Source organism: Pseudomonas sp. LS1212, assembly GCF_024741815.1.
Lineage (GTDB): Bacteria > Pseudomonadota > Gammaproteobacteria > Pseudomonadales > Pseudomonadaceae > Aquipseudomonas.
In genome coordinates, this window is sequence record NZ_CP102951.1 from 3,171,850 (window position 1) to 3,225,699 (window position 53,850).

58 protein-coding genes, 2 tRNA genes and 7 pseudogenes (2 of these 67 cut by a window edge) are annotated in these 53,850 nt (G+C 61.0%); 20 read left to right on the plus strand and 47 right to left on the minus strand.

The genetic code is table 11. The annotated features are described in order from the left end of the window. A protein-coding gene (istB, locus tag NVV94_RS14750) for an IS21-like element helper ATPase IstB (RefSeq protein WP_258443137.1) crosses the window boundary here: on the plus strand, positions 1-72 show its end. It extends 684 nt beyond the left edge of the window; only the last 72 of its 756 coding nucleotides appear in the window; its start codon lies beyond the left edge, outside the window; the stop codon is at positions 70-72. A gap of 387 nt (positions 73-459) precedes the next feature. Here istB and NVV94_RS14755 read toward each other — a convergent pair. The 4 genes and pseudogenes from NVV94_RS14755 to NVV94_RS14770 all read right to left on the minus strand — a co-directional run. Continuing rightward, positions 460-709: pseudogene (locus tag NVV94_RS14755) on the minus strand (hypothetical protein); the annotation flags it as partial. A 46-nt stretch (positions 710-755) separates the two neighbouring features. Then, positions 756-1,049, minus strand: a complete 294-nt coding sequence (locus NVV94_RS14760; RefSeq protein ID WP_258443138.1) for a hypothetical protein — start codon at positions 1,047-1,049, stop codon at positions 756-758. Between the two features lie 22 nt (positions 1,050-1,071). Further along, positions 1,072-1,473 carry a type II toxin-antitoxin system MqsA family antitoxin gene (locus tag NVV94_RS14765; RefSeq protein WP_258443140.1) on the minus strand — a complete coding sequence of 134 codons (402 nt, stop codon included), beginning with the start codon at positions 1,471-1,473 and terminating at the stop codon, positions 1,072-1,074. A gap of 2 nt (positions 1,474-1,475) precedes the next feature. Then, positions 1,476-1,772, minus strand: coding sequence for a type II toxin-antitoxin system MqsR family toxin (locus NVV94_RS14770; protein WP_258443141.1), 297 nt, complete (start codon positions 1,770-1,772; stop codon positions 1,476-1,478). A gap of 191 nt (positions 1,773-1,963) precedes the next feature. Between NVV94_RS14770 and NVV94_RS14775 the strand changes: the two genes are divergently transcribed. Beyond that, positions 1,964-2,413 carry a VOC family protein gene (locus NVV94_RS14775; protein WP_258443142.1) on the plus strand — a complete coding sequence of 150 codons (450 nt, stop codon included), beginning with the start codon at positions 1,964-1,966 and terminating at the stop codon, positions 2,411-2,413. 346 nt (positions 2,414-2,759) lie between these two features. Here the strand turns inward: NVV94_RS14775 and ltrA are convergent, their stop codons facing one another. The 25 genes and pseudogenes from ltrA to NVV94_RS26725 all read right to left on the minus strand — a co-directional run bounded on the left by ltrA (position 2,760) and on the right by NVV94_RS26725 (position 23,345). Then, a complete protein-coding gene (gene ltrA / locus NVV94_RS14780; RefSeq protein WP_258443143.1) occupies positions 2,760-4,244 on the minus strand; it encodes a group II intron reverse transcriptase/maturase in 1,485 nt (494 codons plus the stop codon). Between the two features lie 626 nt (positions 4,245-4,870). Further along, positions 4,871-5,421 (minus strand): annotated as a pseudogene (locus NVV94_RS14785) (OprD family outer membrane porin); the annotation flags it as partial. A gap of 172 nt (positions 5,422-5,593) precedes the next feature. Continuing rightward, positions 5,594-5,875 (minus strand): DUF2790 domain-containing protein, encoded by a 282-nt coding sequence (locus NVV94_RS14790; RefSeq protein WP_258447711.1) that lies wholly within the window; start codon positions 5,873-5,875, stop codon positions 5,594-5,596. A 277-nt stretch (positions 5,876-6,152) separates the two neighbouring features. Next, complete coding sequence (locus NVV94_RS14795) at positions 6,153-6,425, minus strand: hypothetical protein (RefSeq protein WP_258443144.1); 273 nt, start codon at positions 6,423-6,425, stop codon at positions 6,153-6,155. Beyond that, a complete protein-coding gene (locus NVV94_RS14800; RefSeq protein ID WP_258443145.1) occupies positions 6,426-6,626 on the minus strand; it encodes a hypothetical protein in 201 nt (66 codons plus the stop codon). Next, positions 6,623-7,057 (minus strand): hypothetical protein, encoded by a 435-nt coding sequence (locus tag NVV94_RS14805; RefSeq protein ID WP_258443146.1) that lies wholly within the window; start codon positions 7,055-7,057, stop codon positions 6,623-6,625. Before NVV94_RS14805 ends, NVV94_RS14800 begins: the two co-directional genes overlap by 4 nt. A 127-nt stretch (positions 7,058-7,184) precedes the next feature. Continuing rightward, positions 7,185-7,535, minus strand: a complete 351-nt coding sequence (locus tag NVV94_RS14810) for a copper-binding protein (protein WP_258443147.1) — start codon at positions 7,533-7,535, stop codon at positions 7,185-7,187. Further along, complete coding sequence (locus NVV94_RS14815) at positions 7,532-10,690, minus strand: efflux RND transporter permease subunit (protein WP_258443149.1); 3,159 nt, start codon at positions 10,688-10,690, stop codon at positions 7,532-7,534. Before NVV94_RS14815 ends, NVV94_RS14810 begins: the two co-directional genes overlap by 4 nt. Then, positions 10,687-12,171 (minus strand): efflux RND transporter periplasmic adaptor subunit, encoded by a 1,485-nt coding sequence (locus NVV94_RS14820; protein ID WP_258443150.1) that lies wholly within the window; start codon positions 12,169-12,171, stop codon positions 10,687-10,689. The genes NVV94_RS14815 and NVV94_RS14820 overlap by 4 nt, the downstream gene beginning before the upstream one ends. After that, on the minus strand, positions 12,168-13,424 hold the full coding sequence (locus NVV94_RS14825; RefSeq protein ID WP_258443151.1) for a TolC family protein: 1,257 nt from the start codon (positions 13,422-13,424) through the stop codon (positions 12,168-12,170). Before NVV94_RS14825 ends, NVV94_RS14820 begins: the two co-directional genes overlap by 4 nt. Before the next feature lie 98 nt (positions 13,425-13,522). After that, on the minus strand, positions 13,523-13,864 hold the full coding sequence (locus tag NVV94_RS14830; protein ID WP_258443152.1) for a hypothetical protein: 342 nt from the start codon (positions 13,862-13,864) through the stop codon (positions 13,523-13,525). 139 nt (positions 13,865-14,003) lie between these two features. Beyond that, positions 14,004-14,795 carry a DNA-binding domain-containing protein gene (locus NVV94_RS14835; RefSeq protein WP_258443153.1) on the minus strand — a complete coding sequence of 264 codons (792 nt, stop codon included), beginning with the start codon at positions 14,793-14,795 and terminating at the stop codon, positions 14,004-14,006. Then, positions 14,786-15,631: a DUF692 domain-containing protein gene (locus tag NVV94_RS14840; RefSeq protein WP_258443154.1), complete on the minus strand. Its 846-nt coding sequence runs from the start codon at positions 15,629-15,631 to the stop codon at positions 14,786-14,788. The genes NVV94_RS14835 and NVV94_RS14840 overlap by 10 nt, the downstream gene beginning before the upstream one ends. A gap of 57 nt (positions 15,632-15,688) precedes the next feature. Beyond that, positions 15,689-15,955, minus strand: coding sequence for a hypothetical protein (locus tag NVV94_RS14845; protein WP_258443156.1), 267 nt, complete (start codon positions 15,953-15,955; stop codon positions 15,689-15,691). A gap of 223 nt (positions 15,956-16,178) precedes the next feature. After that, complete coding sequence (locus NVV94_RS14850; RefSeq protein ID WP_309304298.1) at positions 16,179-16,484, minus strand: hypothetical protein; 306 nt, start codon at positions 16,482-16,484, stop codon at positions 16,179-16,181. Between the two features lie 196 nt (positions 16,485-16,680). After that, complete coding sequence (locus NVV94_RS14855) at positions 16,681-16,923, minus strand: DUF2933 domain-containing protein (RefSeq protein ID WP_258443158.1); 243 nt, start codon at positions 16,921-16,923, stop codon at positions 16,681-16,683. A 12-nt stretch (positions 16,924-16,935) separates the two neighbouring features. Continuing rightward, positions 16,936-17,331 carry a MerR family transcriptional regulator gene (locus tag NVV94_RS14860; RefSeq protein WP_258443159.1) on the minus strand — a complete coding sequence of 132 codons (396 nt, stop codon included), beginning with the start codon at positions 17,329-17,331 and terminating at the stop codon, positions 16,936-16,938. A gap of 29 nt (positions 17,332-17,360) precedes the next feature. After that, positions 17,361-19,577: pseudogene (locus tag NVV94_RS14865) on the minus strand (heavy metal translocating P-type ATPase). A 124-nt stretch (positions 19,578-19,701) separates the two neighbouring features. After that, positions 19,702-20,158 (minus strand): annotated as a pseudogene (locus NVV94_RS14870) (methyltransferase family protein). A gap of 4 nt (positions 20,159-20,162) precedes the next feature. Further along, a pseudogene (locus tag NVV94_RS14875) lies at positions 20,163-20,820 on the minus strand (DsbA family protein). After that, positions 20,817-21,251: a disulfide bond formation protein B gene (locus tag NVV94_RS14880; protein ID WP_258443160.1), complete on the minus strand. Its 435-nt coding sequence runs from the start codon at positions 21,249-21,251 to the stop codon at positions 20,817-20,819. The pseudogene NVV94_RS14875 and the gene NVV94_RS14880 overlap by 4 nt, the downstream one beginning before the upstream one ends. Before the next feature lie 424 nt (positions 21,252-21,675). Further along, on the minus strand, positions 21,676-21,915 hold the full coding sequence (locus NVV94_RS14885) for a hypothetical protein (protein WP_258443161.1): 240 nt from the start codon (positions 21,913-21,915) through the stop codon (positions 21,676-21,678). 95 nt (positions 21,916-22,010) lie between these two features. Beyond that, positions 22,011-22,754, minus strand: a complete 744-nt coding sequence (locus NVV94_RS14890) for a cytochrome c biogenesis CcdA family protein (RefSeq protein ID WP_258443162.1) — start codon at positions 22,752-22,754, stop codon at positions 22,011-22,013. Between the two features lie 6 nt (positions 22,755-22,760). Continuing rightward, the gene (locus NVV94_RS14895) at positions 22,761-23,072 is read right to left on the minus strand and encodes a TlpA disulfide reductase family protein (RefSeq protein ID WP_258443163.1); all 312 of its coding nucleotides are present in this window, start codon (positions 23,070-23,072) and stop codon (positions 22,761-22,763) included. A 3-nt stretch (positions 23,073-23,075) separates the two neighbouring features. Beyond that, positions 23,076-23,345 carry a TlpA disulfide reductase family protein gene (locus NVV94_RS26725; RefSeq protein WP_309304250.1) on the minus strand — a complete coding sequence of 90 codons (270 nt, stop codon included), beginning with the start codon at positions 23,343-23,345 and terminating at the stop codon, positions 23,076-23,078. 267 nt (positions 23,346-23,612) lie between these two features. On the opposite strand from NVV94_RS26725, the gene tnpB reads away from it, so the two are divergent. Together tnpB and tnpC are read left to right on the plus strand one after the other, a co-directional pair. Continuing rightward, positions 23,613-23,903: an IS66 family insertion sequence element accessory protein TnpB gene (tnpB, locus tag NVV94_RS14905; protein WP_258443164.1), complete on the plus strand. Its 291-nt coding sequence runs from the start codon at positions 23,613-23,615 to the stop codon at positions 23,901-23,903. 81 nt (positions 23,904-23,984) lie between these two features. Then, positions 23,985-25,520 (plus strand): IS66 family transposase, encoded by a 1,536-nt coding sequence (gene tnpC, locus NVV94_RS14910; RefSeq protein ID WP_258443102.1) that lies wholly within the window; start codon positions 23,985-23,987, stop codon positions 25,518-25,520. A gap of 78 nt (positions 25,521-25,598) precedes the next feature. Here tnpC and NVV94_RS14915 read toward each other — a convergent pair whose 3' ends face one another. After that, a complete protein-coding gene (locus NVV94_RS14915; protein ID WP_258443165.1) occupies positions 25,599-26,645 on the minus strand; it encodes a DNA-binding protein in 1,047 nt (348 codons plus the stop codon). Positions 26,646-26,831: 186 nt separating this feature from the next. Between NVV94_RS14915 and NVV94_RS14920 the strand changes: the two genes are divergently transcribed. Both NVV94_RS14920 and NVV94_RS14925 read left to right on the plus strand, forming a co-directional pair. Continuing rightward, positions 26,832-27,668 carry an integrase gene (locus NVV94_RS14920; RefSeq protein ID WP_258443166.1) on the plus strand — a complete coding sequence of 279 codons (837 nt, stop codon included), beginning with the start codon at positions 26,832-26,834 and terminating at the stop codon, positions 27,666-27,668. Beyond that, complete coding sequence (locus tag NVV94_RS14925) at positions 27,665-27,850, plus strand: hypothetical protein (RefSeq protein ID WP_258443167.1); 186 nt, start codon at positions 27,665-27,667, stop codon at positions 27,848-27,850. The genes NVV94_RS14920 and NVV94_RS14925 overlap by 4 nt, the downstream gene beginning before the upstream one ends. Before the next feature lie 289 nt (positions 27,851-28,139). Here the strand turns inward: NVV94_RS14925 and NVV94_RS14930 are convergent, their stop codons facing one another. Beyond that, complete coding sequence (locus NVV94_RS14930; RefSeq protein WP_258443168.1) at positions 28,140-29,240, minus strand: hypothetical protein; 1,101 nt, start codon at positions 29,238-29,240, stop codon at positions 28,140-28,142. 313 nt (positions 29,241-29,553) lie between these two features. Between NVV94_RS14930 and NVV94_RS14935 the strand changes: the two genes are divergently transcribed. From NVV94_RS14935 to NVV94_RS14945, 3 genes are read left to right on the plus strand one after another with little or no spacing between them, the layout of a single operon-like run. Continuing rightward, positions 29,554-30,219 (plus strand): ABC transporter ATP-binding protein, encoded by a 666-nt coding sequence (locus tag NVV94_RS14935; protein ID WP_258443170.1) that lies wholly within the window; start codon positions 29,554-29,556, stop codon positions 30,217-30,219. Further along, the gene (locus NVV94_RS14940; protein ID WP_258443171.1) at positions 30,219-32,696 is read left to right on the plus strand and encodes an ABC transporter permease; all 2,478 of its coding nucleotides are present in this window, start codon (positions 30,219-30,221) and stop codon (positions 32,694-32,696) included. Before NVV94_RS14935 ends, NVV94_RS14940 begins: the two co-directional genes overlap by 1 nt. Further along, positions 32,686-33,759, plus strand: coding sequence for a lipocalin-like domain-containing protein (locus NVV94_RS14945; RefSeq protein WP_258443173.1), 1,074 nt, complete (start codon positions 32,686-32,688; stop codon positions 33,757-33,759). Before NVV94_RS14940 ends, NVV94_RS14945 begins: the two co-directional genes overlap by 11 nt. 16 nt (positions 33,760-33,775) lie before the next feature. Here NVV94_RS14945 and NVV94_RS14950 read toward each other — a convergent pair whose 3' ends face one another. The 3 genes from NVV94_RS14950 to NVV94_RS14960 form a co-directional block, all read right to left on the minus strand. Beyond that, on the minus strand, positions 33,776-34,795 hold the full coding sequence (locus NVV94_RS14950; protein ID WP_258443174.1) for a branched-chain amino acid aminotransferase: 1,020 nt from the start codon (positions 34,793-34,795) through the stop codon (positions 33,776-33,778). Between the two features lie 394 nt (positions 34,796-35,189). Continuing rightward, the gene (locus NVV94_RS14955; RefSeq protein WP_258443175.1) at positions 35,190-36,692 is read right to left on the minus strand and encodes a DNA-3-methyladenine glycosylase 2 family protein; all 1,503 of its coding nucleotides are present in this window, start codon (positions 36,690-36,692) and stop codon (positions 35,190-35,192) included. A 79-nt stretch (positions 36,693-36,771) separates the two neighbouring features. Next, complete coding sequence (locus NVV94_RS14960) at positions 36,772-37,443, minus strand: DUF3313 domain-containing protein (RefSeq protein WP_258443176.1); 672 nt, start codon at positions 37,441-37,443, stop codon at positions 36,772-36,774. A gap of 263 nt (positions 37,444-37,706) precedes the next feature. Between NVV94_RS14960 and NVV94_RS14965 the strand changes: the two genes are divergently transcribed. From NVV94_RS14965 to NVV94_RS14980, 4 genes are read left to right on the plus strand one after another with little or no spacing between them, the layout of a single operon-like run. Further along, complete coding sequence (locus NVV94_RS14965) at positions 37,707-38,303, plus strand: paraquat-inducible protein A (protein ID WP_258443177.1); 597 nt, start codon at positions 37,707-37,709, stop codon at positions 38,301-38,303. Then, positions 38,300-38,944 (plus strand): paraquat-inducible protein A, encoded by a 645-nt coding sequence (locus NVV94_RS14970; protein WP_258443178.1) that lies wholly within the window; start codon positions 38,300-38,302, stop codon positions 38,942-38,944. The genes NVV94_RS14965 and NVV94_RS14970 overlap by 4 nt, the downstream gene beginning before the upstream one ends. Beyond that, positions 38,925-40,580 (plus strand): intermembrane transport protein PqiB, encoded by a 1,656-nt coding sequence (locus NVV94_RS14975; RefSeq protein ID WP_258443179.1) that lies wholly within the window; start codon positions 38,925-38,927, stop codon positions 40,578-40,580. The genes NVV94_RS14970 and NVV94_RS14975 overlap by 20 nt, the downstream gene beginning before the upstream one ends. 17 nt (positions 40,581-40,597) lie before the next feature. Then, positions 40,598-41,161 carry a membrane integrity-associated transporter subunit PqiC gene (locus NVV94_RS14980; RefSeq protein WP_258443180.1) on the plus strand — a complete coding sequence of 188 codons (564 nt, stop codon included), beginning with the start codon at positions 40,598-40,600 and terminating at the stop codon, positions 41,159-41,161. 233 nt (positions 41,162-41,394) lie between these two features. Here the strand turns inward: NVV94_RS14980 and NVV94_RS14985 are convergent, their stop codons facing one another. Beyond that, positions 41,395-42,006 carry a LysE family translocator gene (locus tag NVV94_RS14985; protein ID WP_258443181.1) on the minus strand — a complete coding sequence of 204 codons (612 nt, stop codon included), beginning with the start codon at positions 42,004-42,006 and terminating at the stop codon, positions 41,395-41,397. Between the two features lie 244 nt (positions 42,007-42,250). Between NVV94_RS14985 and NVV94_RS14990 the strand changes: the two genes are divergently transcribed. Continuing rightward, entirely contained in the window at positions 42,251-42,547 is a 297-nt protein-coding gene (locus tag NVV94_RS14990; protein ID WP_258443182.1) for a DUF6388 family protein, read from the plus strand. A 293-nt stretch (positions 42,548-42,840) separates the two neighbouring features. Further along, positions 42,841-43,527 carry a GNAT family N-acetyltransferase gene (locus NVV94_RS14995; protein WP_258443183.1) on the plus strand — a complete coding sequence of 229 codons (687 nt, stop codon included), beginning with the start codon at positions 42,841-42,843 and terminating at the stop codon, positions 43,525-43,527. 102 nt (positions 43,528-43,629) lie between these two features. Here the strand turns inward: NVV94_RS14995 and NVV94_RS15000 are convergent, their stop codons facing one another. Continuing rightward, entirely contained in the window at positions 43,630-43,818 is a 189-nt protein-coding gene (locus tag NVV94_RS15000) for a hypothetical protein (RefSeq protein ID WP_258443184.1), read from the minus strand. A gap of 98 nt (positions 43,819-43,916) precedes the next feature. On the opposite strand from NVV94_RS15000, the gene NVV94_RS15005 reads away from it, so the two are divergent. After that, a complete protein-coding gene (locus tag NVV94_RS15005) occupies positions 43,917-44,600 on the plus strand; it encodes an SOS response-associated peptidase family protein (protein WP_258443185.1) in 684 nt (227 codons plus the stop codon). Between the two features lie 61 nt (positions 44,601-44,661). Here NVV94_RS15005 and NVV94_RS15010 read toward each other — a convergent pair whose 3' ends face one another. The 3 genes and pseudogenes from NVV94_RS15010 to tssB form a co-directional block, all read right to left on the minus strand. Next, on the minus strand, positions 44,662-44,928 hold the full coding sequence (locus tag NVV94_RS15010) for a DUF3604 domain-containing protein (protein WP_258443186.1): 267 nt from the start codon (positions 44,926-44,928) through the stop codon (positions 44,662-44,664). A 386-nt stretch (positions 44,929-45,314) separates the two neighbouring features. Further along, positions 45,315-45,587, minus strand: a pseudogene (locus NVV94_RS15015) (OmpA family protein); the annotation flags it as partial. Between the two features lie 6 nt (positions 45,588-45,593). Next, positions 45,594-46,097 (minus strand): annotated as a pseudogene (gene tssB / locus NVV94_RS15020) (type VI secretion system contractile sheath small subunit). A gap of 557 nt (positions 46,098-46,654) precedes the next feature. Between tssB and NVV94_RS15025 the strand changes: the two are divergent. Both NVV94_RS15025 and NVV94_RS15030 read left to right on the plus strand, forming a co-directional pair. Then, positions 46,655-46,891 (plus strand): hypothetical protein, encoded by a 237-nt coding sequence (locus tag NVV94_RS15025; protein ID WP_258443187.1) that lies wholly within the window; start codon positions 46,655-46,657, stop codon positions 46,889-46,891. A 382-nt stretch (positions 46,892-47,273) separates the two neighbouring features. Further along, complete coding sequence (locus tag NVV94_RS15030; protein WP_258443188.1) at positions 47,274-47,699, plus strand: hypothetical protein; 426 nt, start codon at positions 47,274-47,276, stop codon at positions 47,697-47,699. 3 nt (positions 47,700-47,702) lie between these two features. Here NVV94_RS15030 and NVV94_RS15035 read toward each other — a convergent pair whose 3' ends face one another. Both NVV94_RS15035 and NVV94_RS15040 read right to left on the minus strand, forming a co-directional pair. Next, complete coding sequence (locus NVV94_RS15035) at positions 47,703-48,008, minus strand: hypothetical protein (RefSeq protein WP_258443189.1); 306 nt, start codon at positions 48,006-48,008, stop codon at positions 47,703-47,705. A 159-nt stretch (positions 48,009-48,167) separates the two neighbouring features. Continuing rightward, positions 48,168-48,383: a hypothetical protein gene (locus tag NVV94_RS15040; RefSeq protein ID WP_258443190.1), complete on the minus strand. Its 216-nt coding sequence runs from the start codon at positions 48,381-48,383 to the stop codon at positions 48,168-48,170. A gap of 310 nt (positions 48,384-48,693) precedes the next feature. Between NVV94_RS15040 and NVV94_RS15045 the strand changes: the two genes are divergently transcribed. Beyond that, positions 48,694-49,206, plus strand: coding sequence for a DUF4157 domain-containing protein (locus tag NVV94_RS15045; RefSeq protein ID WP_309304251.1), 513 nt, complete (start codon positions 48,694-48,696; stop codon positions 49,204-49,206). A 103-nt stretch (positions 49,207-49,309) separates the two neighbouring features. Here the strand turns inward: NVV94_RS15045 and NVV94_RS15050 are convergent. Then, positions 49,310-49,386: transfer RNA gene (locus NVV94_RS15050), tRNA-Asp, on the minus strand. 19 nt (positions 49,387-49,405) lie between these two features. Then, positions 49,406-49,481, minus strand: a tRNA-Val gene (locus NVV94_RS15055). Between the two features lie 308 nt (positions 49,482-49,789). On the opposite strand from NVV94_RS15055, the gene NVV94_RS15060 reads away from it, so the two are divergent. Further along, positions 49,790-51,250: a SulP family inorganic anion transporter gene (locus NVV94_RS15060; RefSeq protein WP_258443192.1), complete on the plus strand. Its 1,461-nt coding sequence runs from the start codon at positions 49,790-49,792 to the stop codon at positions 51,248-51,250. Positions 51,251-51,289: 39 nt separating this feature from the next. Here NVV94_RS15060 and NVV94_RS15065 read toward each other — a convergent pair whose 3' ends face one another. The 4 genes from NVV94_RS15065 to NVV94_RS15080 all read right to left on the minus strand — a co-directional run. Continuing rightward, positions 51,290-52,087, minus strand: coding sequence for a DNA-binding domain-containing protein (locus tag NVV94_RS15065; protein WP_258443193.1), 798 nt, complete (start codon positions 52,085-52,087; stop codon positions 51,290-51,292). Continuing rightward, positions 52,078-52,923: a DUF692 domain-containing protein gene (locus tag NVV94_RS15070; RefSeq protein ID WP_258443194.1), complete on the minus strand. Its 846-nt coding sequence runs from the start codon at positions 52,921-52,923 to the stop codon at positions 52,078-52,080. The genes NVV94_RS15065 and NVV94_RS15070 overlap by 10 nt, the downstream gene beginning before the upstream one ends. Positions 52,924-52,980: 57 nt before the next feature. Then, on the minus strand, positions 52,981-53,241 hold the full coding sequence (locus NVV94_RS15075; protein ID WP_258443195.1) for a hypothetical protein: 261 nt from the start codon (positions 53,239-53,241) through the stop codon (positions 52,981-52,983). Positions 53,242-53,383: 142 nt separating this feature from the next. Then, on the minus strand, positions 53,384-53,850 hold the 3' portion of the coding sequence (locus NVV94_RS15080) for a NahK/ErcS family hybrid sensor histidine kinase/response regulator (protein WP_258443196.1). It continues 1,261 nt past the right edge of the window; only the last 467 of its 1,728 coding nucleotides appear in the window; the start codon falls outside the window, past its right edge; its stop codon occupies positions 53,384-53,386.

Sequence of the window (53,850 nt, forward strand, 5' to 3'; positions counted from 1 at the left end):
CGCATCGAACTCAAGGGTGAATCGATGCGCAGGCGCTCGATGAAATTGACTGCAACAGGGACTTCAGACTAACAATGCAAACCTGCGTCGCTGCGCTCCGACTGCCCGGCCGGATGGCCGTGGAACAGGTGGCCGGATGTGCGTGGAATGCCCGGCCGGATAAGCGTGGAATGAGTGGCCGGATGGCGTGGAATCCGCACTCAAGGCCATTACCCGCCCAAGCGTGTTCTGGGGGTTATGTTCATGTGTCGGCTATAGGGCGCACTCCGATTCATCGGAGTGGCAAGGGGAAGAACAGTGTTAATGGTTGTCGCGAATGCGATGGTAAATGACGCTTTTGAAGTGGCTGTGTCAGTGATTTTTTAGAGTCGGCGTTACCCGCCAGTGTCCTGTCTGGTTAGTCAAGAAATCTATTTTTTATGGCGCCCGGCTTTATTTACCGAGCTAAGGAGACGCTGATTAATTCAAAATTGCGTAATTGCCACCCTTATAAGTCAAGGCTTCCAGGGCACCTTGGTTGCGGAAAATTGAATTAATCAGCGCCTCCCTAATGATTGTTTCTGCCGTTTTGTTCCACTGGAAGTGGTTTGGCTGAGTGCTCGTTGTGGACCTCGATAAATTGCCGAATGGCCACCTTCAATTCCTCCACGCTGCTAAAGACTCCACGGTACAGGGCTCGGCGCTCCAATTGAGCGAACCACCCTTCCACGGGGCTATGCCGAGATAAGGGGAAAATTCACTCATTTGGTCTGCAACTACTTGTCGGGATTGAAAATTCCGGAGACAACGCAAAAGGCGTCCGCAGATTGGCCAAGGCGGCCAGCCATGTAGGCGGAATTGAGGTGGGTTGCACGCAAGCCTTTATAGAACAACCAGTTGCGACGCGAATGTCCCAATTTTTGCCTTATCTGGGGTTTGGCATGGCGGACGAAAGCGGCATTCTTGCTATCGAGGTACGCCACAAAAGGAGTGCCATCGTTAGATAGCAAAACGAGGTCGCCCTCCTTTACCTGGCGTCCAAAACAATCCGTGCTTGGCCATTTCATCATGAGTGGATCGCCAGCGCAGACGCTATGCTGTTCTGACTTCGTTTAGCAGCTCAGGGTGACGATCAAGCACCTTGAGCAGCTTTACCAGCGCCAGTGGCGGCTTGGTTTTGCCATTCTCATAGCGCGAAAACGCATTGACGCCACCACCGAAAATCTCGGCTGCTTCTCGCTGGTCGAGCGCGAGCTTCTTGCGCACGGTGGTGATAAAGCCAGGATCGACAATGGCCGCATTGACCTGTTTCGAGAAAGCACGCATTTCGCGCATAACACGATCCGACTCCACTGCGTCCAAGACAGACTCGGCGCAGGCCGGGCAGAAATCGCCAGTCACCGCAGCAATGACAGTAGTTTCACCCTTGTAGGTATAGGGCAGGTCGCGGGTGTCGCGGATCAGTTCCGCAGCGCCGCAAACAGGACATTTCATGTTCATAGCTCCTTGAAGGACACGATCAGCACGTCATCAATGACCGTCAGTTTCAGATACACGTCGCCCGCCTGCGTGCTTGGGCGGTACACGTCTTGCCAGATCGTGTGATCGGCGTGAGTGGTCATGCTCTTGTAGAAATCCGCTGGCGTAAGCGCCATCACCACGGCCAGCATGTCGGAAAGCTCAAGCCCTAACTCATTAGCGCCTACTCGCGCAGCATGCGTGGTGCGTACCTTGCCCGCCTCGGTCAAGGCTTTGAGGGCGGATAGCTTGCAGTGGGGCGTTCTTTTCTCCATGGCCGAATATTAACCTAATGGGTTAAATGTGGCAAGTTGGTTAATTCCCTTAGCGATTTTGTCCCAATTCTGCGGGCTCACCAAGTGGGGGTTGAGAAATTTTTTGTTGCGGCTGTCGAAAGGCGACGAAGCCGTTCGACTAAATGATGCCGACACATCGAGTCCATCCACGTTGGCAACAGGAGCCCACCATGAGCACCACTCTTACTCCCTACCTCAGCTTCAACGGCAACACTCGCGAGGCCTTTGCATTCTACGAAAAGGCGCTCGGCGCGAAGATCGAAACCATGATGAGCTACGCCGACATGCCTGCGTCCGCCAACCCCGGCGAAGGCTGTGATAGCGGCAGCGCACCCAGTGGGGACGGCATCATGCACGGCTGCCTGGCGCTGCCCGGTGGCGCGATGCTGTTTGCCGGCGACACCCCGCCCGGCATGCCATACGAAGGCGTCAAGGGCGTGATGCTCGCGCTCCAGTACGACACGATCGACAAGGCCCACAGCACCTTCCACGCGCTGTCGCAAGGTGGCCAGGTGACGATGCCGCTGGCACCCGCGTTCTGGGCCAAGACCTTCGGCATGCTGACCGACCGCTTCGGCGTGAGCTGGGCCGTCAACGGCGAACCGATCGCGTTCAAGTAATTCCGTCGAACCAGGAGTAAGACATGCGCAGGCCAACGAATGGTTGATGCGTTACCTGGTGCACAGACTTTGCCGTAGAGCGCAACATGGTCTTGCATAGGACTGAAGCTCGCCTACATCCCATGCTAAATCAGGGTATGGCTTTCACATTCGCAGGTCAAAAAATACCCCTCAGAGAGGGGTAGTGGAGTAGTAGGGGTTTGCGGGGCAGCGACTGAGCTTAAGTGCACTTCCGTCGGGTAACAGCAGCGCATTACTGCGCCGCCGTCCCCTAAGAACCGGACATGAGAGTCGCCCCTCATCCGGCTCAAGCCTTTCGTCAGCACCATGGTCTGGTACCGGGCAATCAATCAACGTCTATCGCAGCTCGACGTCGGGCAAAGTAAGACGACCACGCAGGATCAAAGGGATTGGCCAAACCGCGTATTTTGACGTGCCGAACTATTGGAATCGTCGTTGCGCGAAAAAGCCGCAGTCGTTGAACTGCACCGCCGACTTTGGTTTGCGCTGCAAATACCCAGTTTTGGTACCCCTCTGTGTGGAAGTACTTCTGTCTTACCCAGCCTGCGCCTTTATTGGGATGCCGACGCATGGCCCATGTCCATAAGAGACGCCAAATTTGAGCATCTATCGATGAGAATAGAGACTTGGATACCACATGACGGTGATACATGGCCCAACCGCGAATGATCGGGTTGAGTTGTAGAACCAGGTTCGCCTGTGTGGCACTCTTGTTTTTCTTTACGATTCCCCTAACCTTGTCCAAGAGCGCCTTCACGCTCTTGTTGGCCGGTTTGATGAGCAGCTTACCCTGGTACTTGCGTACGTTCTGCCCAAGGAAATCAAAACCCTCGGCAATGTTGGTGATCTTGGTTTTCTCTTCGGAGAGTTCCAGTCCCCGGATGGCCATGAACTGCCTGACCGCCGGGAGAACGCTGTGCTCTAGAATTTCTTTCGAGGTTCCAGTCACAACAAAATCATCAGCATATCTGACGACGTTTATCTTGGACCTTTCGCGCGCGCGTTTCGTCGGTCCCACGCTTGCATGCACTGCCGCTTCCAGTCCGTCTAACGCCATGTTTGCGATCACCGGCGAAATGATTCCCCCCTGCGGGGTACCGGCCTGCGTCGCAAACAGAGTTCCTTCATCGATAAACCCAGCCTGAAGCCATCGCCGCAGGATCGTCTTATCCATCGGTATGTTCTTGAGCATCCATTCGTGGCTAAAGTTATCGAAGCAGCCACGGATATCACCCTCAAGTACCCACACTGGCGACGTACGTTTGGCCAGCGTGATGAAACAATATTCGATGGCGTCGGCGGTCGAACGGTTGGGCCGAAACCCATAAGAGTTTGGATCCGCCAAGCTTTCTGAAACAGGTTCCAGAGCCAGCTTCCACAGTGCCTGCATCGATCTGCAGAGCATGCGGGGAATTCCGAGCGGACGCTTCTGGCCATTGCTCTTGGGGATGTAAATACGTCGAAGCGGCAACGCACGGTAGCTGCGATGTCGCATTGACTCCATCCCGCTCCACTTGGCCGCCGGGGCCGACCAGATTTTGCCATCGACGCCTGGCGTTCTCTTGCCACGATTTTCTGTCACTCGTTTGACAGCTAACATCTTGCCGCTGTGCGAGCGGGTCAGCAGGTGTTGCAGGGCTTTCACCTTGCCCCATCTGCCTTCCATTGTTGCCTTAGCGATACGCGCCTGGAGTCGTTTCACTTCTTCTTTGATGAGGCCCCAGTTAGCCTGAAGCCACATCCTTTCAGCGTGCGAAGGTGCACCAGTACCGATCGCATCTGTTTTCGCAGCGCTACCAATAGCCGTCATCTGCTTTCCTTCGAGTAACGATTAATCAAGTTCTCTCGCCATGAATGACCATACGGAAGTCTGCCCGCTTTCGCGTCGAGCAATGTTTAAGCCCGTATCCCGCCCATTACAGGCAGGCCTTCGCTTTTTCCGCATTCCTCTACCCGCAGCACCCACAGCGTTCCTTGCGGTCCGCCTGCCGTTATCCGGCGGCACTACGGGCTTACCCTGTTCCGCCTGAATTTCTGAGCGGGGCGGACCCCTCCTGTTCGCCGGCGGCCTACTGTCCATGATGACCCAGGAATAAAGGGGTCATACCTTACCGCGTACCGTTTTGGTTCAAGCCTGTCAGCACATTTGGCTTGTTGAGCATGACGACGTTTAACAGAGGTTCACATATGTTGGTCGTAGCCGCTCGTTCCTAGCCCCTCACCACCTTTGTGCTGGTAGATTCCGCTTCCCCTCGCGGGTAGGCGTACCGAGTAAATCGGCGGGTACATTGTCCCCAGAGCTTCACACCGAGCTGTTACCGGCCCCGCATGTCCAGGTAGGAAACGGTTGATGGAACAACCGGTTTCATCGGGAGAAAACTCTCCAGTAAAACAGAAATTCAGACGACCTCAGGTCGCACGGTTCCGTTGCTCCCCAAACCCCATCCAGGGAGAGTCGACGGAGCCTGCGTAGAACGTAGTGAAACCATCGCGCATGCTGCTGGAATTGGGCTCGCTCATTGAGTGGAGGCGGCCCCCCTGAAGGGCCAAACCATCGAAGCCGGTATTGGCCACAGTGATACCGCGAAAGCTTTCAGGCAAGAGCCGTGAGTCACCGTACTGAACAACGGGGCTAACAGGAAAGACGTCGCCAGCTTTGATGACTGTGTCCATGAACCGGGCTTTGACGGCCCCTCCCACCTTGGAATAATCGTCCTCGGGCTGCCCGGCGCTGTTGTAGGGCATCACATCCACGGAACCGCCAGCATCGGATCGCCTGTCGCCGGAGTCGAGCTTCAGGCCCAGCATCACAAAGGCGACGACTGCCCTTTGCGGAAATCGCGCTTGAAGTAGAGATTGCGGTTCAAAATAGTGAGGCTGCTGCCCTCGACGAAACCTTCTGGTTTCTCTTCAGCAGCTATTGCGACCTGTCCGGTACTGACGCAGAGAGCAGTCAGTGATAGACCCAACAGGGCTTTACTATTCATGTAACGCTCCTGAGTTATCTGGCAGTGTGATTTTTGTGAAGTTTCTTATAGTCATTGCCGTAGTGCGCAGGGCATCGCCCGCGCGCTGTCGTCATACTCACACACGCGAAATAACGGCAGGGTGACTTGAAAATTACTTTTCAGTCAGCAGCCTGTAAGTTTAATCTGTAGTTCAGTTTTGATTCCGGCAGGCTGTCCCCATTACGCGATACTCAAGAATCTGCAGATTGCCGTTGGAGTCCTCATAGGTCATTTGGGCCGGCATAACCTCACAGCTGGAATCGAAACCGGTCGAGGTTATATGCACGACCTTGGCGATGTCCAGCTTCATACCGTACCGATAATGGGTTACCTCGGGCGGGGTCTTGCCGCGGGATACAGCGTACTCCTGCATCACCTTTTCGTTGTCCTGAATCATGCGACCATAGACACGGTCGTCGCTGCCTTCGGCCATAACCAGGGACGAGACGGAAATAACCGAAACTGCCAGTGCTGCTTTTAAGATACTCACGTTCAATTCCTCCACTTATGCTGTAGAAATATAACCGCGCGCACCTGTTAACAACATGATGCGAAAATTACATCTTCGTAATTGTGGTGGGGGGCGCGCCTACTTGGACAGCCGTTCCACAGACACTGACCGCCGCACACGTGACGTGTATTTCCTATCCGCTTGATGCTTCACTTAGACCATTGAGAATGCCTCGGGGCGGGCTGCTCCCTACCTTTGCTCATTCCAAGGGGTGGCCTGCCTGTGCGATCGCTTTCCAGGTCTTGCCCTCGTCATGCGTCAGGTAGATGTCGCGCTGGAACGTCGCCATTGCCCACTCCTGCGGCTTGGCAGGATTCTGCGCGAGGTAGGAGACGGCATCCTGGTCCAATGTTGGCACACTGAGCGAGGTGACTTGGAGTGTCTTCAAATCCAGCTTCGAGAGCCGTGCCGCGTTGCTGTAGCTGCCAAACCATAAGCTCTTGCCGTCAAGACTGAAGGTAGCGCTCAGCACCTATGCGTTCTGGATGATTGGCTGGAAATCGTTTCCGGAGTCTGACGATAGGTACAGCCCATTGTTGGTCGCCACCGCGACCATCTGGCTATTGGTCGGGTGCACCGCCAGGGCGGTTGGAGCCTCACTCACCCCCTGCCCTGAAGTGCGCTGCCAGTTGGCGCCGTCGTTCAGACTGTAGTAGAGGCCGGCGGTGCTCATCCGCGAGCTCGGTGGGTGTTGCACAGGTAGAGGGCTGAACCGTCGAAACCGCTGACCAACAGGTGGAAGTCCAACTCGCCTTCCAGGCTGAGCTTCTGCCAGGTGCGCCCGCCATCGCTGCTCTTGATCAGGCCGAATGGGTTGGTGAGACCGCTGCCACGGGCCGGGTGACCGCTGCTATTGATAGCCTGGCGGGCCACAGAAAAGCCCATGTAGTCATGTTCCGGTCCAGCGGCCTTGCTCCAGCGACCATCGCTGTAGACGGCCAGTCCCTCGTGGCTGGGGATAGATAGTCGCTGGCCATCCGGGCTGAACGCCAGCCCGTGCACATGCTTGAGGGTTACCGGCTGATCACTACAGGCGGCCAGGAAGTTGAAGGCGGTCAGTAGCCCGAGCGGAATCACTCGGCGTGGAGTCTGTGTCAGATTCATCGTCAGCTCTCCAAGATCATTTGATAATATGGCCTGGTTAACTCTGCCTATGAACTGCAAGATGGGCTGGCCCGAGTTCAGCTTGTGAGGGTCGAGCCAGCCATCCATGTAGCGGTTATCTCACTGCCTAAATCGACATGATCGTGGCCGCCATGCCCTCAGCGCGAAACTCAAACGCCACTCGATCCCCTACCTTTAGGCCCTTCAGTTGCTCAGCTGTTGCGGTAAAGCTCATGGTCATGGCTGGCCACTGCAAGGCCGGCACGGCGTCATGCGCGAGTGTCGCCATGTTTTTCTCGGTATCGATGACCTTGACCGCCCCATCGGCCTTGGCCGTTGGAGCCTGCTTCGTCTCCTGGGCCATCTGCATGCCTTCCATGGGCATGTTGTCCATCTTCATGCCCGGCATGTCCTCGGCCAGGACGGGAAGGGATAGCGCGGCGATTGCACTTGCAACAGCGATCAGGGTTATCTTCATACGGTTTTTCCTTGACGGTTGGTGGATACAGCGGGGAGGTGCCGACGGCGCATCAAGCGGTAGGCCGCCGGAATGACGAACAGGGACAACAATGGGGCGGTGACCATGCCACCGACCATGGGCGCGGCGATGCGACTCATGATCTCGCTACCGGTACCGCTGCCCAAAAGGATGGGTAACAGGCCGGCGATGATGACGGCCACCGTCATGGCCTTGGGTCGCACACGCTGCACGGCGCCTTCGCGAATCGCGGCGACCAGGCCACGCTCAGTGCTGTCACCGGCGTCTTCACGTTCAGCCCAAGCGCTCTTCAGGTAGAGCAGCATGATCACGCCGAACTCGGCGGCCACCCCGGCCAGGGCGATAAAACCGACGCCGGTGGCCACCGACAGATTGAAGTCCAGCAGGTAGAGGAACCATGCCCCGCCGGTCAGAGCGAACGGCAGCGTGACCATGATCAAACAGGCCTCGTCGAAGCGGGCGAAGGTCAGGTAGAGCAGCACGAAGATGATCAGCAGGGTCGCCGGCACCACCAGCTTGAGCCGCGCGTTGGCCCGTTCGAGAAACTCGAACTGCCCCGAGTAGCTCAGGCTCATCCCCGGCTGCAGCTTGACTTGCGCGCCGACGACCCGGCGCAGGTCGGCGACCACCGAGGCGATATCCCGGCCACGCACGTCGATATACACCCAGCCGGAAGGCCGCGCGTTCTCGCTCTTCAACATCGGTGGCCCATCATTGACCTTGATCCTGGCCACCGTGCCCAGGGTGATCTGGCCTCCCTGCGGGGTGTAGATCGGCAGTAGCTCCAGGGCGCCGAGCGAGTCGCGCCACTCACGGGGATAGCGCACGTTGATCGGGAAGCGCGCCAGCCCTTCGATGGTCTCCCCAACATTTTCGCCACCGATGGCGCTGGCCACGATCGATTGCACATCGGCGATATTCAGCCCGTAACGGGCGGCAGCCTGGCGGTCGATGTCCACATCAATATAGCGCCCGCCAGTCAGGCGCTCGGCCAGAGCCGAACTCACGCCCGGAACGCTCTTGGCCGCGCGCTCGACTGCCTGGGTGACCTGGTCGATCTCCGTCAGGTTGGTACCGGCGACCTTCACCCCGATCGGGCTCTTGATCCCGGTGGCGAGCATGTCGATGCGGTTGCGGATCGGTGGTATCCAGATATTGGTCAACCCTGGCACACGCACCACCCGATCCAACTCCTCCACCAGCTGCTCCTGGGTCAAGCCGGGTCGCCATTGCTCGCGCGGTTTGAACTGGATGGTGGTTTCGAACATCTCCAGCGGCGCCGGGTCGGTGGCGGTTTCGGCGCGTCCGGCTTTGCCGAACACATGCTCGACTTCCGGTACCGTCTTGATCAGGCGGTCGGTCTGCTGCAGCAACTGCGCCGCCTTCTGTGCCGACAAACCCGGCAAGGCCGAAGGCATGTAGAGCAGGTCGCCCTCGTCCAGCGGCGGGAGGAACTCGCCCCCCAGCTGGGAGATTGGCCACAGCGCGCTGAGAAAGACCAGCATTGCCACCAGCAGGGTGACCTTGGGCCGACGCAGCACCGCATCGAGGGCCGGTTGGTAGATCCTGATCAACCAACGGTTCAGCGGGTTCTGTTCTTCCTTGGGAATCCGTCCGCGAATCCAGTAGCCCATCAGCACCGGCACCAGGGTCACCGAGAGGCCGGCCGCCGCCGCCATGGCATAGGTCTTGGTGAAGGCTAGCGGCCCGAACAGGCGGCCCTCCTGGGCTTCCAGGGTGAACACCGGGATAAAGGACAGGGTGATGATCAGCAGGCAGAAGAACAGCGCCGGACCGACTTCAGCCGCGGCTTCGGTCATCACATGCCAGTGATGCTCGCCCTCCAATTCTTCCCCAGGATGAGCCGCGTGCCAGGCCTCGACCTTCTTGTGGGCGTTCTCGATCATCACCACCGCGGCATCGACCATGGCGCCGATGGCGATGGCGATTCCGCCGAGGGACATGATGTTGGCGTTGATCCCTTGATAGCGCATGACGATGAACGCGATGAGTATGCCAACCGGCAGCGAGATGATCGCCACCAGGGACGAACGCAAATGCCAGAGGAAGACCGCGCAGACCAGGGCGACCACGATGAACTCCTCGAGCAGCTTGTGGCTGAGGTTTTCCACGGCGCGGTCGATCAGCTTGCTGCGGTCGTAGATGGTGACGATTTCCACCCCGGCCGGCAGGCTGCTCTTCAGTTCGTCGAGTTTGGCCTTGACCGCGGCGATGGTTTCGCGGGCGTTCTTGCCGCTGCGCAGAATCACCACCCCGCCGACCGTCTCGCCTTCGCCGTCGAGTTCGGTGATCCCGCGGCGCATCTCCGGTCCCTGCTGGATAGTCGCCACGTCGCCGAGGGTCACCGGCACGCCGCCGGCACCGAGCTTGAGTGGAATCGCGCGGAAGTCATTGAGTGTCTTCAGGTAGCCGGAAGCGCGCACCATGAACTCAGCCTCCGCCATCTCCAGCACGGCACCACCGGTTTCCTGGTTGGCCCGGCCTATGGCCTCTATCACTTCGGCCTGGGTGATGCCCAGGCCGGCCAGCCTGAGCGGATCGAGCAGCACTTGGTACTGCTTGACCATGCCGCCGACGGTCGCCACTTCCGCGACATTCGCCAGGGTCTTCAACTCGAACTTGAGGAACCAGTCTTGCAACGCGCGCAGTTGCGCCAGGTCGTGCCCGCCGCTGCGATCCACCAGCGCGTACTGGTAGATCCAGCCCACCCCCGTAGCATCCGGTCCTAAAGCCGGCTTGGCGCTGGCCGGCAGACGACTTTGTATCTGGCTGAGGTACTCCAGCACCCGCGAGCGCGCCCAGTAGAGGTCGGTACCGTCCTCGAAGATGACATAGACGAAGCTGTCGCCGAAGAAGGAGAAGCCGCGCACGGTCTTCGCCCCTGGCACCGAGAGCATGGTGGTGGCCAGGGGATAGGTGACCTGATTCTCGACGATCTGCGGCGCCTGGCCGGGATAGGGGGTGCGGATGATCACCTGAACATCCGAGAGGTCCGGCAGCGCATCAATGGGCGTGCTCTGCACCGACCAGACACCCCAGGCCGTGGCGAACAGCGTGGCCAGCAACACTAGGAAGCGGTTGACCACCGACCAGCGAATCAGGGCGGCGATCATGGCTGGCCTCCCAGCTTCTGCAGGCGCTCAATCAACAGCCCATCATCGGTTTGGCGCACCGCCACACGTACCTTGTCACCCACCTTGAACCCCTGCGTCAGGGCGGGGTCGGCCAGGGGGAAGGTCATGGTCATGCCAGGCATGCCCAGCGTCTTGAACGGACCATGGGCGAGGGTCACGCCCTGGTTAGTGATCTCGACGATTTGCCCCACGGCCTCATGCAGGACGGGGGCTGTTGTGGCAGGCTCCGGCATTTGCGCAGTACTCGCGACTATGCCCTTGAGGCTGGCCTCGGAATCGAGCAGGAATTGTCCGGAGGCGACCACCTGCTGGCCTTCCTCGAGACCTTGCAGCACCACCGTTTTGCCTTCGTTTTCGCGTCCGAGCTGTACTTCGACCGGGCGGTAGCGCCCACCGTCTTCGGCGAGCATCACCAGGGCACGCCGGCCGGTGCGGATGACCGCCTCGCTCGGCACCCACAACAGGCTTTGTTCAGTCGACCTGTTCAGGCGCACCTGCGCGGTTAAGCCAGGCCGCAGGCGGCCGTCGGGATTGGGCAGTTCGACACGCACGCGAACCGTGCGGCTATCCGGATTCGTCTCAGGCAGAACGGCGCTGACCGTGCCGCCGAGCACTTCCCCTGGGAAGGCCGGTAGACGTGCCTCGACCGCCTGGCCAACGGCAATCGCTCCAACCTCGGCCTCCGGAACGGCCACCGCGAGCCAGACGCTACTCAAGCCGTTGACGCGGGCCAGGGTGTCGCCAGCCGCCACGGTCATCCCCGCACGCACATTCAGCTCCTGCAACACACCGCCAATCGGGCTGGTGAGGGTCAGGGTTGGCTGGGTCTTGCCGCTGCGTTCCACCTGGGCAATCAGCGCCGCCGGCATGCCGGTGAGGCGCAGGCGTTGACGTGCCGCTGCCAGCAAGCCGGCGTCGCCATTGCGCTTGAGCGCGAGGAACTCCTCCTGGGCAGCGGCCCATTCCGGCACCAACAGGTCGGCCAGCGCTGCATTGGCCTTGAGCACATCGCCAGGCGCGCGGGCATAGACCCGCTCGACAAAGCCTGCGGTACGCGCCTGCACCACCACGATATCCCGTTCGTTGAACGCCAATACGCCGACCACCTCCAGGTTGCTGGCGAGGGCCCCGCGGGTGACTGGAGCCAGGCGCAGGCCGAGGTTCTGGGTCAGGCTGGGGTCGATGCTGATGGCCGCGCTGTCCGCCGCTGCATCGGCGTACTGGGGCACCAGTTCCATGTCCATGAAGGGCGATTTTCCCGGCTTGTCGAACTTCTGCTGCGGGTACATGGGGTCGTACCAATACAGCACCTTACGTTCGTCCGTCGCCGTTGCCGCCGATTCGGCGGCCAACGGCGGCATGCCGCTCGGGCGCTGCTGAGCGAACCAGTAGCCGCCGGCAACGCCGAGGGCGACCGACAGGCCTGTCAACAAGACTCCTTGCCAGATTCGCGCAGTCATTGGTGATTCTCCCCGTAAGTGAAATACAGGCGGGCGCTGGTCAGGGCTCGCAGCTCTTCAAAGTCGATCTGTTTGAGGCGCGCCTCGATCAGTTCGCGCCTGGCGGCGATCACGGGCGCCAGGTCGCCTTTGCCGGCGCGGTAGCTGGCCATGGTCAGCTCCACCTTTTCCTTGGCCAGGGGCAGTAGGCTGTCCTGGCTGCGGCGCACGGCGCGGTTCAGGCGCTGGTATTCGGCCAGGTCCTCTTCCAGTTGCTGGGCATGCTCGCGTGCGAGGACTTCGCGCTCGGCCTCCAGCTGGTTCAGCTCGGCGTGCCGGGCGGCGATCTTGGGGTTCTGCCGGGAGCCGGGAAACAGCGGCAGGTCAAAGCTGAACTGCACGCTCACCATGTCACCGAACTCACGGCCGCGGCGCTGGTAGTCGAGCTCCCAGCTCCAGTCGGACTGCTTTTCCGCTTGCGCTTCACGTACCTTGGCCTGCGCTTCGCGGGTGATCGGCGCGAAGGCCGTCAGCGCGGGATTTCGTTGCAGCTTGTGGGCATAGCCCTCGGCTGCGATCGGCCACGCCGGCACGCTGCCGGCCAGCGGCTCATCGGCGGCCGGGCCGATCCAGCGCCTGAGTGCGGCGCGGGCCTGCACGCGCAGCCGGATCAATTCGTCCTGTTGCTCCGCTAATAGGGCCGCCTCCTGTTTCGGTGTCACGGCATCGGCGGCCTGCGCACGGCCGCCGGCGATCTGTGCGCGGACGGTATCGCCCAGCAGGCGATTCTCGCGGAAGAAATCCTGGAACAGCGCCTGTTTGCGCTCCACCGAGTGGCTGCTGATCCAGGCCAGAGCGGTGGCCTGACGGACTTTCAGGCGCTCGACCCGGCTTTCGGCCGCAGCTCGGTCGACGGCCGCCTCGGCCACCTCGATGCGCGCCCGGCGCTTATCGCGGTTGGGTACCTCTTGCATGACCCCAACCATCTGCATGGTCATGAAGTCCTGGTCAATGCTCCAGCGATCGGGACCACCAACGGGGAAGTTCTGCACGCCCAGCAGCAGCTTCGGATCGGGTAGTTCGCCGGCTGGAATGGCGGCGCTATTGGCCGCCTCCAGTTTGGCCGCCTGGGCGGTCAACGAAGGGGCATTGTATTCGGCCAGCCGCAAGGCTTCATCGAGTGTCAGGGGGGCGGCCAGGCTCGGCAATGCTTGCACGGTTGCCGCCAGGGCAGCCGCGACGGGCCACCCTGTGCAATAGCGTTTGGAGTTCATGTTCACGATTCCTGTGATGATCCGCTGCGCGCCGCTCGAACGTGCGCGCAGGCAAGCCATCCCGTCGGTGCGGGATGAAACTCAGTGTGGTACAGGAATCAAACGCGCGGAGGTCGCCATACCCCGGAAGGGGCCTGGGCAGGCAGGAAATCGCTGGAGAAGGGAGCCGCAGCGGGGCTGGACAAGGTGACGGGAGGCTTGACGATCGACACTTGCAGCATGCCGCCGGTCTTGCATTCCTGACCGGGCTTGCAGGGTTTGCCATGCTCGGAGGGACTGCCCATATCCTGGCAACAGTCCGGCTCCACATCCCCCATCATCGCCATACCCGCCGTTTTCATCGGGCAAGGATCTGTCGCTGCCTCGATGCCCGCCATCCCGCTGAGGGGAAGCGCCAGGCTAATCAGGAAGATGAGGCAAAACCGCAGGCAGCGTTTCATGCGGGGGAGTTTAGCCGTTGGTAACGTAGCGCACAATTACCGCTGCGTAAGGAAACTCGCATGCAGGCCAATCCTGAGGAGTCCATTAGGAAAGCCTGTATGCCCCTGATGCGGTGGCACAGAGCCGGTGGAATTGGGCCTAGAGAGACGGGTTTGAACGCTCAAGCGTGCCCTCGCTGATCCACTGCTTAAGCCAGGTGGCGGCCTGTAGCGGCGCGGCATCGCCATAGGCGGCCAGTTCGGCGCACAGCTCGCCGAAGTTCCAGCCGGCGACGGACATGCCGTGCAGCGCCTGAGCCTCCGCCGGGCCCAGGCTGCGGTAGCGGCTGACCAGGCCCTGACGCCAGATCAGGCAGACCTGCGGCTGCTCCAACTGCGTACGGGCCGGCAGCTCGTCCGCGGCCTTGGTCGCGCGCCACAGCGCCAAGCTGTTGTAGCTGCACGGCAGCCATTGCACGCTGGGCAGCAGGCGCACCCGTAGCTCGGGCCACTCAGCCGGGGTAAGGGTAGCCATGGCCTCCAGCGTCAGGGGTTCGCCGTCCGCGGCGTCGAACGCCAGGGTGAAGGCCCATTCCAGACCCGCCAGTTCAGCCAGCGGGGCGCTCTGTGCGGCGACCAGGTAGCCGTCGATGAAATCCGCCAGCCGCGCACCCAGCCAGCGCAGGCTGAAATGGCGGGATGGGTGGGCTTGCAGATAGGCGCTCGCCAGACCCTCGAACTCGTCGTCACCGAGCCAATGGTGCAGGGCCGAGTAGTCGTCGCGCAGGGCGTCCAGCAGGCGCGCCCGGTAGGCGTTGTGGTAGATCGCCAGGCCTTCCTCGGCGCTCAGGGCAGGGCTGCCGAGCAGGCTGTCGCGCAACGCCACGCCCGGCGTTGGCTGCGCGCCGAGCAGGTAGGCCTCGAGCTCGCGCTGCCAGTCGTTCAGGCGCATGCGGCCTCCGTGCCGAGTACCACGGCAGCGAGGGCGCGGGCCCGGTCCAGTTCGGCGAGTAGCTCGGCCAAGGGCGGGAAGTGATCGTCGCGCTCAAGCAGCGTGGCGACGGGGCCAAGATGCCGCAGGGTACGTTGATAGAGCTGCCAGACCGGATCACTGACCGGCTGATCATGGGTGTCGATCAGGTAGCTGCCGTAGTCGCTGTGCCCGGCCAGGTGCAGCTGGCGAATCCGCGTGGGCGGCAGCGCGCCGATAAAGTCCCAGGGTTCGAAACTGTGATTGCACGCGCTGACATAAACATTGTTGACGTCCAGCAAAAGCTCGCAACCGCTCAGCTCGCTGAGGGCGGCGAGGAACTGCCACTCACTGAAATCAGAGTTGGCGGTGCGTACATAGCTGGAGACATTTTCCAGCACCAATGGCCGCTCCAACTCATCTTGCACCTGACGCACACGGGCGGCCACATGCTGCAGGCTTTCTTCGGTGTAAGGCAATGGCAGCAGGTCGTGCAACTGATGGGCGTTGCCGCGGCTCCAGCACAAATGGTCGGAAATCCACGCCGGTTGCACCCGATCAGCGAGACGCTTGAGTTTATGCAGGTAGTCGCGATCGAGCGGATGCGGGCCACCGATGGACAGCGATACACCGTGCATCACCAACGGGTAGTGCTCGCCGATGGCGTCCAGGAAATACGGGGCCTTGCCGCCGTCGACCATATAGTTTTCCGAGACCACCTCAAACCAGTCCACCGCCGGGCGCTGCTCGAGTATCTCGCTGTAGTAGGCACTGCGCAGCCCCAGGCCGTAGCCGAGGCAGGGAGTAGCTGAAGACATGCCACGCTCCTTCGTCAAAGAGATCGGGACGGCCCGCAGGGGCCGCCCCGCGCCCACTTATTTGCGGACGACGTTGCCGACTTTGCCACCAGCGTTATTGCATTCGGCCTTGGTCATCTTCAGGAAACCTGTGCCCTTGCAGGTGCCCTGCCCTTTGCAAGCGTTCTTGGCGGTCATGCAATCGTTTTTCCCTTTGCAGGCGTTGATACCGTAACACTGTATCGTCTGGGCTTCCTCGGCGACGACTGGGGTCGGAATGCTGGCGAACAGTCCAGCGGCGGCCAGCGCCAGGGCAGCACCGGTCATAGCAGTTTTTGTGGTCATCTTTTTGTTCCTTAAGCGATGTGGGAGTCTCGGCCGTGGATGGTTCACTCAGGCCCGACACAGCCAAAAGTATGGATCAATCCGCGGCATTACGACGAGCCGAAGCTATATTCCGCCAAGGGTAGGAAGTTTCGCTTGCCGTGTGTGATCCACTGCGCACCGCTTGGACGCGCGTGAGCAAGCCTTCCCGCCAATGTGGGTGGAGATCAGTTTGATGCAGGAATCAAACGCGGGGCGGTCGCCATACTTCGGAAGGGGCTTGGGCAGGCAGGAAGTCGCGGAAGAAGGAAACCACAAGGGGGCTGGGCAGCATGACGGGGAGTTTCACGATCACCACTTGCAACATGCCGCCGGGCTTGCATTCCTGACCGGGCTTGCAGGGCTTGCCATGATTGGAAGAGCTACTCATATCGTGACAACAGTTCTGCCCCATCTTCGCCATACCCGCAGTTTTCATCGGGCTAGGCTCTGTCGCTGCCTGGATGCCCGCCATCCCGCTGAGAGGAAGCGCCAGGCTAATCAGGAAGATGAGTCATAGCCGCAGGTAGCGTTTCATGCGAAGGATTTTAGTCGCTGGTAACGGACCGTACAATTACTGATCCGTAAGAAAGAACCTGTGCGGATGTGTTCGTTGGCCAAGAGATCGTCCTCGCCTCAAGCGAATGCAGGCATTAAGGTGCGCTTATGCCCTCAGGCAACGTGTGGGCCATGAAAGCCGTTACGGATCACGGCGTGTCGTTTGGGTTGCGCTCAGTCGGCTTGGCCTTCCGGGTGTCGTCGGCAGCGGGCGCATCCTTGTGCATGCCGCGCATACAAAACACCATCGCCAGCGGACAGAGCAGTAACAGCAAGATCAGCGCGTTCGCCACGATCCAAGTTTGAAAAGCCGGGAACAAGACATAAGCAGCCACCAGGGTAATGGCAGCACCGATGCCCAGCCGAACCATTGTGGATTTATTGCTAATCATGATGCTCTCCTTTCAGGCAGGTAGTGGGGGCAGGTCATCCAGGAACGGCCCAGGTGGTTGTTCAGAGTCGTCGCAATGCTCGGCCAGGTATGACAGGGCATCGTGCATGGCCAGCAGCGCGGCAATACGCGCGTTCAACACATCGATGTAGGTCCGGGCAATGCCCTGAACCTCGCCGTCGGGGCGATTACGGTCCCGCCATAACTCCAGCAAGGTACGGACCTGCTCGACCGAGAACCCCAGATCCCGCGCATGGTGAATGAAGCGCAAAACCTGTACGTCGTTCTCGCGGTAGACACGATAGCCGGCCTGCGTGCGCCGTGAGGCCGGGATCAGGTCAATGCGTTCGTAGTAACGGATCATCTTGGCGGACAAACCGCTTTCACTCGCTGCTTCGCCAATGTTCATTAATTTATCCTCCTCGGTGAGCCACCGAGTCAGTCCCGCTCTACCAGTGCCGGCCGCCAACGCTTCAGCAACAGGGCGTAAGTGACCACCGAGACGCTGGACAACGCCATCGCCGCGCCGGCCACCACCGGGTTCAATAGACCGAATGCGGCCAGCGGAATGCCGACCAGGTTGTAGACGAAGGCCCAGAACAGGCTCTTCAGAATCCGCCCGTAGGTGTGGCGGGACAGTGCCAAGGCATCCGCCACCAGCGCCGGATCGCCGCGCATCAGGGTGATGCCAGCGGTGTGCATCGCCACGTCGGTGCCGGTCGACATGGCAATACCGACATCGGCCGCCGCCAGCGCCGGCGCGTCGTTGATGCCGTCACCGACCATAGCCACTACCGCGCCATCGGCCTTCAGCGCTTGCACCACGGCCGCCTTGTCGCCGGGCAGCACCTCGGCGCGCACCTCGTCGAGGCCGAGCAGCGCGGCCACGCTGGCGGCCGCACCGAGGTTATCGCCGGTGATCATCACGGTGCGGATACCCAGTTTGTGCAAGCGCGCCACAGCCTGCCGTGCGGTCGGCTTCACCGCATCGCCGAAGGCGATCAGGCCCAACAACTGCGGCTGCTCGGACAGGTCGGCAAGCCAGGACACGCTATTGCCGGCCTGGGCCAACGCCGCCGCGGAAGGTGCGAGCGGCGACAGGTCCACGCCGAGTTCCTGCATCAACCGCGTACTGCCCAGGCGCAGCGCACGCCCTGCGACCGAGGCCGCCAGGCCGCGCCCCGGCAATGCCGCGACCTCGGACGCTGGCAATAAAGCCACGCCCTCATGCTCGGCCTTGTCCAGCAGCGCCTGCGCCAGCGGGTGCTCGCTGCCGACCTGCGCCGACGCGGCCAGTTGCAGCAGGCGCGCGATATCGCCGTCCGCCACCTCCAGCGCCGTCACTTGGGGTTTGCCCAAGGTCAGCGTGCCGTCTTGTCGAAGGCCACTACGCTCACCCGGTGCGCGATCTCCAAGGCTTCCGCATCCTTGATCAGAATGCCGTGGCGCGCGCCGACCCCGGTACCGGCCATGATCACGGTCGGTGTGGCGAGGCCCAACGCACAGGGGCAGGCGATCACCAGCACCGCCACCGCGTTGATCAGCGGGCCGGCCACCTCGCCGGTCAGCCACCAGCCGATCAGCAGGGCCATGGCCGCGACCACCAGCACCACCGGTACGAAGGCGGCGCTGACCCGATCCACCAAACGCTGGATCGGCGCCTTGGCCGCCTGAGCGTTTTCGACCAGGCGGATGATCCGGGCCAGCGTGCTTTCCGCGCCGACCGCCGTGGTCACGATCAGCAACAGCCCCTCGCCGTTGATCGCCCCGCCGGTGACCGAATCACCCACGCCCTTGGCGACCGGCAGACTCTCGCCGGTCAACAATGACTCGTCGAGATGGCTGCGCCCGTCGCGCACCACACCGTCGGCCGGCACACGCTCGCCCGGCCGCACCACTGCTAGGTCACCGACGATCAGCGCATTCGCCGGCACCTCGTACTCCACCCCGTCGCGGCGCACGCGGGCGGTGTCCGGTCGCAGGGCCTGTAACGCGCGAATGGCGTCGCCCGTGTGGCGCTTGGCGCGTGCCTCCAGCCACTTGCCGAGCAGCACCAGGGTGATCACTACCGCGGAAGCCTCGAAATAGAGGGGCGGGTCGCCGGGGCCGGCATGTGTCGCCAGCAGGTAGACCGACAGTCCGTAGCCCGCACTGGTGCCCAGTGCCACCAGGAGGTCCATATTGCCGCTGCCGACGCGCAAGGCCCGCCAGCCGTCCCTCTTCGGCTGCCGGCACGCTGGCCTCATAGCCGGCTGCCACTACCGCCTGGATCAGCGCCGCCAGCGAGACCGCGCCGGACACCACCCGGACCCGCGCCCCTTCGCTGGCCAGATTCACCGTGGCCAACAACACGCCCGGCACCTTCAACAGGGCCTTCTCGACGCGACCGACGCACGAGGCGCAGGTCATGCCGGCGATGGCCAAGTCCAGTTCGTCTTCCTTCACGCGATAGCCCGCGCCTACTACCGCCTGGAGCAGGGGCGCCAGCGCAACGTCGGCCTTCACCTCGACCGTCGCCGCCTCGCTGACCAAGTTGACGCTGGCGGCGGCAACGCCCGGCACCTTCAGCAAGGCCTTCTCGACACGCGTCACGCAGGACGCGCAGGTCATGCCGGCCACGCCGAAGGTCCATTGCTGGACCGAACCTGCGGGCATGGCAGCGGTGGTATCGGGGAGCGCGCTGGTCATCACCAACCTCCTGAGGCATTTCTTCACAATGCCAAGGTTGGACCTTGCCACCGAAGCAATGTCAAGTGGCAACGCGACGGCTGAAGCCTCGTTAGATCCAGCGCCTGACCCGGGCGCAATACTTATCGAATGTCTCACCGAACAATCCACTCAACGCACGCTCTTCCGGCCTGATCTGGAAATGGTTCATGAACGAACGCCAGAACGCCCGATAGCGTGAATGGTGAGGCGAGAAACACCGTCCAGGCAGCCAGGACCAGTGCAAAGACCAAGTACATCGGATTGCGGGTGTAGCGGTAGATGCCGGAGCTGACCAATGCCGAGGCTGTCTGCGGCCTCAACGGGTTGACGGTGGTTCTGGCCTGATGAAAGCAGACCACGCCGGGCAGGCATATTCCTAAACCGGTCAAGAGCAACAATAGCGTACCGCTGAGGCGCCACTTCAGTGGCACCTCAGCTACAGGCCATTGGGCTGCACTGAGCCACATCAACAACGCGCAGATCGCCGCCACCAAAGGCGGTGGGATTCGGTTCTCGAACCAGCGCATGACGTCACTCCTTGGCGTTGGCGACTTCTGCACGCACCAACTGGCGCAGGGCTTGCGGGCTGAACTCGTTCAAGCTTTGCCCATTGACGAAGAACGTCGGGGTCCCCTGCACACCAACGATTTTTTACATCCTGCATGTCCAGTTTGAGCGCGGCGTCTATGCCAGGCGAGTGCATTTCCGAGCGGGCCTTGTCCAGATCCAGGCCGACTCCAGCAGCGGCTTCCCACGCTTTGGTCACTTGCGGATCATCATGCCAGCCAGGTTGTGCGTCCAATACCGCCTCAAGCACTTGCTGGTAGAGATTTTGTATGCGTGAAGCCTCCAGCAGACGGGCGACTTCCTCGGACCCTTGATGCAACAGCGTATAACGCAAGACCAGGCGAACATCGTCTGGATGTTCCGCGAGGATCTTTTAGAAGGCGCGGCAAGCCTCGCAGGAAGGATCGAAGAACTCGACGATGGTGACTGGCGCACTGGCCTTGCCAAATACAGGTGAATGGAAGCGCACCAGGTTACCCGTAGTTCGAGCAGCCGGAGCAACTGAAGTCGTCGCAGTGGCTTGAGCTGGTGGAGGTGGGGTTGGTGAGTACAAGACAGCAGCCGCACCAAAGGCAGCGAGTACCAGGATGCTGATGATCAGGACCAGCGTACGAAGGTTCATGCGGTGGAGCTCCGACGAATGATAAGCAGAAGAACAGAAATCAGCACAAATACAAGGAGCGCTAACAAAGGCAGAGGAATAAAGCCGAGCAGCGTCATGCTGGCGTCAGTGCAGGATGGGCCGGTCGCGGTACAGGGCATAATCGGCTGGGGAATCAGTCCTGCGTAGAGCAGGCTGTGTCCTAGCGCAATCAGGCCGCCACCGATCGCAAGTGGCAGCGCATAACGCCAGACAGCAAAATCCGAGCGATAGCAGGCGATGGCCAGAATGATTGCAAGCGGGAACATAAAGGACCGTTGGAACCAGCACAGTACGCAAGGCACCTGACCCATTACTTCCCCAATAAACAGCACCGCTAGCGTTGAACCCAACGCAAGCAGCCAAGCCAGGAGTAGTAACGTCCAAAGCCTTGAGGCGTTTCTTTCGCTCATGGGCGTTCCTCAGTTAGCGCCTGGAGGCACTGCGGTAAAGGTGACCGGGAGTGTCGCATCCCTACTGTCCTCGTGTAGTTAACCTAGTTGGGCTGCTTGGGGCCGCAGCACGATTTCACTTCCGTCGGCTCGACCGACGGTTGTCCAGGCTCGCAAATACTGACCAAAGCGGGTTTGGAGCTTGCGCACGTCGACGCAGTACCTGACGCCGGGGTACAACAAGAGGTTGCGGGTTTCGCAGGCTCAATCGCACAACCGTCAGCAGCCCTCTGGGCCGCTTCCGGGCCGGGATTGAGCTGCCACTCGTCCCAGGCTTCGCGAATGACCTACCAGGCCGAATGCAAGAAAAGGGCGGCGATGGCCAGGCCTACCGTGATGTCAGGCCACAAACTGCCCGTCACTGCCACCAGGCCGGCCGCTATGATCACGCTGGAGTTGGCCAGCAGATCGTAGCGGCCGGCCTGGTGGCAGTGACGGGGAAGGTAAGGCGGACAAGGATCGTGTCGATCACGACCACGCCGAGGTTGTTGGTCCAGCGCAGCAAGCGGGGAATTTCCCGCCGCCGCCGGGGCGCCGCCACCTCCCATGCCGCCAACGTGACAAGAATGCCGAGAAACAAGCTGATGCGGATAAGCGGCTCGTTCTCAAGCAACAGTTCTGACATGTCCTTTCCTTCGTTATCGCTGAGCTATAGCGCGTGGTCGTCGGCCATGAACGTTGTTTGGCCTATTTCCATGAAAGCATAATCCGCGATCACCGCTAGCCGATCCTGCCCAGCACCGGAAACACCTCCAAAAGCCAATAAGCGAAGGCCGAAAGTTGGCCGGTTACCATGGTCACGCCCATGAGGATCAGGATGACACCGGAACCAATATGGATCATCCGGCTCCAACGGCGAAGCCGCTTCAGGTGGGCCAGGAAATAGTTGGTGAACAGGGCGGTCAACAGGAACGGCATCCCCAGGCCCAGCGAGTAGACGGACAGCAGCGCGATGCCGCTGGCACCGGTGGCGCCACTGGAGGCGCTCATCGTCAAGATGCTGCCCAGGATGGGGCCAATGCAGGGCGTCCAGCCGAAGGCAAAGGCCACGCCCAGAACGTAAGCGGCCAGAGGGCCCCCCGTGGATTTGAGCTGGTGTACAAAGCGCACGTCCAGATGCAGCCAGCGTGGGTTGATCAGGCCGGTCATGAACAGCCCGAAAACGATCACGATCAATCCGCCGATCAGGTTGGTTTCCTGCCGATAGGCGAGTAGCAGCCGGCTGATGGCGGTTGCGCTGGCCCCCAGCGCTATGAACACCGTCGCGAAGCCGAGCACGAAGCTCAGGCTCATTCCGATCACGGCGAGCCGCTTCCGCCGGCTTTCCAGGGCCTGCAGTTCGTCCACCGAGCGGCCCGCGATGTAGGACAGATAGCCAGGCACCAGCGGCAGCACGCAGGGTGACAGGAACGAGATCATCCCGGCAGCAAAGGCGCTCAGGATGCCGATGTTACTCAGACTCATCGCCGACTAATTCCTCTGGGCTGAAGCAATGACCTCGCGCAGGTACTCGATGACCTCCGGGCTGTCCCATTCGGCGGCACCGAGTTTGCGGCCCACCTCCCGGCCCTGGCGATCCAACAGCAAGGTGATCGGCAGGCCGAACGCGTTGAGGGTCTGGATCGCTTGGCCACTGTTGTCGATATAGAGCTTGAGGTGCTGGATGCCGATCTCGCGGTAGAAGTCCCGCACGACCTCCGTCCCGGCGTCATCGATGGAGAGCGCCAGCACCTGAAAGTCGGCGCCGCCGAGCTGCGCCTGCAGCCGGTCCAGGGTAGGCATCTCCTAGCGGCAGGGGGCACACCAGGTTGCCCAAACATTGAGCAGTACCACCTTGCCCTTGAAGTCGGCCAGAGTGTGCGGCGAGCCCTCGCCATCGACGAATTTGACTTTCGGTACCGGCTTCGGCTGAGGCCAGATCGTCAAACCGGCACGGATGCTGGTCTCGGCGGCCTGCTCGGCTCCCTGACTGCCGGCCTGCAGGACGAGAGCCAGGAGGCCGGCGGTCGCCAGCCTCCAACCCCAGACTAGGCCTGTGCTCTTAGAGCGTCCCATAGACCTTGGGCTCGGCGCTGCGGCTGATGTCGTTTCGTCCCACAGGGGGTTCCTCTGTTAAACCCGTGACCCAACCTGGAGCAGGCCTCTAGTACCAACTGTGATAATCGTAGACTAAGGCGTTGACGTAGGAGAACAGGTGAGCCGGCTCTAAAACTAATTTTTAGCTGTTAAATCATAAAGTTAACTTAATTTTGGCGAATTTAGCGCGAATCCCGGCCAACCCTCCGCATCGACTCCATCTGGCTGGCGACGGAGCCCATGGACATGCGCGCCGGCACCGAAACCGCGCTGGCGCGGGTGGTCGCCGTGTTCGGTGCGGCGCAGCCGCACTGTGCTTATCTGTTTGCCAATCGTCGCGCCACGCGCATCAAGGTGTTGGTACACGATGGCCTAGGTATCTGGCTGGCGGCCCGCCGCCTGCACCAGGGCAAATTTTTCTGGCCGGGTTCTCGACACGGCGCTCACGTGGAATTGGGCGCTGAGCAGTTGCACGCTCTGGTGCTGGGTTTGCCCTGGCAACGAGTCGGGCCGGGCGACGCTATTTCCATCGTGTGACGCCTGCCATGGCCAGCCTGGCCGCGCAATTGTCCGATGAGTCTATCGCCGGTATTGGCCTGCTCTGGCAAAATCGGCGGCATGACTTCGCTTTCCAATCTCGACCAACTAAACCCTGACCAACTGCGCGCGCTGGCCGCGCAGTTGATGCAGCGCGTCGAGACGATGGACAAGCAAATCCATCGTCACCAAACGGTTATCGAGAAACTGACCCACGAGATCGCGCAGCTCAAACGCTTCAAATTTGCCAAGCGCAGCGAGCAATTAAGCCCGGATCAAGCCAGCCTGCTCGATGACCTGATCGACACTGACATCGCAGCCATCGAAGCCGAGCTTGCAGCTCTGCAACCGGCTCCCGTGCCGACCGAGGCTCGTCAAAAGCCCAAGCGTACGGCTTTGCCGCCGCAGTTTCCGCGCACCCTGATCCATCACGAACCGGACAACACGCAGTGCACCTGCGGCTGCGCCCTCAAGCGCATCGGCGAGGATGTCAGCGAGAAACTCGACTACACGCCGGGCGTGTTCACCGTCGAACGCCATATCCGTGGCAAGTGGGTCTGCGATCAGTGCGAAACCCTGATCCAGGCCCCGGTTCCGGCGCAGGTGATCGACAAGGGCATCCCGACAGCAGGCCTGCTGGCCCAGGTGATGATCGCCAAGTACGGTGATCATTTGCCGCTGTATCGTCAAGAAAAGATCTTTGCCCGGGCTGGCCTGGCCATCCCGCGCTCAACCCTGGCGCAGTGGGTCGGCACCTGCGGTGTGCAGTTGCAACCGCTGGTTGATGCGTTGCGCGAGGTGGTGCTTGGACACAACGTGGTGCACGCTGACGAAACGCCGGTACAGATGCTCACGCCGGGCGCGAAGAAAACTCACCGCGCCTATGTCTGGGCCTACGCTACCAGCTCGTTTGCCGACGTAAAGGCGGTTGTTTACGACTTCAGCCCCAGCCGCTCGGGTGAACATGCCCGCGCTTTCCTGCAAGACTGGAAGGGCCAACTGGTTTGCGACGATTTTGGTGGCTACAAGGCCAGCTTTGCACTCGGCGTCACCGAGATCGGCTGTATGGCTCATGCCCGGCGCAAGTTCTTCGAGCTGCACGTCACGAACAAAAGCCAGCTTGCCGAACAGGCCTTGCGCTACATCCAGGTGCTATACGAAATAGAGCATGAAGTCCGCGACCTCGCACCTGACGCTCGACGACGGATACGCCAGGAAAAAGCCGCGCCAGCGATGGATGCGTTGCATGCCTGGATGACCGCCCAGCGCCAGCTTGTGCACGATGGGGTGGCTATCGCCAAGGCTCTGGATTACAGCCTCAAGCGCTGGGCGGCGTTGTCACGCTATCTCGATGACGGCGCGGTACCCATAGATAACAACCACGCCGAGCAGCAGATAAGGCCGTGGGCGCTGGGTCGCAAGAACTGGCTCTTTGCCGGGTCGTTGCGCAGCGGCAAACGTGCGGCGGCACTGATGAGCCTGATCCAGTCGGCCAAGCTCAACGGGCATGATCCGTACGAATACTTGAAGAACGTACTGGCGCGGCTGCCGACGCAGCGGGCGAGCCAGATCGCCGAGCTGTTGCCACATAATTGGATGCCGTTACGCAACCTGTAATGCCCATTCGCTTACCGTATTGAACAGCACGGCAACACACATGCAGGTCGCCTTGGGATGATCCACTGATCCCAAGGGTCAGGGTCGGTCGTCCTCAGTCCGAAACTCCGCGAGTTGACTGGTTAGCACCGCTTTGTCTTGCAGGAGGAGTTCCTTTTCTGTGGCCATTTCGGTTAATTGAGTTTCAGCCCGGGTTAAGCGTCTCGCCAGAAGGCTCCGCTCCCTCTCGACCACAGCCAGGCGCGTCAGTGTTTCAGCCAAACGCTGCTCGCCATTGCCGTGGCGCTGTTCCAGTGCCTGATGCGTTTGTTTCAGCCCGGTGAGTTGATACACCATCTGATCATGCGCGCTGCGGTTCTGCGTAAGCGTATCCTGGGTCGTGAGCAGGGTGCTCTGCAGACGATCGTGGTCCAGTGCCAAGCGTTGTTCTTGTGCATGCAGTTCGCCCAGATGGGTTTGCTGCGCGAGCAGACGCTGCCGGAGTTCAGCCAGTTCGTGTTCCAGGCGCTGCTGCCGTTGCTCAGCGGTCTGGCGCTCGTCGGTGCGTTGTTGCGCGACCGATGCCTGGTAATGTTCAAACTGCTCCCGCCCTTGCTGCAGCTGTCGGGTCAGTGCGGCGATTTCGGAGTCGCGGTCGACCAGGCGCTGTTCGAGCCCGCGCTTGTCACTGTCGAGGCTGGCCAGGGCAATCTCCTGTTGATGCACGGTCTCTTCTAGTCCTTGGCTGCGAGCCTGGGCGACGGCCAGTGCCTGCGCCTGCTGCTCCTGAGCGTCGAGTAGAGCGGCCTGCTCAGCGACGGCCTGCTGCAATTGCTCCTGCAGCGCCGCGGTTTCTACCTGGTGCGCCTCTACGGCCTGCTGGCATTGGATGGCCGCCTCCGCCTGAACTTTTTGATACACGCCCTTTAGGGCCAGGACGAGCTCCGCCGGTAGTCCGAGCTCGGCCTGGGCCAGCGTGCCGGGGTGCGCGGCCTTCCAGCGTTTTAACAACGGCGCAATCGTACTTTTGCTGCCGGTCCCACCCAAGGCGGCACGAATGCTGTCGATCGTGGGATTGTGGCCCTCGGCCGCGAGGTGGGCAGCGGCAGCGGCGACATGCACATAGAGGATGCCTGAACGGGCCATGACCACCTCAGATTTTTTCGTACCATATTATGGAAAACGTAATACAAGGCATTTAGTACAGAATAGAACAGTCCTTATAGACCATCGACTAACCCACGATAAGAGCAATTATCGTGAGTCAACTGATCACCCTCGACATTCCCTCCTATAATCCGCAGTACACATCGCCTAAACAGGCACTTCTGGATGACGGCAAACAATAACGAAGAAGGGGTGACACCAGGACGACTCGTCGACCCGGCTGCGCCGACACGTACCCCCGGTACACTCGCCACGGCCGAGCAGCTGGCCCAACAACACCAGCACTTTCTCGCGGCCGCGACCTCCGACAACACCCGGCGTACCTACCGCTCCGCCATCCGCCACTTTCTCGCCTGGGGCGGCGTCCTGCCGTGCGATGAAGCCGCGGTGATTCGTTACCTGCTGTCCTTTGCAGAAATATTGAACCCGCGCACCCTGGCCCTGCGCCTCACGGCGCTGGCGCAATGGCACCGCTATCAAGGTTTCCCCGATCCGACCGCTACCGCCACCGTGCGCAAGACCTTACGCGGGATTGAGCGAGTCCATGGGCGTCCTCGACAAAAAGCCAAGGCGTTGCTGCTGGAGGATCTCGAACTCATCGTGACGCATCTGGACGCGCTCGAAGGGCTCGCGGCGCTGCGTGACAGCGCATTGCTACAGGTGGGGTACTTCGGCGCGTTCCGGCGCAGCGAACTGGTCACGCTGGAGGTGCACTATCTGCAGTGGGAGCGGGAAGGTCTGCGGGTCACGCTGCCGCGCTCCAAAACCGATCAGGAGGGCGAGGGACTGGACAAGGCGATCCCGTACGGCGACAGCGTCTGCTGCCCAGCCAAGGCGCTACGGTGCTGGTTGGATGCCGCTCAGATCGAGCAGGGGCCACTGTTCCGGCGCATCAGTCGCTGGGGGGTACTCGGAGAGGTGGCACTGCACGAGGGCAGCGTGAATGCCATCCTGGCGGCCCGTGCCGGAGCCGCCGGGCTGTTTTGTATGTGCCCGAGATGAGCAGCCACAGCCTGCGCCGTGGACTGGCCACCAGCACCCATCGTGCCGGGGCGGACTTTCTGGAGATCAAGCGCCAGGGCGGTTGGCGGCACGATGGCACCGTGCACGGTTATATCGAGGAGGCTGGAGCTTTCGAGGAAAACGCGGCCGGCTCACTCTTACGGCGTCAACGATCACGATAGTTGTTATCCCCGCTTGATAAAAGGCTTAGTAAATTCAACCATTATCTCGGCATAACCTCTGTTACAGAAGAGGTTGAGCAGTAGCTGAGGGGAATGTTGGCTGCCGGTCGGCAGTGCCAGAACTGTGGGTGGGGAGAAATGGAAGTGACCACGGCAATATGTCAGCGGGCCTCCTGAGGACCCCATCCACTACCAATGACTTCTGGTTGTTCGAAAAAATAAAAATCAATCAAAAACAGTATGTTATTGGCGAAGTGAGTGAATTTTCCCCTTATCTCGGCATAACCCCTTATTCGTTCGCGCTCCCCTCTTGGGCAGGAACCTGCTCGTCACTGTTCCCGTCCTGAAGCGGTGGTTCGTCCGGCGGGGCACCTTCTCCCATGATCGGTTCGGGCTCCTGTTGCGGTATAACGATTTTGGCGAGTTTGCCTTCGATTTGCCCAGTGATGTAGTTGATCCCGGACATCACCCCGGTGCCGGGGTTCTTCAGCAGACGAAGCCATTCAGAATCAAAGGCGGGGTACAGGTTTTTTCGCAGCTGCGCTTCCATTTCCGGTATGTCGCTTTCATGCATGATGGCACTGAAACTGCTCGCGCCGAGGGAAATCACCATGCCGGCTGCGCGGCCGACCGCCGCTGCGGCGGCGCTGGCGGCACTGCGGGTGGTCAGCGTGGACTCCAGTTTCGCGCTGGCCCACCGCGCCACTGACAAAGAACCGGATTGCGGCGCAGCAGCGCCTTTGCGGAACCGATCGACCAGCGACACATAGGCCGGCAGCTTCTCGATCGGGTCGGCGTAGATCAGCTGGTAAAGCGATGCGCTGTGGGCTTTATCGGTCAGCGTAATCGCTGGAATGCCGGTGAGCCGACGATTGAACTGATCGAGTGGTATACCGTGGCGCTTGGCAATGACCTGAAGCTCCTCGGCGAGGAGCAGGACGTAGTATTTCGTCGCCTCCTCCATAATGACGCCGGCGTCGAGCTCCAGGGCGACGGGGTCCAGCACGAGATCGAGGTATTGCTCCTGTAAATAGCCCGCCAATCGTTTTACCGCTTCATCTGTATCCTTTCCTGCGCTCAGCTTGTACCAGCCTACCCTGTAGGCCATCCATTGCTGGGTCCAGTAGCTTGTGTACCAGGGTATGAAAACGGTCTCGGTACGCTCGTGAACGCGGACCCTCCAGCCGTCCATGGAGCCACGCACGTAGTCTTTGAGCGGTTCTTGTGCGGCGATCGCCGCGGCGAGTATCTCCTGATCGACCTGCCGCCAGGTGTTCTCCGAGATCACCACCGGTGGCATTGGAGCCGGAGCGCGAGCGGGTGTGGTACATCCAACCAATGCCATCATCAAGACGACGATGACAGTGCCGACCAGGGAGCGCAGGTTCAAGATCGCAGCCTCCCTTGGATCGGATTAGACAGTGGCAGCCCGGCCGCCTTCGGACAGGTGTCAACCAAGCACTTGAGACTGCTCATACCGGTTGCTCCGCAAAGCTCGATGGGCTGTTTTCTTCCTCCTGACAGGCTCCATGGGGGTGTTTTGCAGCGTTGCCTGCGCCTTATCCAAGCGCAATGTCCAACGTATTCGGGCACGCTTACTTGAGTATAGGTGGCGAAAAACGGCTCAAGGAAATCCGTAGGGTGCCTCAGGCAATATTCACTCCAGCTATTCTTCTCTTTCAACCGTGAAGGAGTTTCCGCACATGCTGGTCGTCGAGAATGTGCGCAAGTCGTTCATCACTGCCCAAGGCAGCCTGCCGGTATTGCGCGGGGTCGATCTGCAGCTGGAGGCGGGCACCAGCCTTGCGCTCATGGGCGAATCGGGCAGCGGCAAAAGCACTCTGCTGCATCTGATCGCCGGCCTCGAGCGTGCCGACAGCGGACGCATTCTGGTCGACGGCGAACCCCTGCAAGGGCGCAGCGAAGCCGAGTTGGCGCGTTGGCGACGCGAAGGCATGGGCCTGGTGTTCCAGCAGTACAACCTGATCAGCAGTCTCGACGTGGCGGCCAACCTGGCCTTCCAGGCGCGCCTGGCCGGGCGGCATGACCCGGCCTGGATGGATCATCTGGCTGGGCGTCTGGAGCTGGCGTCCTTGCTTGAGCGTTATCCCGAACAACTGTCCGGTGGCCAGCAGCAGCGCGTGGCGATCGGCCGGGCGCTGGCGGCCAGGCCGTCGCTGGTACTGGCCGACGAACCCACCGGCAATCTGGATGAAACCAGCAGCGAAGCGGTGCTCGACCTGTTCCTGCAGCTGGTCGCCGAGACCGGCAGCAGTTTATTGATGGTCACCCACAGCGCACGCCTGGCATCGCGCCTGGACCACCGCCTGTACCTGCACCTGGGCTGCATACAGCCCCGGGAGGCCTGATGGGCATGCTGCGGGTCGCCCTGCTGGCGCTGCTGAGCCACTGGCGGCGGCATCCGTTGCAGTGCGGCAGCATCCTCACCGGCCTGTGGCTGGCCACGGCCTTGTGGACGGGCGTGCAGGCGCTCAACAGCCAGGCCCGGGCCGATTACGAGCGCGCCAGCGCGGTGCTGGCAGGCGCCGCTCAGGCACACCTGGTGGCACGCCACGGCGAGCGTTTCGACCAGGCGGCGTATGTGCAGCTGCGCCGTAGCGGCTGGCCGGTTTCGCCGGTACTCGAAGATCGCCTGCGCTTTGCCGGCCAGGAGACGATCAGCGTCCGCTTGCTCGGCATCGAGCCACTGACCCTGCCGCAAGGCACCTCGATCGCCGGGCAGCCCGGCGACTCGTTCGACCTCGAAGCATTCATCGGCATGCCGGGTCAGGCCTGGATCGCCCCCGATACCCTGCAGCGCCTCGGCCTGCAACCGGGCGAGCGAGCGCTCAGCGGCGACGGCCAGCGTTTACCGCCCTTGCAGGTGCAAGCGCAACTGGCGCCCGGGGTAATCGTCGTCGACATTGGCCATGCGCAGGCGCTGCTGCAGGCACCGGGGCAGGTCTCGCGCCTGCTGCTCCCCAAGGATTTCGCAGCCCGTCTGCCAGCACTGCCGAGCGAACTGGCGTTGCTATTGCAGCTGCAGCCGGCGGCCGACAGCGACGACCTGCAGCGCCTGACCGACAGTTTTCATCTCAATCTCACTGCCCTGGGGCTACTGGCGTTTCTCGTCGGCCTGTTCATCGTGCATGCCGCCATTGGCCTGGCCCTGGAGCAGCGCCGCGGTCTGCTGCGTACCCTGCGCGCCTGTGGTGTCAGCCTGGGCGGGTTGATCGGCGCGCTGGTGGTGGAACTGGGCCTGTTCGCCCTGCTCAGCGGCCTGGCCGGGGTGGCCAGCGGTTATCTGCTGGCCAGCCTGTTGTTGCCCGATGTCGCTGCCAGCCTGCGGGGCTTGTATGGCGCGCAAGTCGCCGGGCAATTGAGCCTGTCGCCTCACTGGTGGCTGGCCGGGATCGCAATCTGCCTGCTCGGCGCGCTGGTGGCCGGCTGCAGCAGCCTGTCTCGGGCCGCGCGTTTGCCGCTGCTGGCACTGGCGCAACCGCAAGCCTGGCGTCTGGCCCAGGGCCGATGGTTGCGGCGCCAGGCGCTGCTGGCCGTGGGCCTGGTGGTGTTGGCCATTACCTGCTGGCAGTTGGGCGACAGCCTGCTCGTGGCCTTTGTGATGCTGGCCGCCCTGCTGCTGGCGGCGGCGTTGTTGCTGCCGGCCCTGCTGGATGCAGCGCTGGCGGGGTTGGCGCGGTTTTGCCGTGGCCCCTTGGCGCAGTGGTTCGTTGCCGACAGCCGCCAGCAACTGCCGGCCCTGGCACTGGCGTTGATGGCCCTGCTGCTGGCGCTGGCTGCCAGTGTCGGGGTTGGCAGCATGACCGAGGGCTTTCGCAAGACCTTCGTCGGCTGGCTCGACCAGCGCCTGTCCGCCGACCTCTACCTGTCACCACGTGAAACCGCGCAGGCGCTGGAAATCAGCACCTGGCTCGAAGTCCGGCCTGGCGTCACTGCGGTCCTGCCACAGTGGCGTGTCGACTTGCGCCTGCAGGGCTGGCCGGTGCAGGTGCAGGGCATCGTCGACCACCCCGGCTATCGCCAGCAGTGGCCGTTGCTGGAGCAACAGCCCGGCGCCTGGTCGCAGCTGGCCGCAGGACAAGGCGTCATGCTCAGCGAGCAACTGGCACGACGGCTCAAGCTGGAGCTGGGCGACAACCTGCTGCTGCCCGGCGGCATGGCCGAACAGCGCCTGACCGTAGTGGGCCTGTACGCCGACTATGGCAACCCCAAGGGTCATGTGCTGGTCAACGCCGACTGGTTGCGACGCCACTGGCCCGAGGCGCGCCTGAGCAATATCAGCGTGCGCATGGCACCGGCACAGGTCGCCGGGCTCAAGCAACAGCTTGAGCAACGCTTCGGCCTGGACAGCACGCGGGTGACCGACCAGGCCACGCTTAAACGCTGGTCGACCGAAGTGTTCGAACGCACCTTTGCCGCCACCGCCGCACTCAACGCCTTGACCCTGGGCGTCGCCGGCGTGGCCCTGTTCATCAGCCTGTTGACCCTGGGCCAAAGCCGCCTGGGGCAACTGGCCCCGCTCTGGGCGCTGGGCGTCGATCGCACGCGGCTGGTCTGGCTGGGCCTGGGGCAGACGCTGATGCTGGCCAGCCTGACCGTGCTATTGGCGATGCCCCTGGGCCTGCTGCTGGCCTGGTGCCTGGTGGCAGTGGTCAATGTGCAGGCCTTCGGCTGGCGCCTGCCGCTGCATGTCTTTGCCGGACAACTGTTGCAGTTGGGCCTGCTCGGCCTGCTCACCAGCCTGCTCGCCGCCGCCGGGCCGCTCTGGCAACTGGCACGGCGCACGCCGGCCGACCTGTTGAGGCAGTTCGCCGATGAACCTTAGATTTTTCGTCGCCCTTGGCGTCGCCTTGCTGTTGGGGGCTTGTGACGAGGCGCCTGCACCCCGGAGCGGATTCGCCGGCCTCGGCCAGAGCGCCGCTGCTTTCGCCCAGGTCGAACGCGGGCGACCATTGCTGTTCCCGGCCGACCATGGACCCCATGACGGCTTTCGCATCGAATGGTGGTACATCACCGCCAACCTCACCGACGAGCAGGGACGCGACTGGGGCGTGCAATGGACGCTGTTCCGCTCGGCGCTGCGCCCGGGTCCGGTAACCCCCGGTTGGGGCAGCCCCAACCTATGGATGGGGCATGCCGGCCTGAGCAGCCCGTTCGGCCACCAGCGCAGCGAGGCTCTGGCCCGTGGCAGCATCGGCCAGGCAGGCGTCGACGCGCACCCCTTCCGCGCCTGGATCGATGATTGGTCGCTGCACAGTACATCCGGCGAGGGGCTGGAACATTTACAGATGCAGGCCTCCGGCAAGGACTTCCGCTATCGCTTGCAACTGGACAGCAACGGCCCGCTGGTGCTGCATGGCGACCAGGGCTACAGCGTCAAATCCGGGCAGGGACAGGCGTCCTGGTATTACAGCCAGCCGTTCTACCGGGTCAGCGGCGAGATCGAGCGCAGTGGCCAGCGTTATCCGGTCACCGGACAGGCCTGGCTGGACCGAGAATGGAGTAGCCAGCCGCTGACTGCAGAACAGCATGGCTGGGACTGGTTCTCCCTGCATCTGGACAGTGGCGCCAAGCTGATGTTGTTCCAGGTCCGCCAGACCGATGGCCAGCACTACCGTGCCGGCACCTGGATCAGCGCAGACGGCCGCACCAAAGCATTGCGTGGAGAACAGATTCTACTTCGCGAGCAGGAATGGACGCGCCAGGAAAACGGCCGCAAGGTACCAACCCGCTGGCAGGTTCAGGTTCCCGATCACAACGTGGATGTAGAAGTCGAGGCCATCCAGAAGCACGCCTGGATGGGGACCTCGTTTCCCTACTGGGAAGGACCGGTGCGCCTGAAAGGTAGCCCCGGTGGGCGCGGCTACCTGGAAATGACCGGTTATTGAAAAAGTCGCGCGCCGATCAGACCTTCACGATCCAGCCGGCCGGAGCCTCGATATCGCCGGACTGGATGCCGGTCAGTTCATTGTAGAGACGGCGGGTGATGGGCCCGACGTCTTCCTGGCTGTGGAAGACATGCAGCTGGCCATTGTATTGAATCCCGCCGATCGGCGTGATCACGGCGGCGGTCCCGCAGGCGCCCGCTTCCTTGAATCGAGCGAGCTGATCGACGAACACGTCGCCCTCGATCACCTTCAGCCCCAGCCGGCTCTGGGCCAGTTCGATCAACGACAGGCGCGTGATCCCTGGCAGAACCGATGGCGACTTCGGTGTCACGAACTCATCGTCGTGGGTGATGGCGAAGAAGTTCGCCGAGCCCACTTCCTCGATCTTCGAGTGCGATTGCGGGTCGAGGTAGATGCAGTCGGCGAAATGCGCAGCCTTGGCTTCGGCACCCGGCATCAGGCTGGCCGCATAGTTGCCGCCGACCTTGGCAGCGCCGGTGCCGTTGGGCGCCGCGCGGTCGTAGGTGGAGATCAGGAAGTTGTTGGGCTTGAGGCCACCCTTGAAATAAGCCCCTACCGGTACGCAGAAGATCGAGAAAATGAATTCCGGGGCGGTACGCACGCCAATGTTGTCACCGACGCCGATGACGAATGGACGCAGATACAGCGCGCCGCCCGTACCATACGGAGGGATGAAACGTTCGTTGGCCAGCACCACCTTCTTGCAGGCTTCGATGAAGGCATCGACCGGGACCGCAGGCATCAGCAGCCGGGCACAGCTGCGCTGCATGCGCAGTGCGTTCTGGTCAGGGCGGAACAGGTTGATCGAGCCGTCCTTGCAGCGATAGGCCTTCAGGCCTTCGAAGCACTGCTGGCCGTAGTGAAGTGCCGTGGACCCTTCACTGAGATGCAACATGTTGTCTTCGGTAAGCACGCCTTCCTGCCAGTTTCCTTCACGCCAGTAAGACAGATAGCGCAGATCTGTCTTGATGTAGTCGAAACCCAGCGTTTCCCAATTCATGCTTTCGTCGCTCATGATGCCCTCTAACCTTGAAAAAGACCTGGATGCCCAGGTTGACAAATAATTGCCGCTTGCCACGCCAGATTATCGAAGTCCTGAAGTATCGGCTAATCCCTCGTGAATTTCGATAGTTCTCTGACGCATAGCCGCAACCTTTGAGGCATTTGCCCCAGCGATAGCTCTTGCATATCGATTTTTTGTAGCAGCTGCCATCAGGCTGCGACCACGTGCACGAGATCTCAAGATCGCCAGGGAGCCCCTGTGGGACTCCAGCGCAGCCTGGCGGCAGCGGCTACGCCCACCGAGGTACGCCGAGCCGATGTAGCCGCTGCCGCAGGCTGCGCTGGAGCCCCGCAGGGGCTCCTCCGGCGGCCAGGAGGTCCTGCGACAAAGTGTCCGGCGTACTTCCTCAACCCGGGACAGGGCTTGCCTCGGTAGCCGCCAGTGATGTCCACAAGTGCTGGGCCGCGTAAGCCCGCCATGGCCGCCAGGCCTCTGCCCTGGCGAGCATTTGCCGAGAAGTGGCTGCAGTGCCCTCGAGCAACCCAAGGGCCTTGAGTAACGCCACGTCTCCTGCCGGGAAGGCGTCGGGTTCGCGCAGTTGCCGCAGGGAAATGTACTGCGCCGTCCAGTCGCCTATCCCGCGCAGTTGGCAGAACCTTGCAACGGCATCCTGCAGTGAGGCACCGGCGTCGAACAGGCCGGGATCGGCGACCAATGCCTCGCTGACCGCCGTCAACGTCGCACTGCGCGAGCGTGGCATGCCCAGGCTCATCAAGTCTGCGCCGATCAAGTCCGCCGGTTCCGGAAAAACATGGGTCAGCCCCGATGGATGCCCATCCAGCTGGCGCAACGGTTGCCCGAACCTTGCCACCAGCTTGCCGGCCAGTTTCATCGCTCCGGACACGGTAATCTGCTGCCCCAGCACCGCGCGCAGGGCCAGCTCGAAACCGTCCCAGCCACCCGGTACGCGCAACCCCGGGCGCGCCTCGATCAACCTGGCCATCAGGGGATCGGCCGCCAGTTGCCGCTCGATGGCCTCCGGGTCTGCGGCCAGGTCGAACACCCGGCGCAATCGGGCGATGATCACCGGCAACGCGGTCAACCGGGGAAAGCGGATGGTCGCGGCCAGCGCATTGCCCTGGGCCTGACGCACCGCAACGGTACCCTGCACGCCATTGATCCCGATGCTGCGCGAATAGACGCCGTCGACCACACACTCGACACCGACGATGGCCCGCGCCGAGAGAAAGTCCAGCATTGCCTGCCAGTCATAGGGCGGCCGGTAGCGCAACAGCAGCGTCACGCCCTCGCCCGCCACCGGGGGTTGCCCGGCTTGCGCGCCACGGCGCAAGGCGCTGGGTGGGCGTCCATAAAGTTGCTGAAAGACTTCGTTGAACCGGCGGATGCTGCCAAAGCCCGAAGCGAAGGCGATATCCGTTATGGGCATGCCGGTCTCGTGCAGCAGCTGCCGGGCCAGGAGCACGCGGCGAGTCTGCGCCACGCCCAGGGGCGAGGCCCCGACATGAGCGGCGAACAACCGCCGCAGCTGGCGCTCGCCAACCCCCAGGCGCTCGGCCAGTGCCGCTACCCCGCGCTCGTCCAGTACACCCGCCTCGATCAAGCCCAGCGCCCTGGAAACGGTATTGGAGTAGCCCGAATTCGACACGCCGCGCCACGCCCCGGAGTCGGGCGCCGCTTCCGGCCGGCAACGCAGGCAGGGGCGGAAACCGGCCTCCTGGGCAGCAGCAGCCGTCGGGAAGAACAGGGTATTTTCCGGTTTCGCCGTGGGCGCGGGACAGATGGGCCGGCAATAGATGCCGGTGGTTCTGACGCCGATGAAAAAGCGCCCGTCAAAACGAGCGTCGCGGCTGGCCAGGGCCCGGTAGCAGATGTCGTGGTCGAGGTTCATGCCACCATGATCATCCCGAATACCCTGACAGACTAGCGGTTTTCGGTCCTGATCATGGCAGGCATTGCGCTGCGGGCGCTTACTTGGCCTTGAGATTCAGATAGGACTGATGGAGGTCAGCGGCCCAACCGTCGATCACCTTCTTCACATCATCTGCCTTCATGACTTGCGAGGTGTTTTCCAATGGCTTGCCACTGCCTTTGCGCACGACTTGAGCGATCACCTGATTGGTTTGGCCATCGAGAAAGACCGCTTCGGTGCCGATATCGGTTTCCTGGTCGCGTATGCCCGTTGCTGTACTGACGGCCGCAGCCACCAGGGCGATCGGAATAACTTCGTAGGGCTTCAGGCCTTCGGTCTTGCTGCTGACCGCAGTAATCGCCGGCCGCATGACGATGGTGCCAGGCCCGGGCGAAGTTGCCAGCGGCAAGGATTTACCCAGTTCGCGTTTGAGCGCCTGGTCGTAGTAGGTGGTGATGCCGTTCAAGGTCGATTGCGGAATTCTCTCGGTGGGCTGGGGTTTGGGGTAGAGCTGGCTCGGTTCGATGTAGACCTTGCTGTATTTATTGATGTCCAGCTTGGGATCGACCCAGCGCATCACCGGTGCGCCGGAAGGCGACTTGCCCTCCTTGAGTTGGCTGTAATCCTTGAGAAACCCGGAGTATTCGTCTGGCTGGGTCAACTTGCTCGAACACCCTGTAACGGCGACAGACGCCATGAACAGAGAGCCCATCAAAAATGCAACTTTCATTCTGAAGCTCCTTGGTTGTCATGGGCGCGACACGCCACCCGGACTGCATGAAAAAACAAGACCCGTTAGTTGCCAACCGTCACCTAAGCTCCAGCGAGAAGGTGATCACGCAAACTAGTTATAGCCCAAGATCCGGTACGCAAAGCGCGCCAACCCACTATAAAAAGCCGATGCCCGGACTATAAATTTGCTCAATTTCGCCGCACTTCTATATTGATCTATCGAGTCAGCTGACTTTCATAGCCTCTCACCGAGCATTAATCATGGCGAAGACCGATCGGTTGATCATTTGCGAACACTGCGATTGCGTCTATGAGCCCGTCGCCCTCGCCAAGCATCAAACGGCCTTTTGCACTCGCTGTGGCGCGGTCATTCAGCGCTATAGCAGCATGTCGGTGGAACAACGCCTGGCCCTGACCTTCACCGCCGCGGTGATCTGGACCTTCGCCAATTTCTACCCGGTCATGAGCATCAGCATGCAAGGCCTGAAGAACTCCGCAACCCTCTGGGATTCGGTCCTGGCCCTGAGCGATGGGCCGATCACCTTCATTGCCCTGGTGGCCGCCATCGCCATCATCATCGCCCCAGGCATTCAGTTGGTACTGCTGATCTGGGTGTTGAGTTTCGCCTGGGCGGCCAAACGCTCGCCGGGGTTTGCCTGGTGCATGCGCTGGCTCGAATCGCTCAGGCCCTGGAGCATGCTCGAAGTCTGCCTGCTCGGAGCGATGGTCGCGGTCATCAAACTGGCCGGGCTGCTCGACGTAGTGCCGGGCATCGGCCTGATCGCCCTTGCCGCCCTGAGCATATTGCTGATCAAGATCGCCGGACGCGACGTCCGTGATCTGTGGAACACCCTATGAACTCGCCACCGCTGGCCAGCGAAATGAACCTTTGCCTGTGCCACAGTTGCGGGCTCGCTTGCGACATGACCGACCAGCCCGGCGAATGCCCACGCTGCGGCGCCGCCTTGCATGCACGCAAGCCCAATTCGGTGGCAAGAACCTGGGCCTACATGCTCGCCGCCCTGATCTTTTACGTTCCGGCCAACCTTCTGCCGGTGATGAACACCCACATGCTCGGCAGCGGCGCCGACAGCACCATCATGACCGGCGTGGTGGAATTCTGGGAAGCCGGGGCCTGGGACATTGCCTCGATCATATTCATTGCCAGCATCGCCGTGCCGGCGACCAAGTTCGTCGCTATTACCCTGCTCCTGGTCACCGTGCAACGCGGCAGCCAGTGGGCCTGCAAGCAACGCTCGAAGCTGTACCGTTTCGTCGAAGTGATTGGTTACTGGTCGATGCTGGACGTGATAGTGGTCGCTCTGGTGGCGGCGCTGGTCAAGTTCCAGGCATTGGCCGACATAGAACCCCGCCCAGGCATCTTGTTCTTCGGCCTGGTCGTAGTTTTCACGATGCTTTCGGCGATGAGCTTCGACCCGCGCCTGATCTGGGAAACCCGACAATCCGAGGAGGTCATGGATGAAGCAAGAAGCCGCTGACGGGCATTCCGAGCCCGGCCATTCGAATATCAAGACCCGCCGCTGGAGTGTCTCGCTGGTCTGGATCGTGCCCATCGTCGCGGTGCTGGTCGGGATTTCTCTGGTCGTCCATAACAGGATGCAGGCGGGCCCGATCATCACGATCACCTTCAAGACCGGTCAAGGCCTGACGGCCAACAAGACCGAGGTCAAATACCGCAATGTAGTGATTGGCCACGTCACCGATGTCGAATTGAGCGAAGACCAGAGGAGCGTGAACGCAACGGTGAAACTGGCCAAACAGGCCGAATCCTTTACCCGCGAGGACTCGGTGTTCTGGGTCGTGCGGCCGCGCATCGGCGCGGGCGGTGTTTCCGGGATCGATACGCTGCTGTCCGGCGACTTCATCGGTGCCGATGTCGGCCATTCCGATAACCGCACCAACAAATTCATTGGCCAGGAAACGCCGCCGCCCATCACCTATGGCGAACCGGGCAAGCGCTTCGTCCTGCATACCCCGGACCTCGGCTCGCTGGACATCGGCTCACCGGTCTACTACCGCAAGATCCCGGTCGGCCAGGTGGTTGCCTACGCACTGGATGCCGACGGCAAAGGCGTCAATATCGAAGTCTTCGTCAACGCTCCCAATGACGTCCATGTCACCGAAAACACCCGTTTCTGGAACGCCAGCGGTGTCGATATCGGCGTGGGCGCCGATGGCTTCTCGGTCAGGACCGAGTCACTGTCCTCGATGCTGCTCGGCGGTATCGCTTTTCGCGCACCGGAGTACAGCTCCGGCGATCAACCCGCGCCCGAAAAGAAGGCCTTCGACCTGTTCGAGGACGAACTGACGGCCCTTGCCCCTCCCAGCGGCAAGGCGCAATACCTGAGCCTGCGCTTCGACCAGGCCATGCGCGGGCTGAAGGTGGATGCACCCGTCGAATTCCTCGGCGTGGAAATCGGCAGGGTCGTCTCGGTCAATCTGGACTTCGACGAAAAACGCCAGAGCTTTCCGGTGGACGTGGGCATCGTGATTTATCCCAAGCGCCTGGGGCGGGCACACATCAAGATGCTTGAGGTCCTCAAGCACGACCCCAACGACGAAGCAGCCGGCGCCCGGCTCATCGGCACCTTTGTCGAGCACGGCCTGCGGGCGCAGGCACGCAGCGGCAACCTGTTGACCGGTCAGTTGTACGTTTCCCTGGATTTCTATCCAAAAGCCGAAAAAGTCGCGTTCGATGTCACGCAACGGCCACTGATGATCCCGACCATTCCGGGAAGCCTGGAACAACTGCAGGAACGCTTGCAGGCAATGGTCGACAAGTTCAACAAACTGCCCCTGGAGCGTATCGCCAACAATCTCGATACCAGCCTGGTCGAACTGCGCAAAGGCCTCGCCCAGTTCAACGGCAAGACCTTGCCAGGCGTGCAAAGCACCTTGCAGGATGTCAGCAAGACCCTGCAGTCGGCCAACTCGACCCTCGCCGACGACTCGCCGCAGCGTGAACGGTTGGGTGACGTCGTCAACGAACTGAGCCGCACCTCGCGCTCCCTGCGCGATCTGTCCGACTACCTTGGCCGGCATCCCGAATCCCTGCTGCGCGGCCGCCCGAAAGACGCAGTGCCGCTGAACCTGCAACCCTCTTCGCGCGAATGACTACAGGAGTTGGCCCAATGCCACTTTCGCTGAAACTACCTTTGCTGAGCGTGCTCCTGCTGCTGGGGGCCTGTCGCAGCGACCCGGTTCATTACCACACCCTGACCCCGACCCAGTTCGGCAACGCACAACAGGGCGCCAGCGCCGACATCGAGATAGAGCGGATAACCGTGCCGGCCCAGGTCGATCGGACGCAGATCGTCGTTCGTCAGGGCAACAGCGGCCTGGCGATTCTCGAGACCGAATGGTGGGGCGCGAGCCTTTCCGATGAGTTACAGAGTGCACTGGCCGAGCAATTGAACAGCAGCGTATCGCCGCGCAAGGCCTCCTTGCGGGTCGAGGTACAACGCTTCGATTCGGTGCCAGGGCAGTACGCCCTGGTTGAAGCAAAATGGCGCTTGCGCAGCCTGGGGCCCGGTAACACTATCAAAGAAATGACCTGTCGGACGTCCTTGCGAACCCCAGCCGGTGCAACCATCGACGACCTGGTGGCGGCCCACCAGAACAACGTGAAACGGCTGGCCGACGCGATCAGCCAGGCCAGTCGCGGAACCGGCACTGCATGCCCGTCGGTGCAGTAGTCGCGCCTGCTGTCAAAGCAGGGATTCGATGGGCAGGTTCAACGACAAGAGTTTTCCAGGCTGTCCTTTGCATCGTCGCAAGCTTGTCTGATGCGAAAAGGTCCGTCCAGTGCCATGGCCTCGGCAATCCATGCGCTGGTAAAGAGCCATGGCACTGGGCGAACAGTTGAGAGCTTAGAGCGATCCACTATGGATGCCATTCAGACGATTCTTAAAACCGCCGATGACGCTTCCTACGCAGGGTCCAACATCAGCGGATACAGCGACATCACCAGCAATGCCGCCATCAGCAAATTGAATGCCAGCAGCCAGCGCGGGTTGCGCAGCACATTGCGCAAGGCACTGCCGCAGCCGGCCCAGATGCAGACGCTGGGCAGATTGATGATGGCGAAGACCAGCGCAATGATAAAGACATTGACGAAGTAGCCCTGGGACGGGGTGTAGGTGGTGATCGCGCCGAGGGCCATGATCCAGGCCTTGGGGTTTACCCACTGGAACGCTGCCGCGCCCCAGAAGCCCAACGGCCGGCTGGTGCTGCCCAGTTCTTGCGAGACAGGGCCCGAAGTCGCGATTTTCCAGGCCAGATAGAGCAAATAAGCCGCCCCCATGTAACGCAGTACCGTGTACGACATGGGCACGACCTTGAACACCTCGCCCAGGCCCAGCCCGACCGCCACGACCATGACCATGAAGCCGACGCTGATACCCAGCGCATGGGGGATCGAGCGCCTGAAACCAAAGTTCACGCCCGAGGCCAGCAACATGGTGTTATTGGGGCCTGGCGTGATCGAGGAGACGAATGCGAACAACGCAAAGGCCGAGAGCAAATCGACTGAGTACAGCATGGTGTTATCCAGAGGTGGCGGGCTACGGGCTTACAGTAGCGGATTGGCCGGCAGGCACAGCGCTACAGTTGGCCGGTATTTGTGCGCAACAGAATTGAGGCTGGCACTGGCAGTTTAATCCAGCCTGGTTGCGGTAGGGCTATATGTCTCATTGAATGGGCCGCTACAATGCCCCCGACTGCAGCGACGCCCGAAGGCGTTGGAGGCACAGCGCCCTGAGCGTTTTTTGATAAGTGAGAACGAAATGATTGCAAAAGAGTCAAGGCATGCAGCCGCGATAGAGAAGTTCATGGCCGCCAACCCCGCTCTGCTGGAAGAAATTCAGGCGCTGAGCCCACAAGAGCAAAAACAGCAGATCGAATGGGCGTTTGAAGATGAGGCCCAAGAACAAGGCTTGGAGCCTTGGGAGCTGGCATTGCAGCTGATCGCGCAAAGCCCGGAAGAGCTTCACGCGATGCGGATCGAAACCCACCGAGATGTCGCCGAAGCGCTTGGTATGAGCTGGGAAGAATACTGCAGCTTCAACGAGCTCCCCAAATAAGTGCAAGACCGCCAAGGCCTATCGGGCAGCCCGTCCAGAGTCAGGAGGGGCCTGCCCCTTGCGCAAACGAAGAAGGCTGTGCGGCGGTCTCCAGCCATCAACTCCGGCTCCGCGAGCAATTCTTGACACAACTTGAAACAAAACAGCGCTAGCTTTTTGGCACGGAACAGCCGCGCTGATCTATACCCATTCAAAGAGTTTGACCAGGCACCACCAACAATCCGCCACGAGTCTCGCCAAAACATAGCTACCCTTGCTGCCCTACACAACAACAAGCCCAACCAGGAGACAACATGAGCCCATTGAAGAAGCTCAGTGTCCGGATCAAGCAAAGAGGTTTGCGCCGCGAGTTGAAGAAACTGTTCGAGCGCCATGTTTTTTTCCATTGGGAGCTGTTATGGATGGAACGCGACCTGCTCAGTCCGATTCCCCCACACAAACTCAGACCCTATGCGCCTCTACGCCTGGTGGTTATTGATACGGAGAACGTCAAGGCCTTCGCCAGGTACTTTGGCGACCGGGTGCAGACCATGCGCGAACTCGCCGCCGAAGGTCACACCGGACACATGTACCTCGATGCTCAGGGGGACACTGTCGCCTTTGTCTGGGGCAGTACACGCGACTACCATGATCGTCATTATTACGGCTGCAAGTTCCCGATCAAGCCGGGTGAGTTCTTCGCGTTCGGCGGCGAGGGAATCCGCCACTACTTTGGCACCTGCCTGTCGGTCGACGCCCAGGTGAACATGTGGGAAGCCATGCGCGCGCAGGGCTGCACACGGGTGGTGGATGTCTGCGAGACGCGTAACATCCCGGCCCTCAAACTGCATATCCGCATGGGTTATCAGGAACAAGGCCGGGTCACGCATGTGTATGGGTTGTTCGGGCGCTGGCGTTTGTCCCGCGAATCGCGTTACACCGGGTCGCGGCTGGAGCCTCTGCGCAAGCCGGGGCGTCCTACCGTCACCGCACCGGCTTGAGGGGGATTGTCAGCGGAGGGGCCAAAGACTTTTCCTTGGCCCTCGCCTGATCGAAAACATCGAACTGCAGGGCCGGCCCTCGTGCCCTTCATGAACCGCCTTTCAGGGCTTGAGCGGGCGCTCTTCGTCCAGATCCGAAAGGCTCTTGCCATCATCTGGATGCTTCCAGGTTTGCGGCGGTTCCTCTGGCTCCTCCTCGATCGAGTCTGGATCATCCTCAGGGGGTTCGGGGTCTGGAGTCGATGGGCCAGCCGATCGAACGCTGCATTCGTACCGTGGGTCAGTATCCATGGACACCTCCCTTTTAAACCGATTGAACAGGTTTCCTCACCGTTAAGTGAAGCACAGCCCCGGTGCTATGCTTTCTCCTCTGTTCCGAGGACAGGCCGATGTGCGGAAGGCTTTCGCAATACCGCGGCATCCATGACTTCGTCGAGGCATTGAGCATGCCCAATGCCTTGGCCAACGCCGTCGGCGAGCAACCGCTGGAGCGCTACAACGCGGCACCATCGACCCCGCTCGCCCTCCTCCATCTTGCCGATAATATTCTCCACGCCGACCTGGTGCGCTGGGGATGGCGGCCGCACTGGGCCGGGGATCGTGCCCCACCGATCAACGCCAGGGTCGAGAAGGTCGCCCATGGCGCCTTCTTCAGGGCCATCTGGCCACATCGTGCGATCGTGCCGGTTGACGGCTGGTATGAATGGGTCGACGAGGGCGATCCGAAGAAGCAGCCCTACTACATCCGCCGCCAGGACGGTGCGCCCATCCTCTGCGCGGCCATCGGCCAGTACGCCACCGCCGGCCGCGAACAACAGGAGAGCGACGGCTTCGTCATCATCACGGCAGACAGCGCCGGCGGCATGGTCGATATCCACGACAGGCGTCCGGTGGTGCTGGCGCCCGAGCTGGCCCGTGAATGGCTGGACCCCGCAACCCCCGGAGAGCGCGCCGAACAGGTTGTGCTGTTACAGGGAGAACCGTCCGAAACCTTCGACTGGTTCAGGGTCGACAAGGCCGTGGGCAATGTGCGCAACCAGGGTGCACAGCTTTTGCTGCCAATTGACTCATGACTCGCTAGCCGATCTGTGCGACCCGACAGAAAAACCCCGCCAGATGGCGGGGTTTGCTTGCTCAACTATTTTTTTTCGGGTGAACAGTCACCTTGGGCAGGAACTTGTTCCTGAACTTCCCTGGCGGCATGCTCGATTGATGCTTGCCTGGCGACTCGTCAATCGTCGCGCCTTCGAATCCAACCTTGTACGGGGTCTGACCACAGTGCACGACACTGTTTATCGGAAATTCCTCCTCATGTTCCAGGTAATGTTCGCCCATCAATGGATCCCTCTGGCAGTTGGCCGATACCGGCAAGCACCTGATTGCCTGAAAAATATCGGTCATGACGGCGATTCAGACTAGACGGTCATTTTGTGCTTTGCAGGTCATAAATTGCAAAGCCCGACCAATGGCCGGGCTTGGGGATATTACATGGGGTCCGATTTACCGCGCCGAACGGCATCGGCCGTTTCGATCAGGTGTTTAAGAGGGTCCGCCCCTCCCTCATTGTGTGGGTCGGAGGGGTCGGGTTTGTCTTTGGCGGTCCGCCCTCCGGCGCCCAGCTCGCCATGGTCGATGCTTTCTTGGGCGGCAGGGTCCGATGGGTCGGATGGTTTGTGATCAGGCTTCATAAGCACCTCTCTGAGGACCTTGGGTGCAGAGGGTCCCTGTGGTTTTGATATCGGTGTAGGGGAAAATGTTCCTTCTTGCTGATGATTGGCGATGGCACTTCATGAAGGTTGCCCATTATCCGCCCCGACAGTGGGCTGCCCACAGGCCCCAACTTCCGGCACTAGACGGATATCGACACGACGGTTGGCCGCTCGCCCGGACTCGGTGTCATTGCTGGTGATCGGCTGGCTGGCTGCGAACCCCTGGACAGCAAAGCAACTGTCGGGGATGTCTCCCATGCGTTGCATCCAGTCACGCACTGCAGAGGCGCGGGCGCGGGACAACTGGAGGTTCTGCCCGGCGTTGCCAGTGGCATCGGTATGCCCAGCAATAGGGAATTAACGATCTTCTTGTGGAGCCAGAGCGGCCAATTCGGCTCGGAGCTCGTCACTCAGCGCATCATCCTTGAGGATGCGTTCCAGCTCGTGACGGAAGGTAGCGTTGTCCAACAGGTTCGACTTGAGGTCGCGCAGCAGGTTGCGCATGGCCAACAGGGCACGTAGTTGCGGTATTTGCCGCGCCACCTGCTCCGGCTCGAAATCTTTCATGTTCTGGAAATTCAACTCGACAGAGGTGTCGGAGTCGTCATTGACCAAGGTATTTTTCACCGCCAGTTTCAGGTTCGGAGAGAACTCGGCCAAAACGCTGTCGAAGTTATTCTTGTCAATATTGTTCTTGCTTCTCTCGGATAATGGACGCTGCTCTTTTCCGTTGCTGTAATCCCCCATCATCATCAACTTCAGCGGCAACTCGACTTACTTCTGCGCACCACCGGTGTGCAAATCGAGCTTGATGTTGACTCGAGCCTTGGGCACTTCATTTTGAAAACTGCTTGAAGCCATAACTCCTCCAGATACCTGCGCGACAGCAAATTCCATCACGAAAATCAAGCAAGATTGGAATCCACACCTTTAGCCGACCTAATACAAAAAGTTGCCAGCCACAGCACATAAATTCCTTTTTAAAGACACGAGCAAAGCACTTGCGAGGCATGTACTGATCTCTCATCTACAATAATAATGAATTATCTCAAGCGGGTATTCCATCCCCTGGAGGATCATTGGGAAAATTCCGACGCATTTTCAGAAACAGCCTACAATTGTGCGGAAGTGCGCTTTTCGCGGAAAACACATGGAAAAGCTGATAGCTGTTGAGTCGTCAAGCAGGGCTCTGGGCACCCTTGGCTGGTGCATCGTCTCCGGCTTCTGGTTTGTACAATCAGCCACTTACGAAGAACTTCGCAAGCTGAACTCGAAAACCCGTTGATTCGCGACAGGCTTGCCCATCCGCCCGGCCCCTGCCCGAGGCATTTCCTTAACATTCCACCTCCATTCTGCGAGCGTGTGCAGGCTTTTTAGACCGCTGCTACACTTTCCCTCGCTGAATGGAGGAATGACCGATGTCCGACAAAGAGACCATCACCACCCTGCTCACCATCATCAACCACCGCCAGGCTCGGCTGACGTCCACCTGCAAGGAAATCGCCGACTGGATCGACCGCCAGGGCGACCTCCCTGCCGCCGTCAAGATCCGGGATAGCCTCAAAGCGGTCGAAGCCGATGATGTGCTGCTGAAGAAAGCGCTGACGTCGCTGAAGGTTGTCGATGCGCCGCTCCCGCGCTTCAGGCAGTACTGAGGGCAACGCCGGGGTAATCGATGCTGCCCGCTCGAGGCAGGGCTGGCGGCTGCTTACTACGATGCCCAGAAGACGTTCTCGCTATTGATCTCAGGGCCACGGTCCGGATTTATTTCGCGTTCGCGATGAAGCCAGATCCGAGTCCGCTCGACATCGAAAGTTCTCTGGCTGCTTTGCCTGAGCACCATTGCGGAAACGCCAAAATGTCCACACTCAGGACAGACAAGCTCAACGCCGTCCTTTCCAGCGTCAACCTCTCGCGCCTCTGCCCCACAGATCACGCACTTCATGGCCCTCTCCCAATGTGTCACTCCTCAACTGTAGTCGATCAATGGCATAGTGACCGGGCCTGTCAGGCATGCGTTTTCTTGGAGCAAGGGCCATGACCGAAACCCGGCAAGATACCGAGCATTATGCCTGCTGGGCCGCCGCCTGGCCGTCTCGTGAGTCCGTCGATGTGCTGAAGCAGGCTGGCGTGAAAAGAACCGTGCACTTGACCACTTTCTACAATGCAAAGGTCCGGTTGAATTTTTCCGAGCCACTGCCCCACTGCCGGGCGACCATCACGACGATTTCCGAATGGCGTACCAGGCGCGGGAGATGCATTGTTGCCGAATTGGCCTGCGAGGGGGCATGGGGTGATGCACTGAACGCCGCGTTGTCCCGCACCTACGGATCAGAGGAGCGGACCTACAAACCGCATTTGACTGTGGAGCGCAACGCACCGCCAGGCAGGTCCAAGGCCTACCAGCACCTTGTCGGGATAGAGGTCGAATTTGACCGGCATGGCATCGAGCAATTCACCTGAGGATCAATGCGCCTGTTTGGCAATGCTCCAGGGGCCGGCTGAATGAGGACAAGTCGCCAGCGCCCGCGCCCTGCCGACACACCACAGCATCGCCTGCGTGATCGTCTCGGATTCGCGCGCATCATGGTACTCCTCGAAGATCATATGTCCGTTCCCGGCATAGATCCCGATGAATGCTTGAGTGACTCCGTCACGGGACAGACGTACCTGAATTTCGATCTCATAGCCGCTGCCCAGTTTTTCCTCATGGCAACGGCTGTTGAGCTGACAATCGGCCCAGTCCCAGTATTTACCCCCTCGTTGGTGCATGGCTCACGCTCCTCAGTCACAGGATATGAGTAAGGCACACGAGGGGCGACTCTGCCATGGCAAAACGCCTTCTTTTACTTGACGTCAAATATTCAATTCTGAAGCGTGACCGGCACGGCTACCCGCAGGCTCCATGCCGGACAATCTGCCGGATAATCATCATGCCAGCTTGATTCGCGGGCCCTGCACTTCATCCCGGGCCTGGTGCAGCTCTTGCGCGTCCTGGTTGAGTTGGTGGACCACGCCCAAGAGCCGCTGGCGCAACAACTCATCGCCCAACTTCTCGATGGCACGCATGATATCGATGGCAGCACGCTGATTATTGGCGGCAACCGAATCCATGGTTTTTCGCAGGTTTCTTGCTGGTCGGGTCACTTGATGGCTCCTCACGATTCAGACAAGTACTCTACGACAGCAATGTTTCTTTTTAACTTCAGCGATTTAGATAGTCATTTGAAAAAAGTTGTCACCCCGGGCAACCAACACTGGCCGCTACGGTCCAACACGCGATTGGATACGGGCAAGCACTGCCCAGGGTAATGCCTGCCGATTGCCATTGACTCCGGGAGCACCAATGCCAGCTGTTTTTTTGCATCAAATTTTCCGGTCAGCCGCTGCACTGCTCCTGTCCCTCGGCACTTCGCTCTCTGCACTCGCCTGCCCAACGGGACAATACGAGGTCTGCATGGTGGCCTGTTTCTGTGCGCCAGGCTCCAAGGAGGAAATGGCGCCGATCTTCGACAACATGAGCCAAATGGCAGCCTCCGGACTGGAGAGCTGGATAGTGCAATCGCGCAACTCCGCAGCCGCTGGCGAGGTCCAGACAATCCCGCTGAATATCCGCGCCCAGCTCGAACCCTACTACGATTTCCAAGTGCTCGATTCGGTCCGCTACAAGGTAGGCGACGATAAGGAACTGAATGCCGCCAACACCATGCTGCAGAATCCCGATGTGAATGCCGTCACCCTGATGGACATCATCGTTTTTCGAAATGCCGACGACGCACTTAACAATGTCGCACTCTGGGCCCATGAATTGCATCACGTGCAGCAGTACCTGCAGTGGGGCGTTCGCGGATTTGCGACCCGTTATACCCGTGACTACAAAGCCGTAGAGGCGCCTGCCTACGAGATACAAACCCGGGTGGCGAAAACACTGCGAGTCAGCGTGGCCAACAAGTCCGAGCCGCCTCGGTAGCCGTCAGGCGGCCGCGCAGCGAAATCAGAAAGCAAAAAAAAAGCGACCCGAAGGTCGCTTTTTTTTTGTTGCCTCAAGGAGTTCAAGGGCCTTGAGGCGAATATGGCGCAGCGGACGGGACTCGAACCCGCGACCCCCGGCGTGACAGGCCGGTATTCTAACCGACTGAACTACCGCTGCGCATGACACTGAGAAGGATTGGTGGGTGATGACGGGATCGAACCGCCGACCCTCTGCTTGTAAGGCAGATGCTCTCCCAGCTGAGCTAATCACCCTTCACTCTCGGTGTGGGCGCATTCTCTCACAAAAATTCGCAATGTGCTGATTTAAATAATATTTTTTTAAAAAAAGATAATTCATGCAGGAACAGCCACTGGGGCCGGCACTCCGAACTCAAACAATCCATGAACCGAGGCAGCCGACACAGGCAGGCTGAAATCGCTGGCCAAACCTTGCCCCGCTTCATAAAATCGCGCGCTTCCCGGCACACTCCATGCTGCCAAAACACAGACTTGAACGACCTCCCTGGCACTGCCCCCCCACGGTCAGCGGCTACGGAGGTCTTTGGCTTGAAAAGGGCAAGATGAGTATCTCCGATATACGCAACAACGTTCTGGCGGGCCTGACCTCCTCTTTCGCGCTGGTGCCCGAGTGCATCGCCTTTGCCCTGGTGGCTCAGCTCAATCCGCTGATGGGTCTCTACGGCGCTTTCATCATCTGCTTCCTGACCGCGTTGTTCGGCGGGCGTCCCGGCATGATCTCCGGCGCCGCCGGTTCCATGGCCGTGGTCATCGTCGCGCTGGTCGTCCAGCACGGCGTGCAATACCTGCTGGCGACGGTGCTGCTCAGCGGCGCGTTGATGATGCTGTTCGGTGTGCTACGGCTCGGCAAGTTGATCCGCATGGTGCCCCACCCGGTGATGCTGGGGTTCGTCAACGGGCTGGCGATCGTCATTGCCCTGTCGCAACTCGAGCATTTCAAGCAGACCACGCCAGCGGGCAAGCAATGGCTCTCGGGTATGCCGTTGCTGGTGATGTGCGCGCTGGTGGCATTGACCATGCTGATCGTCTACCTGCTGCCGCGCCTGACCCGGGCGGTGCCGCCGGCACTGATCGCCATTGTCGGCGTGGGCCTGTTCTGCCAACTGTTGCAATTGCCGACCCGTACCCTCGGCGACATGGCCGATATCGCCGGCGGGCTGCCCAGCCTGCACTGGCCGGATGTGCCGTTGAACCTCGAGACGCTGCGCATCATCCTGCCCTACGCTGTATTGATGGCCCTCGTCGGCCTGCTGGAAACGCTGCTGACCTTCAACCTCACCGACGAGATGACCGAAACCCAGGGCCAGCCCAACCGCGAGTGCGTCGCGCTGGGCGCGGCCAATATGGTCTCGGGTGTGTTCGGCGGCATGGGCGGCTGCGCCATGATCGGGCAAACCATGATCAACCTGAGTTCCGGCGGTCGCGGGCGGCTTTCCGGCATCACCAGTGGTGTGATGATCCTGCTGTTCATCCTCTTCCTGTCACCGCTGATCGAGCGCATCCCCCTGGCGGCGCTGGTCGGGGTGATGTTCGTGGTGGCCCAGCAGACCTTCGCCTGGGGTTCGCTGCGCGTACTGGGCAAAGTGCCGCGCAATGATGCGCTGGTGATCATCGCCGTCACCGCGATCACGGTCTTCACCGATCTTGCGACCGCTGTCCTCTGCGGCGTGGTCATCGCCGCACTGAATTTCGCCTGGCAACATGCCAGGGAAATCGGTGCGCAGAGCCACATCGACAGCGCCGGCCGGAAGACCTACTCCCCGCATGGCACGCTGTTCTTTGCCTCGACGACACGCTTCCAGACGCTGTTCGATCCGGCCAGTGATCCGCAGCACGTCGTTCTTGATTGCGTACATCTGCGCTTCGCGGACCATTCGGCTATCGCGGCCCTGGAAGCGCTTTGCTTGCGTTATCAAAAAGCAGGGAAAGAGCTGCAGGTGGAGAATTTGTCCGAGCGCTGTCGGTCAACGCTGCAACGGACGGGCGCAGATTATGTTCGCTGAGTGACTTCTCTGAATTCGTCGGCAGCGTCTTTAACCGAATCATTCGTCCTCGGCTGTTATCAGCCGTTCCAGCAGCCCATCACTGATCCATTGCTTGAGCCAGGTCGCCGCCTGCACCGCTGCCGAGTCGTCATGGGCACTCAACTCAACGCATAACCCGGCGAAATTCCAACCTTGTTGGACCATGCCCGCCAGCGCATGGGCCTCGGCCGCACCCAGGCTGCGGTAGCGGCTGATCAGGCCCTGACGCCAGATCAGGCAGACCTGGGGTTGGTCCAGCGCTGCGGTTGCCGGTAACTCGCCCTCGTCCTTGCGTGCACGCCATACCGCCAGGCTGTTGTAATGGCAGAGCTGCCACTGCACGCTGGGCAGCAGGCCCACCCGTAATTCGGGCCAGTCTGCCGGTGGCAGGCTGGCCATGCTCTGCAGAGTCAGGGGTTCACCCTCCATGGCGTCGAAGGCCAGGGTGAACGCCCACTCCAGGCGTGCCAGCTCCGCCAGCGGTGCGGCCTGCTCGGCAACCAGGTAGCCATCGATAAAGTCCGCCAGCCGCTCGCCCAGCCAGCGCAGGCTGAAATGGCGGGATGGATGAGCCTGCAGGTAGGCGCTCGCCAGGCGCTCGAACTGGTCGTCGCCGAGCCAATACACCAGGGTCGGGTAGTCTTCGCGCAGCGCGTCGAGCAAGCGCGAGCGATAGGCGTTGTGATAGATCGCCAGGCCCTCTTCGGCACTCAGGGCAGTGCTGCCGAGCAGGCTGTCGCGCAACGCCGCGCCGGGCTGCGACTGTGCGCCAAGCAAGTAGGCCTCGAATTCAAGCTGCCAGTCGTTCAGGCGCATGCGGCCTCCGTGCCGAGTGCCACGGCAGCCAGGGCCCGGGCCTGGTCGAGTTCATCGAGCAGTGCTTGCAACGGCGGGAAGTGATCGTCGCGCTCAAGCAGCGTGGCGACGGGGCCAAGATGCCGCAGGGTACGTTGATAGAGCTGCCAGACCGGATCACTGACCGGCTGATCATGGGTGTCGATCAGGTAGCTGCCGTAGTCGCTGTGCCCGGCCAGGTGCAGCTGGCGAATCCGCGTGGGCGGCAGCGCGCCGATAAAGTCCCAGGGTTCGAAACCGTGATTGCACGCGCTGACATAAACATTGTTGACGTCCAGCAAAAGCTCGCAACCGCTCAGCTCGCTGAGGGCGGCGAGGAACTGCCACTCACTGAAATCAGAGTTGGCGGTGCGTACATAGCTGGAGACATTTTCCAGCACCAATGGCCGCTCCAACTCATCTTGCACCTGACGCACACGGGCGGCCACATGCTGCAGGCTTTCTTCGGTGTAAGGCAATGGCAGCAGGTCGTGCAACTGATGGGCGTTGCCGCGGCTCCAGCACAGATGGTCGGAAATCCACGCCGGTTGCACCCGATCAGCGAGACGCTTGAGTTTATGCAGGTAGTCGCGATCGAGCGGATGCGGGCCACCGATGGACAGCGATACACCGTGCATCACCAACGGGTAGTGCTCGCCGATGGCGTCCAGGAAATACAATGCCTTGCCGCCGTCGACCATATAGTTTTCCGAGACCACCTCGAACCAGTCCACCGCCGGGCGCTGCTCGAGTATCTCGCTGTAGTAGGCGCTGCGCAGCCCCAGGCCGTAGCCGAGGCAGGGAGTAACGGAAGACATGCCGGGCTCCTTCGTCAAAGAGATCGGGACGGCCCGCACGGGCCGCCCCGCGTCCACTTATTTGCCGACTTTGCCACCGGCGTTATTGCATTCGGCCTTGGTCATTTTCAGGAAACCTGTGCCTTTGCAGGTGCCCTGCCCTTTGCAGGCGTTCTTGGCGGTCATGCAATCGTTTTTCCCTTTGCAGGCGTTGACACCGTAGCAGTGTATCGTCTGGGCTTCCTCGGCGAAAGCCGCGGTAGGCACACTAACGCCAGCGAACAGTCCGGCGGCGGCAAGAGCAAGCGCGGCGCCAGCTGCAGCAGTTTTGACGGTCATGATGTCGTCCTCGATGGGATGAGAAAGGTCGGCCGTGTAAGGCTGATTCGGTCCCGACGCAATAATAGAGTGAAGACGGATTCTGGCGTTACCGCTAATCGAGCTGCTCGCTGGTGCCCTGCCCCGGGGATGTCGAGTCCATCTACCCGAGCAACTGACTCAACACCGCACGCAACTTGCCGGGTTTGACGGGCTTGTTCAACAGGGGGGCTCCGAGTTTCTGCAAGGCGCGACGGCACTGGTCGCTGCGGTCGGCAGTAATGATGATGGCCGGGATCGGCTGGGCAAAATGCTCGCGCAAGTGCTTGACCACTTCACAACCGACCACCCCATGGTCGAGGTGGAAGTCCGCCAGGATCAGTTCCGGCGCCCGGCCCTGCAGCACCGCCAGGGCGGCGGTTTCATCGGTTGCGGTGAGCACTTCGCAGCCCCACTGCCCCAGCAGCGCGGCCATGCTCTCAAGGATGCTCAATTCATTGTCCACGACCAGCAAACGTCGTCCCGGCAGCGGATTGCCGACCCCGGGCTGGGGCAATGCCTGGCTGATCGGCAATGGCACTTCACGCGAAAGCGGCACTTCGATGCTGAACACCGAACCCCGTCCGGGCT

What these genes read in the sequence shown, in the direction of transcription:
- NVV94_RS14760 (WP_258443138.1), bottom strand. Translation starts at nt 1,049, where the DNA reads ATGATGAAATGGCCAAGCACGGATTGTTTTGGACGCCAGGTAAAGGAG.
- NVV94_RS14765 (WP_258443140.1), bottom strand. Translation starts at nt 1,473, where the DNA reads ATGAAATGTCCTGTTTGCGGCGCTGCGGAACTGATCCGCGACACCCGC.
- NVV94_RS14770 (WP_258443141.1), bottom strand. Translation starts at nt 1,772, where the DNA reads ATGGAGAAAAGAACGCCCCACTGCAAGCTATCCGCCCTCAAAGCCTTG.
- NVV94_RS14775 (WP_258443142.1), top strand. Translation starts at nt 1,964, where the DNA reads ATGAGCACCACTCTTACTCCCTACCTCAGCTTCAACGGCAACACTCGC.
- ltrA (WP_258443143.1), bottom strand. Translation starts at nt 4,244, where the DNA reads ATGACGGCTATTGGTAGCGCTGCGAAAACAGATGCGATCGGTACTGGT.
- NVV94_RS14790 (WP_258447711.1), bottom strand. Translation starts at nt 5,875, where the DNA reads ATGGCCGAAGGCAGCGACGACCGTGTCTATGGTCGCATGATTCAGGAC.
- NVV94_RS14800 (WP_258443145.1), bottom strand. Translation starts at nt 6,626, where the DNA reads ATGAGCACCGCCGGCCTCTACTACAGTCTGAACGACGGCGCCAACTGG.
- NVV94_RS14805 (WP_258443146.1), bottom strand. Translation starts at nt 7,057, where the DNA reads ATGAATCTGACACAGACTCCACGCCGAGTGATTCCGCTCGGGCTACTG.
- NVV94_RS14810 (WP_258443147.1), bottom strand. Translation starts at nt 7,535, where the DNA reads ATGAAGATAACCCTGATCGCTGTTGCAAGTGCAATCGCCGCGCTATCC.
- NVV94_RS14815 (WP_258443149.1), bottom strand. Translation starts at nt 10,690, where the DNA reads ATGATCGCCGCCCTGATTCGCTGGTCGGTGGTCAACCGCTTCCTAGTG.
- NVV94_RS14820 (WP_258443150.1), bottom strand. Translation starts at nt 12,171, where the DNA reads ATGACTGCGCGAATCTGGCAAGGAGTCTTGTTGACAGGCCTGTCGGTC.
- NVV94_RS14825 (WP_258443151.1), bottom strand. Translation starts at nt 13,424, where the DNA reads ATGAACTCCAAACGCTATTGCACAGGGTGGCCCGTCGCGGCTGCCCTG.
- NVV94_RS14830 (WP_258443152.1), bottom strand. Translation starts at nt 13,864, where the DNA reads ATGAAACGCTGCCTGCGGTTTTGCCTCATCTTCCTGATTAGCCTGGCG.
- NVV94_RS14835 (WP_258443153.1), bottom strand. Translation starts at nt 14,795, where the DNA reads ATGCGCCTGAACGACTGGCAGCGCGAGCTCGAGGCCTACCTGCTCGGC.
- NVV94_RS14840 (WP_258443154.1), bottom strand. Translation starts at nt 15,631, where the DNA reads ATGTCTTCAGCTACTCCCTGCCTCGGCTACGGCCTGGGGCTGCGCAGT.
- NVV94_RS14845 (WP_258443156.1), bottom strand. Translation starts at nt 15,955, where the DNA reads ATGACCACAAAAACTGCTATGACCGGTGCTGCCCTGGCGCTGGCCGCC.
- NVV94_RS14855 (WP_258443158.1), bottom strand. Translation starts at nt 16,923, where the DNA reads ATGATTAGCAATAAATCCACAATGGTTCGGCTGGGCATCGGTGCTGCC.
- NVV94_RS14860 (WP_258443159.1), bottom strand. Translation starts at nt 17,331, where the DNA reads ATGAACATTGGCGAAGCAGCGAGTGAAAGCGGTTTGTCCGCCAAGATG.
- NVV94_RS14880 (WP_258443160.1), bottom strand. Translation starts at nt 21,251, where the DNA reads ATGAGCGAAAGAAACGCCTCAAGGCTTTGGACGTTACTACTCCTGGCT.
- NVV94_RS14885 (WP_258443161.1), bottom strand. Translation starts at nt 21,915, where the DNA reads ATGTCAGAACTGTTGCTTGAGAACGAGCCGCTTATCCGCATCAGCTTG.
- NVV94_RS14890 (WP_258443162.1), bottom strand. Translation starts at nt 22,754, where the DNA reads ATGAGTCTGAGTAACATCGGCATCCTGAGCGCCTTTGCTGCCGGGATG.
- NVV94_RS14895 (WP_258443163.1), bottom strand. Translation starts at nt 23,072, where the DNA reads ATGCCTACCCTGGACCGGCTGCAGGCGCAGCTCGGCGGCGCCGACTTT.
- NVV94_RS26725 (WP_309304250.1), bottom strand. Translation starts at nt 23,345, where the DNA reads ATGGGACGCTCTAAGAGCACAGGCCTAGTCTGGGGTTGGAGGCTGGCG.
- tnpB (WP_258443164.1), top strand. Translation starts at nt 23,613, where the DNA reads ATGCGCGCCGGCACCGAAACCGCGCTGGCGCGGGTGGTCGCCGTGTTC.
- tnpC (WP_258443102.1), top strand. Translation starts at nt 23,985, where the DNA reads ATGACTTCGCTTTCCAATCTCGACCAACTAAACCCTGACCAACTGCGC.
- NVV94_RS14915 (WP_258443165.1), bottom strand. Translation starts at nt 26,645, where the DNA reads ATGGCCCGTTCAGGCATCCTCTATGTGCATGTCGCCGCTGCCGCTGCC.
- NVV94_RS14920 (WP_258443166.1), top strand. Translation starts at nt 26,832, where the DNA reads ATGACGGCAAACAATAACGAAGAAGGGGTGACACCAGGACGACTCGTC.
- NVV94_RS14925 (WP_258443167.1), top strand. Translation starts at nt 27,665, where the DNA reads ATGAGCAGCCACAGCCTGCGCCGTGGACTGGCCACCAGCACCCATCGT.
- NVV94_RS14935 (WP_258443170.1), top strand. Translation starts at nt 29,554, where the DNA reads ATGCTGGTCGTCGAGAATGTGCGCAAGTCGTTCATCACTGCCCAAGGC.
- NVV94_RS14940 (WP_258443171.1), top strand. Translation starts at nt 30,219, where the DNA reads ATGGGCATGCTGCGGGTCGCCCTGCTGGCGCTGCTGAGCCACTGGCGG.
- NVV94_RS14945 (WP_258443173.1), top strand. Translation starts at nt 32,686, where the DNA reads ATGAACCTTAGATTTTTCGTCGCCCTTGGCGTCGCCTTGCTGTTGGGG.
- NVV94_RS14950 (WP_258443174.1), bottom strand. Translation starts at nt 34,795, where the DNA reads ATGAGCGACGAAAGCATGAATTGGGAAACGCTGGGTTTCGACTACATC.
- NVV94_RS14955 (WP_258443175.1), bottom strand. Translation starts at nt 36,692, where the DNA reads ATGAACCTCGACCACGACATCTGCTACCGGGCCCTGGCCAGCCGCGAC.
- NVV94_RS14960 (WP_258443176.1), bottom strand. Translation starts at nt 37,443, where the DNA reads ATGAAAGTTGCATTTTTGATGGGCTCTCTGTTCATGGCGTCTGTCGCC.
- NVV94_RS14965 (WP_258443177.1), top strand. Translation starts at nt 37,707, where the DNA reads ATGGCGAAGACCGATCGGTTGATCATTTGCGAACACTGCGATTGCGTC.
- NVV94_RS14970 (WP_258443178.1), top strand. Translation starts at nt 38,300, where the DNA reads ATGAACTCGCCACCGCTGGCCAGCGAAATGAACCTTTGCCTGTGCCAC.
- NVV94_RS14975 (WP_258443179.1), top strand. Translation starts at nt 38,925, where the DNA reads ATGAAGCAAGAAGCCGCTGACGGGCATTCCGAGCCCGGCCATTCGAAT.
- NVV94_RS14980 (WP_258443180.1), top strand. Translation starts at nt 40,598, where the DNA reads ATGCCACTTTCGCTGAAACTACCTTTGCTGAGCGTGCTCCTGCTGCTG.
- NVV94_RS14985 (WP_258443181.1), bottom strand. Translation starts at nt 42,006, where the DNA reads ATGCTGTACTCAGTCGATTTGCTCTCGGCCTTTGCGTTGTTCGCATTC.
- NVV94_RS14990 (WP_258443182.1), top strand. Translation starts at nt 42,251, where the DNA reads ATGATTGCAAAAGAGTCAAGGCATGCAGCCGCGATAGAGAAGTTCATG.
- NVV94_RS14995 (WP_258443183.1), top strand. Translation starts at nt 42,841, where the DNA reads ATGAGCCCATTGAAGAAGCTCAGTGTCCGGATCAAGCAAAGAGGTTTG.
- NVV94_RS15000 (WP_258443184.1), bottom strand. Translation starts at nt 43,818, where the DNA reads ATGGATACTGACCCACGGTACGAATGCAGCGTTCGATCGGCTGGCCCA.
- NVV94_RS15005 (WP_258443185.1), top strand. Translation starts at nt 43,917, where the DNA reads ATGTGCGGAAGGCTTTCGCAATACCGCGGCATCCATGACTTCGTCGAG.
- NVV94_RS15010 (WP_258443186.1), bottom strand. Translation starts at nt 44,928, where the DNA reads ATGACCGATATTTTTCAGGCAATCAGGTGCTTGCCGGTATCGGCCAAC.
- NVV94_RS15025 (WP_258443187.1), top strand. Translation starts at nt 46,655, where the DNA reads ATGTCCGACAAAGAGACCATCACCACCCTGCTCACCATCATCAACCAC.
- NVV94_RS15030 (WP_258443188.1), top strand. Translation starts at nt 47,274, where the DNA reads ATGACCGAAACCCGGCAAGATACCGAGCATTATGCCTGCTGGGCCGCC.
- NVV94_RS15035 (WP_258443189.1), bottom strand. Translation starts at nt 48,008, where the DNA reads ATGCACCAACGAGGGGGTAAATACTGGGACTGGGCCGATTGTCAGCTC.
- NVV94_RS15045 (WP_309304251.1), top strand. Translation starts at nt 48,694, where the DNA reads ATGGTGGCCTGTTTCTGTGCGCCAGGCTCCAAGGAGGAAATGGCGCCG.
- NVV94_RS15060 (WP_258443192.1), top strand. Translation starts at nt 49,790, where the DNA reads ATGAGTATCTCCGATATACGCAACAACGTTCTGGCGGGCCTGACCTCC.
- NVV94_RS15065 (WP_258443193.1), bottom strand. Translation starts at nt 52,087, where the DNA reads ATGCGCCTGAACGACTGGCAGCTTGAATTCGAGGCCTACTTGCTTGGC.
- NVV94_RS15070 (WP_258443194.1), bottom strand. Translation starts at nt 52,923, where the DNA reads ATGTCTTCCGTTACTCCCTGCCTCGGCTACGGCCTGGGGCTGCGCAGC.
- NVV94_RS15075 (WP_258443195.1), bottom strand. Translation starts at nt 53,241, where the DNA reads ATGACCGTCAAAACTGCTGCAGCTGGCGCCGCGCTTGCTCTTGCCGCC.